Source organism: Chryseobacterium gambrini, from assembly GCF_900156825.1.
GTDB lineage: Bacteria > Bacteroidota > Bacteroidia > Flavobacteriales > Weeksellaceae > Chryseobacterium > Chryseobacterium gambrini.
Genome location: NZ_FTOV01000015.1, coordinates 1 through 57,671, shown reverse-complemented (window position 1 = coordinate 57,671; position 57,671 = coordinate 1). Strand labels below are relative to the sequence as shown.

Sequence of the window (57,671 nt, the reverse complement as noted above, 5' to 3'; positions counted from 1 at the left end):
GGATTTTCAACCGTTGTTCCGTTGTGCGAAAAATTAAATTTCACAAAGAAAAATCCGGCTTCCGCAAACTTTTCAGCCATAAGATTCCATGCACCCCAATCTTTGTAGCCTTTATAGCCATGAACAAAAATGACCAACGGTAGTTTCTGTTCTGTTTCCGGAAAAAAGGCATCGGCAAGAAAATCTCCGGTTTCAGGATTGGAAATGATGATATTCAGCTTTTTTGTAATCTGCATATTGTATTGTATAATAATGTATTAAAAACTTTTTTTGTCATTTCGACACAGCATTAATGGATGCAAGCATCGTTCAGGAAACTTATATTTAGATTCTTTATTCCGCTATGGTCTAATTCAGAATCATAATTTCGAAACAATCAATTTTTACTTAAAAATAGTATAAATAGAAATAAAGACAAAGGAATATCTTATTTTTGCCTTATGTTGGATTTAAGAAAGGTAACCGTCATGCGTTATATTCTGCCGCTTCGGGAGGGAGGTTCTCTTCCTGCTCTGGCAGAAGCAGATGATGATTTTAAATATGTTCTGAAATTCCGTGGCGCAGGTCACGGAGTAAAAATGCTGATCTCTGAACTGATCGGCGGAAAGATTACAGAAATTTTAGGATTGAAAATTCCCGAGCTTGTTTTTGTGAATCTGGATGTGGATTTCGGAAGAACCGAAGCCGATGAAGAAATTCAGGATCTTTTGAAAAATTCCGAAGGTCTTAATCTGGGGCTTCATTATCTTTCAGGTTCCATTACTTATGATCCGAGTGTGAAGATCGATCCGCTTCTGGCTTCGAAAATCGTCTGGCTGGATGCGTTTATCACGAATATCGACCGTACTTTCAGAAACACGAATCTGCTGATGTGGCACAAAGAACTGTGGATTATTGATAACGGAGCTTCTTTTTATTTTCACCATTCATGGCAGAATTTTGATGCTGCAGCAAAAACACCTTTTAAATATGTAAAAGACCATGTTTTGCTTCCACAGGCATCAAAGCTGGATGAAGCCGATCTGTTTGCCAAAGAAGTACTGAACGAAAAGGTATTCAGAGAAATTGTAAATATTATTCCCGAAGACTGGCTGCACTGGAATGATGCGGAAGAAACGCCGGAAGAAATCCGTGAAATCTATTTCAACTTCCTGAAGACCCGATTAGAACATTCTGAAATCTTTTTAAACGAAGCTAAAAATGCAAGAGGATAAAATCTACGAATACGCGGTAATACGATTGGTTCCGAAGGTTGAAAGAGAAGAGTTTTTCAATATCGGACTGGTGATGTTTTCAAAAAAAGAAAAATTCATTAAAGTGGAATTTTATCTCTGTCCGGATAAATTTAAGCTGATGCGAAGCAAAATCGATTACGAAGACGTGATCCAGAATCTGGAAAGCTTCAAAAAAATTGCAGACGGCGCAAAAGACGGAGGACCGATTGCACAGCTTGAAATCCCGGAAAGATTCCGCTGGCTGACTGCCGTAAGAAGTTCTGTGGTGCAGACTTCAAGACCTCATCCCGGGAAATCCAGAAATCTGGAAGATACTTTTGGTAGGCTTTTTGAGGAGTTAGTAAAATAATACGCTTCAAAAAAATATTCTATGAAATTTACGAATGACAACACTGCATACAGGTTTTCTAAAAGCCTGTTTTTTATTTTACTGCTCAGCTTTTTTACATTAGGATATTCTCAAGGTCCGATCGAAGGAACTCCGACACCGCCAAGTGTTCTTCTTCCTGAAAAAACGGATTTTTCAGAAAATATTACGTATAAAAATGATGCTTCCGGAAATCCCATCAAATTGGATCTGTACAAACCAAAAAATGCAGGTTCCGCAAAACTTCCGGTGGTTATTTATGTTCACGGCGGAGCATGGGCAAAAGGTGATAAAGTAGTAAGATCCAACAATTATATCGAAAATTTCATTTTAAAGCTTGTTGAAAAAAATTATGCTGTGGTAAGTATCGATTACACCCTTGTAAGCGAAACTGTACATTTTCCGCTGCCGATTCAGGATACCAAAGATGTGGTGAGATGGGTGCGAAAAAATGCTGACCAATACCATTTTGATCCCGATAACATCGGATTTTTCGGTGCTTCTTCGGGAGCGCATCTTGCTCTGATGGCTGCTTATACGAATGATAATGAATATTTGGGAAGCCCTGAATTATCTTCTTATTCGGCAAAGGTAAATTATGTGGTTGATAATTTCGGACCGACTGATATTAATCAACTTCTACATACAAGACTGGGAAAAGTTCCGGTGTCTATTGTAGGTCTGTTCTTTAAGCCGATTGTTGAGATCAGACAGAAATTGGTTTATGGAATTTCCGGCTACGATATTAATGATGAAAAAAGAAAAGCCATAGATTATCTGGAAACGGTTTCCCCGATCAATGAGACGGAAAACGGAATTCCGACCTTTATTCTCCATGGAAATAAAGATAAGGTAGCACCATTGAGTCATTCTAAAAAACTGGTAAAAAAGCTGAAAAAGCAAAATATAGAATCTGAACTTGTCGTAGTTGAAGATGGAACACACGGTTTCGGAACGACTGATAAAAAATATATGGACCAGCTTACGGATGACATGATCCATTTTATTGATGCGCACAAAAAGTAAAAAGTTTTAGTTTAAATTCTAATTGAAGATAATTTGCTTTTCAACAAAGAATATTTAACTTTTTTATATAAACACAAAAGATAAAATAATCCTTATTCAAAGTGCTGATTTTAAAAGAAAAAGATCACAATAGTTTTAAAAATCTTTGATTTTTATTCTTTTGAGTGCTTTGCTTATTCTGGAAATTCGCTTTATAATTATCTTTTGCATCTTTTGCGGTTAATTCTGAAATTAGTCTATTCAAGTTTTAGTTTAAATTCTAATTGAAGATAATTGCTTTTTTACAAAGAATATTTAACCTTTTTATATAACCACAAAAGATAAACTAATCCTTATTCAAAGTGCTGATTTTAAAAGAAAAGATCACAATAGTTTTTAAAAATCTTTGATTTTTATTCTTTTGAGTGCTTTGCTTATTCTGAAAATTCGCTCCATTATCATCTTTTGCATCTTTTGCGGTTAATTCTGAAATTAGTTTAAATTGCAATTGAAGATCTTTTTAACATTTTTTATGAAAGGTTTTTAACTATTCATTGTTGTGATTATCTAAAAATCATAATTTAAACTAATTTCGTATGAAAATAAAAAATCTATTTTCTGTTTCTGCTATTTGTTTTTTAGCATTATCCTGCAGTTCTTCTGATGATATTACGGAACCCTCTTCAGATCCGACCAATACTGCTTCTACAACGGAAGCCATGTACTTTCCTCCTTCCAACAGTGATGCTTGGGAAACGAAATCTCTTTCTGCATTAAACTGGCATCAGGATAAAGTCCAGGATCTTCTGACGTATCTGGAAACCAAACATTCTAAAAGTTTTATGATCCTGCAAAATGGAAGAATTGTTATGGAAAACTATTTTTCGAGCCATACTTCTACTACACCTTGGTATTGGGCAAGCGCAGGAAAAACGTTAACCTCTACCGTGACAGGAATTGCAGAACAGGAAGGATTTATCAATATAAACAATAAAGTTTCCACATACATCGGAACCGGCTGGACAAGCGCTCCTTTAGCCAAAGAAAATTTAATTACCTGCCGGAATTTACTGACGATGACTTCCGGTCTGGACGACAGCCTCGGAGATAATGTAAGTCCGGCAAATCTACAGTACAAAGCCGATGCAGGAACACGATGGGCGTATCATAATGTTTATGTAAAACTTCAGGATGTTGTAGCCGCAGCTACGGGACAAACTTGGTCACAATATTTCAATGCCAAACTTAGGGATAAAATCGGGATGACGGGAAACTGGATTCAAAGCGGCGACAACAGTGTGTACTGGAGTACAACCAGAAGTATGGCGCGTTTCGGACTGATGGCTTTAAACAACGGAAACTGGAACGGAACACAGATCATCAATTCGAATTATTTTCAAAGTGCGACGAATACTTCCCAAAGTATCAATTTAGCCTACGGTTATCTGTGGTGGCTGAACGGAAAAACAAGTTATCATATGCCGCAGACTCAGTTTCTGTTCAACGGAAAACTGATTCCGAGTGCGCCGGATGATATGTTTTGTGCTTTAGGTAAAAATGACCAAAAAATCTATGTCGTTCCAAGCAAAAAACTCGTCATCATCAGAATGGGCGATGCTGCAGACAATGTGAATCTTGCTCTTTCGGATTTTGATGATGTTTTGTGGCAGAAAATAAATGCGGTGATTAATTAAAGTGAATGGTCAATAATCAATTTGCTTCGCAGTTAATTTAACATGATTGAGAATAATCTTAATGAAAAAATTAACCATTGACTGCAAAGCAAATTCACTATTCATCTTAATTAATGGGTTCTTCATACAACTGACTTCCCCAAAACTGAATATCTCTTTCCGGAAGATTGGAATGATAAAAAATTTCTTTTACTTCTTCGATGATTTTAGCAACGGCTTCCGGATCGGTTGTTCGTATTCTTGTTTCGTGGTTGTCTTTCACGCCGCTTCCTGTGAAATTTAAAGAGCCTAAATAGGCAATTTCGTCATCAATAATGTAAATTTTACTGTGAATGAAGGTTTTATTGGTAGAATTTCCGCTATTCGGAGAGACAAAAACCTTGAAGGGAAAAAGCTGTTTGTAGCTGTAATGATACACTTTTGTCTTTTTTATTTTTTTAACGATGGAATCTCTTATGAGAAACATTAAAATGACAATAATAAATCCGTAAGCAAGTTTAAAATTGTTTAAAAGATACATTAGCGGAAGCAAAACCACGCCCAAACCGATCATGGCAAATAACAGAGTTCCGGAGAGGCTTACCAGATTGTCTCTGGTCTGTTTTGCCTTTTCGTCAACGTGTTTTTTCTGAATAATCAGTTTGTGAATATTCTTGTCGTAGCCGTAAAAATCTTCGATTTCATCGCTGGTAACCAATCTTATTTTAATTCCTCTGGAATGAAGATAAATCAGCTCTTTAATTAAAAAAGGAGAAAGATAGGGAGAAACAATTTTCACATTTCTCTGAGCATTTCTGATATCCTGCATCATTTTGGCTCCTGCACTTTTTCCTATATAAATATCACAAACCGCATTGTTGTAAAACATACCCATCGTTCGAAATCATTTTATTTTCGCTCCAAAGAAAGAAAAAATAAAAAACTTTGCAAAATAATTGGGAGAGAAGTTGGGAGTTAGAAGATGAAAGCTGAAGGTTAGAAGCCGGAGGATGGAAGTTTAAAATCTGTATGCACATTTATTAACATCAAAGCTTCCCGCTTCCAATCTACTTCCTACTTCCTACTTCCATCTTCCTATCTCCATCCTATTTCCTATTCTTTTCCACTCTTTTAATTTCGTTGATAAGCAAAGGAAAAGCGGGTTGCGCCATTCCGCCGTGATCAAAACCCTGAAGTTCGTATAAAGTAGTTTCTTTATGACCTTTCAGCTTCATCATTCGCGCCATATAAGCATTTTCTTCATATCTTCCGAGCAGCTCTTTCTCGCGGTCTCCGGTAATTAATAACAAAGGCGGTGCATCTGCTCTGATGAAATGCAGCGGTGCATATTCGTCAATTCTGGCATCCAGTTCATCAATTCCTTTTTCTTTTCTTGTGGTAAAATGAGAGATCATCTGTCCGCTGAAAGGGATAATTCCGGCAAATTTATTGGCATCAATTCCGTATTTGTTCAGGTACATTTTATTTAAACCTACCATAATGGCAAGATAACCTCCCGCAGAATGTCCAGAAATAAAGACAAGATCTTCACTTCCTCCATAATTTTTAATATTCTTAAACACCCATGCTGTTGCTGCGGCTGCATCTTCAATGTATTTCGGGGCATTAACTTTCGGAGAGAGTCTGTAATTGACTCCAATCACTGCGATTCCTTTATTTTTAAGCCCTTCCGGAATTTCCTTTTCACCTCCGGTTAATCCTCCGCCGTGAAACCAGATCACCGTCGGAAAATTTTTCACATTTTTCGGAATATAAATATCCAGTACACATCTTTCATTGATGTAAGCATCGGATTTACTGGTTTTTTCATCATAATAATGGATATTATTTTCGGTGTGGTATTCCTGAGAAAAAAGTGGGGTGGAAAACAGGGTAAGAAGTAAAAATAGCAGAATCCTTTTCATTGTATAACTTTTATGGTTTAAAGATACAAATTGTCTTTCAGCCAAATAAAAAATGAACCCGGAAAAACCGGATTCATTTCAGATTGAGAATTAAAAAAATTACTTAAAAATTAAAGTTAAGTCTTGAGAATACAAATCTTCCGTTCTGCCCAAACTGTGAAGTTGATCTTGAATAAATAAACTGATCGTTATTGGAAGAAGCAGGAAGGTTTTTCGTTGGGTAAATATCAAATAGGTTATTGACACCAACGGTAAGTCCTATATTTTTGGTAAACTGATAAGCCAGAGAAACATCGGTAATGATTTTATCTGTAATTTCCTGATGTTCGTTCGGAGAAATGACACCGTCTCCGTTTGCATCGATAATATCGGCGCTCGTTACCTTTCCGAAGTAGGTATTTCTAAGATAGAAAATAGCATCTCCCCAAGTAATCTGATTGGATAAGCTGGCTTTTACTCTGGGAACCGCTTCTTCCAGATACACTCTCGATGCTTCGGAAAAATAAACATTTTCCAGATTTGAAGACTGTAATAATCCGGATGAATGGATGGCTCCGACTTTTCTGGTCCGGTTAAGATTGATCGCAAAATTATTATCCAGTTTGATGTTTGAAAATTTTACATTATGTGTAAGAACAATATCCAATCCTCTGGTTTCCGTATCTATGGCGTTGGTAAAAAGCTGTACGGCATTTACTCTTGCGGCATCGTAGATCAGCTGCGCTGCCGGAGAAACGGCAGATCTTGCGAACTGACCGGTAAGCAGAATCCTGTTATCAATTCTGATGAAATATCCGTCTGCAGTAAGCGTAAGTTTTGCTGAAGGAATTTTATAGGTAAATCCTACACTTGCAGATTTTGAAGTTTCCTGTTTCAGACTTGGAATTCCCAACAAATTGGCGATTTCGGAATCGTTGCTGAATGTTCCCACTTCCAGAAGCTGTCCGTTCGTAAACAAAGTTGATGTTACATTATAATAAATCTGATGAATGGAAGGCGCTCTGAATCCTGTAGAACCCGCAAATCTGAAATTAAGGTCTTTATTTACTTTGATTCTTGAAGCCAGTTTATAATTGAATGTAGAACCGAAATCTGAATAATTTTCATATCTCACGGCTGCATCTGCCAATAACCAGTTGGTAAAATTGAATTCAACATCTGCATATCCCGCAATTGCCTGTCGGTTTTTATTTACTGCGTTTTCTGGTTTAAATCCACTAAAAACCTGAGAACCTCCCGGAAGCGAAGCGCCGAAAAAGTCGGTGGGACGAACTGTATTTCCGGTCCAGAGATTTCCGGAAACATCATACGTAGCGTAAGATGCTTCTTCTCCTGCTGTTATTTTAAAATTTTCGTAACGGTGTTCTGCTCCAAAGGCAACGTTGATTCCGCTCCAGACATCATATTTCTTTGAAAAATCTAAATTGATTGTATTTTGGGAAAATCTTAAACCTCCTGCATCAAATTCATTCGGAGAATTGAATCTTAAAGAGGTATTTCCGGTATTTTTAATATCATAACTGAAAGAATTCTGCCCGAAAGTATTGCTGAAATCGATATTCCAGCCTTTCCAGTCTCCTTTAATTCCTGCGGAAAGCGAAAGATCCTGAATGTCTGTTCCGATCTGCGGCAGATAACCGTTGGGATACAATCCTGTAAATGTTCTGCTTTGGTTAGGTCTTCTGAAAAATCCTCCCGAAGTTCCGTGTCTGAAGCTGTATCCGCCAAAAGTATAAACTTTCCAGTTGTCGTTCAGCGGAACTTCTACATTAGCAAAAAGCTGATGGTTATTCAGTTTAGACTGTCCCACCTGCATATTGAAATCTTTTCTTGACAAACCTCTGTAAGCCAGCTCCTGATCCGTCACATTCGTATTTAAAATTCCCTGTAATGCGGAAATTGTATTCGCCGACTGAATCTGGTTCTGTAACGTCGGAGAAAAATAATTGACTTCCTGCGCATACTGATGAATATAATTGATGATCTGTTGGGAATTCGGAGTATTGTTAATATTCGTGAAAAGGGATGAAAGATTCACGCCGTTATTTAAAGCACGCTGTTCAATCGCGTTGTAAGCATTGAAAATGTTTCCGCTTTCTGTTCCCGCTCTGTAGGTAGGATTTCTGAACTGGGATGTCCACGTAATGTTGTAAAATCCGCCTTTCTTCCCGATTTTATTTCCGTAGTTAAGGTCTACCTGAATATTCTGTCCGTCAAAATCTCCTGTATGATCGTTGGCTGTAGGGGTAAGATTTCCTCCGTAGCTTAGTTGTCCCGTCAGTTTTCCGGTATCTCTTTTCAGTCCTAAATTGATCACTCCTGCAATAGCGTCCGAACCGTACTGCGCAGAAGCACCGTCTCTTAAAACTTCAATCTTATTAATGGCAAAAGACGGAATGGCATTAAGATCGGTTCCTACTGTTCCTCTTCCGGGAGATCCGTTTACATTGACTAACGCCGAAGTGTGTCTTCTTTTTCCATTCACAAGAACCAAAACCTGATCGGGCCCCAACCCTCTGAGCTGTGCAGGATCCAAATGATCGGTTCCGTCTGCATTCGTTTGTATGGTTGATGTAAATGACGGTGCAATAAAATTAAGGATTTGTGCGACGTTTGTTTGCGGTAAAATAACCGAAGATTCTTTGATATTGAAAACGTCCACCGGAACCGGGCTGTCTACTTTAGACCTTGCTCCGCCTCTTGATCCTAAAATAACAACTTCCTCTAAGTTGTTTGTTTTTACTGTATCTTTTTCCTGTGCGTACGCAAATGTTCCCAGGAAAAATAATACCGATGCCGAAAAAATAGTTTTTTTATTCTTCATACATTCCTCACTTTAAATTCATGTTTTAAAAGTGCAAATGTAAATTATATTTATTAGTCTACAAAATTAATAGACTAAAAGAATATAGAAAATGAATATTATCATCTTCTATTTTTTTAAATTGAAATGAATTTTTAAATCTTTGTTAGTTTCGCGTATTTCAGGATAAGATTTTTCTCGCCTTCATGCTGAAAGACTACTTTGGCTTTGATATTCTGAGGATCAGTTCCGTCGAGGAAAGTTACTTCTCCGATTCCGAAACGGTCGTGTCTTACTTTATCGCCGACTTCAATATCCTGAGAAGAAGCTCCGCTCGGATTGATGATTTTTGCCGTACTTACAGGTTTCAGTTTGCGGGGCTCTGCAATCGGTTTTGAGCTGTCGCTTCTTTCGATGGTTTTCTTTTCCACTTTTTTGAAACTTCTCATTTCGGAAGGATGTTCATCAAAAATATTGGATTTGATGCCGGAATTGTTGATAAAACGTTTTTCAATTGCAGGATTTACAAATTCGATATATTCTTCATCTATTTCACTTAAAAATCTTGAAGGTTCCGCATCGGTAATTTTCCCCCACTGGAAACGTGAAACGGCATAAGAGAAAAACACCTGCTTTTCGGCTCTCGTTAAAGCAACATAGAAGAGACGTCTTTCTTCTTCCAGATCTTCTCTTGTGGAAGAACTCATAAAGCTCGGGAAAAGGTTTTCTTCAAGCCCCACCAAATGTACAACAGGAAATTCAAGACCTTTTGAAAGGTGGATCGTCATTAACGATACCATATCCTCTTCATTGTTTTTATCCTGCGTATCGGCAGAAAGGGCAATGTTTTCAAGGAAATTCGGTAAGCTCGGATCTCCGTCTTCCAGCTGCATCTGCTCTTCAATGAATCCCTGCATCGAGTTCATTAATTCCTGAACGTTTTCTACACGGGAAATTCCTTCGGGAGTCTGATCGTCTTTTAAAAATTTAATCAGTCCGCTTCGTTTCGCCACTTCCATCGCAACGCTGTACGCAGTTTCCGTTTTCAGCAGTACCTGAAATGCTTTGATCATCGACCAGAAGTCGTTCAGTTTATTTAAAACCCCGTTGTTTAAGCCTAAATGCGGCGCATACATCGGTAAATTATCCAAAACTTTTGAAACGGCAACATTCTGTGCATCTGCAAAAACAACCAATTTATTCTGGGTGGTTTCTCCAATTCCTCTTGCCGGATAATTAATGATTCTCATCAACGCTTCAGAATCGTTTTCATTGACTAAAAGCCTCAGATAAGCGATGAGATCTTTTACTTCTTTTCTCTGGTAGAAAGAGAGTCCTCCGTAGACTTTGTAAGGAATATTTTTTCTTCTCAGCGCATCTTCAAAAGCACGCGTCTGAGAGTTGGTTCTGTATAAAATGGCAAAATCGCTGTATTTTCTCTGCTCACGGTTTCTGGTTTCCCAGATGTTTCCGGCTACGAAATTCGCTTCATCGGCATCGGAAAGGGAGCGGTATACTTTGATTTTCTCTCCTTCTTCATTTTCGCTGAAAACATTTTTCTTGAACTGCTGAAGGTTTTTCGCAATCACTGCATTTGCTGCGTTCACAATATTCTGGGTAGAACGGTAATTCTGCTCCAAAGCTACCGTCATTGCATCCGGATAGTCTTTTTTAAAGTTCAAAATATTATAGATATTCGCACCACGGAAGGAATAAATGGACTGTGCATCATCTCCTACGACACAAATATTTTCAAATTTTGAGGCTAAAGCTTTTACGATTAAATACTGAGAATGGTTGGTATCCTGATACTCATCCACAAGAATGTATCTGAATCTGTCCTGATATTTTGCTAACACTTCAGGGAAACGGGTTAACAATTCGTTGGTTTTTAACAGCAAATCGTCAAAATCCATCGATCCGTTTTTGAAGCACTGCTCTACATACCGCTGGTAAATCTGCCCGATAAATTTCATATTGGCTTTTTCATCGGCTTCCATCAATTCAGGATTGTTGAAATAAGCTTTTACGGTGATGAGGTTGTTTTTATATGTCGAAATTCTTGCCTGAACTTTTTTGGGTTTATACAGATCGGCATCAATATTCATGTCTTTCAACACTTTTTTGATGACATTTAATGCATCCTGCTGATCGTAAATGGTAAAATTGGAAGGATAGCCGAGATAATGTGCCTCATTTCTCAGAATTCTTGCAAAAACAGAGTGGAAAGTTCCCATCCAGAGACTTCTTGCATTGCTCTGTCCCACTACTTTTGCAATACGTTCTTTCATTTCTTTTGCTGCCTTATTGGTAAAGGTAAGCGCCAAAATATTAAAAGGATCTATTCCGTTGGTAATGAGATGGGCAATACGCATGGTAAGTACACGCGTTTTTCCGGAACCCGCTCCTGCAAGAACCATTAATGGTCCCTGTAATGTGGTAACGGCTTCGTATTGTGATTCATTCAGTCCTTTCAGATAATCCTCCATGCTGCAAAAAATTTTTGGGAACACAAAATTAGTGTATTATATGGAGAATTCAAATTTTGGATTTTGATGTTTCAAGAAAATCTGTTTTTATTTGATATACGTTCTCACACGGGAAATCATATCTCCCATGTCGAAAGGTTTTGCGATAAAATCATTGGCTCCCGCATCGAGCGCAGACTGCTCCAGTCCTCGGCTTGCGGACATAATAAGCACCGGAATATCTTTTAAATTTTCATCGGCTCTTATGGTTCTGCATATATCTCTTCCATCTTCTCCGGAAAGCCACATATCCATGAGGATAACATCCGGTTTTGGCTGTGTATTCAGTGCATCGAGCATATCCTATCCTTTATAGAACTTGGCAACAGTAAGTCCTTCAAGCTCCATCATCATTTCAATAGAATCAACAATTGCAGGACTATCATCCAAGACTAAAATTTGTGTAGACATGTTTTATATTTTAATTTTAGGTATTTCGAAGCAAAAATCAGACCCCTTTCCTTCTACGGAGTGAACATAAATTTTTCCGCCTGTCCTTTTGATGATTTCCGAGGAGATGTAAAGTCCTAATCCTAAACCCGGAAAGGTATGTTCTTTTGTTCCGCTTACCCGGTAATATTGCTCAAAAACTTTATGCTGTTTGTCTTCCGGAATTCCGATCCCGAAATCTTTGACACTGAAATTGATCATGTCGTCTTTTATCTGGGTAGAAACCACAATTTCATCTGCATCAGGAGAATATTTAATGGCATTACTGATGAGGTTGCTCATTACCTGAGAAATACGGTGTCTGTCTGCGGTTACTTTTCCAATCTCGCTTTTATTGAATATAATTTTGTGTCTCGCCGTCATCTGCTGTTCCACAATAACGTCTTCTACAAGCTGATCAAAATCAAACTCAGACTCATTGAGCTGGATCTGTCCTTTCTGAATTTTGGTAACATCCAGAAGATCATTCACAAGCTCCGTCAGTTTATCAATCTGATCGTTCATTCTCTTTGCCACCTCTGCATTTTTATAATCGCCCTGTTTGTTAAGATTCATTTCAATAAACTGGGTGTAGAGCTTTAAACTGGTAAGCGGTGTTTTAAGCTCGTGACTTGCGATGCCCAAGAAATTATCTTTCTGGGTCTGCAATTGCTTGAAATCATCTATATCGGTGAAGGTTCCGATCCATTGGTTTATTTCTCCGTCCGGATCAAAACTGGCTACTGCCCTTCCCAAAAACCATCTGTAAACATCCGGATTCTGAGGATCTGAAAATTCGTATTCCACTTCAAATGGTTTTCCTGTGTTTACACTTTCTTCCCATATTTTTATAATATTCGGATAAACTTCGGGTCTTATGACTTTTTTAATGGCTTCATTGGCATCTTCTTCTTTGCTGAACTTCATGTATTTGTACCAATTATCATTCATATAGGTTATTTTGCCATGTCTGTCGCAAGTCCAGACAAACTGAGGCATAGAATCTGCCAGATCGCGGTATTTTCTTTCACTTTCCTGTATTTCTTTTCTGGCTTTTACAAGATCTGTAACATTCACTGCCATATTAAGAATCGCATACACTTCCCCGTTGGAATTTTTAAGCGGCTTATAAGAAAAGTTATAGTAGAAAGTCTGAAGTTTACCATCTACTACAAGATCTGCACGGTCTTCTGTCGCGGAGTAGGTTTTTCCTGTTTTAAAGATGTCTTTTAATAAGCCTATAAATGGCTGTCCTTCGAGTTCGGGAAGTGCATCTTCAAGCTTCCTGCCTATCACGGAAGCATCTTTCCCCCACGTTCTCAGCATTTTGTCGTTGGCAAGTTCTATGTATAAATCTTCTGAGCGATAAATGGCTGTAGAATAATCTGATTGTCTGATGAGGTCTTCAAAACGGTACTCACTTTCTAAAAGTTTTTTCTCGGAAATAACGTGTTCTGTAACTTCTGTGGCTACAACACTTACCCCGATAACTTTATGTTCATCACTGTAAACGGGTGCATAGATAAAGTTGAAAAAATGTTCTTCGTAGTTGCCAAATTTTTCCAGAAAAACAGACCATTTGTTTCCTTTGAATATTTCGCCTGTTTTGTACACATTATCTAAAATTTCAAAAAGTCCCTGCGATTTTATCTCCGGAAGGGCTTCAAACAGGGGCATCCCGATTACCGAAGCGTCTCTCCCCCAAAGATCAAGAATCTGCTGATTGGCATTGTTTATTATGAAATTTTCTCCCATCAGCAAAGACATCGCAACGGGAGCCTGGCTGAATAAGGTAACTAAAGATTCTAGTGAGATATTCTGGTCTAAAAAGTTTTTCATCACGACAATGATTTCTTGTTTACAAAAGTAATTGTTATTCTAGACTTTCACTGAAAATATGATACCACTTTTTAACATAATATAATTTTATTCCAGAGAAATACTTTTAAGGCTAATTTTATTTTGATAATAATGTAACAAATAATGTATTTTTGGAACTAATTGACAAAACAATTTCTACTTTATGAAAAAGCGACTTCTTTCTGTTGCTGCAGCGGCTTTCTTCGGAATGGCTCTTAATGCACAACAAATTAAATTCGAAGAGTATGACTTACCAAATGGTCTTCATGTAATTCTTCATCAGGATAACTCGGCTCCGGTTGTAACAACGGGGGTAATGTACCATGTAGGTGCAAAAGACGAGGTAAAAGGAAGAACAGGTTTTGCTCACTTCTTCGAGCATCTTTTATTTGAAGGAACACCTAACATTAAGAGAGGTGACTGGTTTAAGATCGTTTCTTCAAACGGGGGACAAAACAACGCCAATACTACGAACGACAGAACGTATTACTATGAGACTTTCCCATCCAACAACGAACAGTTGGGACTTTGGATGGAGGCTGAAAGAATGCGTCATGCGGTGATTAATCAGGTGGGTGTAGACACTCAAAGAGAGGTTGTAAAAGAAGAAAAAAGATTGAGAATGGATAACCAGCCTTACGGAAATCTTTTCACAACAGTACAGAAAAATTTATTTACCAATCACCCGTACAACTGGCCTACAATCGGTTCTATGGAGGATCTTAATGCTGCGAAATTAGAAGAGTTTCAGGCATTTTATAAAAAGTATTATGTTCCAAACAACGCTACTTTGGTAGTAGCGGGAGACATTAAGCCTGAACAGACTAAAAAGTGGATTAAGGAATACTACGGAGGAATTCCGAAAGGAACAGTTTACCCGAAAGATTTCCCGAAAGATGCTCCTATTACTCAGGAAAAAGAAGTAACGGCTACAGATCCTAATATTCAGCTTCCTGCTTATGTATTTGCTTACAGAACGCCGGGTAACAAGGAGAAAGATGCTTATATTTTAGATATGCTTTCTTCTTATTTAAGCAGCGGTAAATCTTCTGTTTTATACAAAAAATTAGTGGATCAGGATAAAAAAGCGCTTCAGGTACAGGCTTTCAACCAGGGTCTTGAAGACTACGGTATTTTTGCATTCTTTGCGATCCCGATGGGACAAACCACAAAGGCTACTTTGCAGGCGGACATCGATGCAGAGATCAAAAAACTGCAGACGACTTTAATTTCTGAGGAAGATTATCAAAAGCTTCAGAACCAGTTTGAAAACCAGTTTGTAAATTCTAATTCCAATATTCAGGGGATTGCTGCTTCACTGGCAACCAACCACGTTTTGATGGGCAATACAAACCTGATTAACAAAGAAATTGATATCTACAGAAGCATTACAAGACAGGATCTTCAGAATGCGGCTAAAAAGTATCTTAATTCCAACCAAAGAATAATCATCAATTACGTACCTGAGAAAAAGTAATCTACCGGTATTTAGGTTAAAATGATTATTAAAAATTAAATTTTTACAAATGAAAAAGCAATTAACATATATAGCTGCAGCATTTTTCTTCGCAGGAATGGTTTCAGCACAAAAGATAGATATTAATGCAATGCCAAAACCGGGACCAACTCCTGCCATTAACATTGCAAAGCCAAAAACTTTCCAGCTTAGCAACGGACTTACGGTAATGGTGGTGGAAAACAATAAACTTCCGAGAGTAAGCGCAAGTCTTAGTATGGACAGAGCGCCTTATTATGAAGGAAGTGTAGCAGGTGTAAGCGAAATCATGGCGGAACAGTTCGAAAACGGAACCACCAACATGAGCAAAGATGAATTCAACAAAAAGGTGGATTATCTTGGAGCAAACTTAAACTTTTCTTCTAACGGAGCTGCGGCAAATTCACTTTCAAAATATTTTCCTCAGGTATTGAGCTTAATGGCAGATGCGATCATTAATCCTAAATTTTCTGCTGAAGAGATCCAGAATTCTAAAGACAGAGCGATTGAAGGATTAAAATCTGAAGAGAAAAATGCGTCTTCGATTGCTTCAAAGGTTTCTAACGCTTTAATGTATGGTAAAAATACATCGAGAGGAGAATTTGAAACAGTAGAGTCAATCAACAAAATTCAATTGGCAGATGTACAGAATACGTACAAAAAATATTACGCTCCGGACAATGCTTATCTGGTAATCGTTGGAGACGTTAAATTCGATCAGGTAAAACCAATGGTTGAAAAAGCATTCAGCGGATGGAAAAAAGCAAATACTCCGGTTTCTCCTTTAGAACCTGCTTCTAACGTTGCCCAAACGGAAATTAACGTAGTGGATGTTCCTTCTGCAGTACAGTCTGTGGTTTCTTTGAACAACCTAAACACGCTGAAAATGAAAGATCCGAACTACTTCCCTGCAACCATTGCAAACTATATTCTTGGAGGTGGCGGTGAAGCGAGACTTTTCATGAACCTTCGTGAGAAAAACGGATTTACATATGGCGCTTACTCTAATCTTAGCGCAAGCAAATATTCTCCGCAGTTCTCTGCAAGTGCAAGTGTAAGAAATGAAGTTACGGATAAAGCGGTAAAGGAATTCATGAATGAACTTAACGCGATTTCTACCGTAAAGCCTGAAGAACTTGCAAATGCAAAAGCAAAACTGAAAGGTTCTTTCATCATGTCTCTGGAGCAGCCTGCAACTATTGCAAGATTTGCTTTAAACCAGAAAGTACAGAATCTTCCGGATGATTTTTATACCAATTATCTGAAATCTATTGATAAAGTAACGGCTGCCGATGTTTCTAATGCTGTAAAATCTACCATTCTTCCTAACCAGAGCAGAATTTTCATTGCCGGAAAAGCATCTGACATTTCTGAAGGTCTGGAAAAATTAGGATATCCGGTAAAATATTTTGATAAAGAAGCAAATCCTGTAGCAAAACCAACAACACAGAAAGTGGATGCCGGAGTTACTGTTGCTTCTATTGCAGATAAGTACATCAACGCAATCGGAGGAAAAGCAAACATTGATAAAGTTTCTTCTTACACCGTAAACGCTTCCATGTCTATGCAGGGACAGAATATCGACCTGAAAATGATGAAAGCAAAAGGTGGGAAAGAACTTACTACTGTTACAGGAATGGGACAGACTCTTCAGAAACAGGTATTCGACGGAAAGACAGGATACTCTGAGCAAATGGGGCAAAAAGTGGAAATGAAGCCTGAGCAAATTGCTGAAAAGCTTAAAAATACTGAACTTTTCCCGGAGCTTGGTTTTGCAAAATCTGCTGACTACAAGCTTGCAGGAATTGAAAAAATCGGCGGTGAAGATTCTTATGTTGTAAAAAATGGAGATGCTACTTATTATTACAGCGTAAAAACAGGTCTTAAAACCGGAGAAACAAAAACAGTAAAAGCAATGGGACAGACAATGACTGTTCCTACAACATACTCAGATTACAAAGATGTGGCAGGCGTAAAAATGCCTTACACCATTACGGTAAGCCAAATGGGAATGGACATGACGATGAACGTAAAATCTTACGAAGTGAATCAGGCTAAAGATTCTGATTTTAAATAAAACATCCTGTTTTTACAGAAAAAACGGCAACAGTTGTTGCCGTTTTTTATTTTTGTTAACATTTATAATATCTTTCTTTGTCATTCGGTAAAAAAAGATTAAATTTGCCCATTCAAAAAGATATCAAATTAATGGATTCTATATTTATACTATTGATGGTTCTTATTATGATCGCCAGTATTTTATTGGTTATCATCGTTATGGCTCAAAATCCTAAAGGAGGAGGTCTTTCCAGTACTTTCGGAGGAGCATCTTCTGCTCAGTTTGGAGTACAGAGAACCAACGACTTTATGGAAAAAGCAACATGGACTTTAGGAGGAACAATTATTGTTCTTATCCTTTTAAGCGTTGTAATTACAGGTAAACCTTCAGCAACAGCTCCGGTTCAGACGCCTGCAAAAAAAGAAGCTCCGGCTAAGCAGTCTTCTGCTCCTGCTTCAGCAACAACTCCGGTTCAGACTCCTGCACCAACGAAGTAAGCAAATCTTATTTTTACATATAAAAAGCAACTCTGTCGAGTTGCTTTTTTGTTTTTATGATAAACTGATTTAAGTTTAATTAGTTCTAAAAGAATTCCAGTAATCATTCTGATCTTCCCCAAAAAGGCAGTCTATAAAAGAATCCAAAGACATCTTATATAAAATTTCCTGATTCATTTCTTTACAATCGGTTGCAAAAAATTCAGGATTGAGCTGAATATCTTCCCGATCAATCACCAGAATATTTTCAGGACAGTAAAAAGGATAATTTTTGATATCCGAATTGGTAGTAATTAATTTTCTTCCCGAAGCCAACACCTCAAAGGTTCTTATCGTTAAGCCATTCTGGAAAGGTTTATTAATATCCAGCACAGATTTTGTCTTTCTGTAAAAATCGATGATCTGATGGTGATTCAGCTTATCAAAACTTACTTTTGTAATGTCAAACTGCTTCAGGTTTTTATCAATCATCTTTTTCAGTCGGAATGCGATTCTTCCCATTGCATAGTAATAAAAGTAAGATTTCAGATTCAGCCGATCTGCCATTACTCTGATCTTTTCTCCTACAATATAACGATCCGTATGAGCGCTTCCGATAAAAACAATGTCATATTCCGGTTTCTGAGAATACTGTTGTAAACTTTTATATTCATCAACATAAAACAAAGGTCTGAAGCTTATGTTATATTTTACCGAATCATTGTATTCAAACGTAAACTTTTTGTCGAAATATTTAAGATTTTCAATCAGATTGGGATATTCCGTCAATGGATCAAAATTGTAGTAAATCATTTCCATTCCGGGATTATCATTCTTTATTTTTTCAAGAAAAAAAACAGGAATGGCTTCTCCTTTTATCAGGAAAAAATAATCGTATTTTTTGTCTTTAATTTCATCAAGAATCCGGTTATAATAATTGTTTATTTTAAGATGGTAGAATCTTTTATTAAGACGGATAATTCCTTTTGAAAAATTGGAATTGGAAGGTCTTTCATCATAAAAATCCACTTCAGCGCCCAGTTCAGAAAGTCTTTTTGCTATGGCTCTTTCATATTTAAAAAAACTAACCGACAGAAAAAGTATTTTTTTGTCTTTTAAACTGATCATTTCAGAAGTCCTTTTACTTTCATTTCTTCCAGAGATTCTTTGAACTTTACATCCTGAATATTCTGTTGCAGAACCCAATGGGTAAATTTAGACATCCCTTCCTCAAAAGATATTTTCGGCTGAAAATTTAATTTTGATTTAATCTTGCTGATGTCTGCAAAATTATGTCTGATGTCTCCCAGACGAAACTGCCCGGAAACATTAATTTCAAAATCGACATTGTAGAATTTTCTGAAATTTTCCGCTACCGTAGTTACTGCGGTAGAAACCCCAGTTCCCACGTTGAAAACTTCGCCGTTCGCTGCATCATTTTCAATACAACGAATTGTTGCTTCCACCGCATCATCCACATGAATGAAATCTCTGGATTCGTTTCCGTCTTCAAAAACATTAATATCATTTCCGTTAAGAATCTGGGACGAAAAAATAGATAAAATTCCCGTGTAAGGATTTAAAAGCGACTGTCCTTCTCCGTAAACATTCTGAAACCTCAGCGCAACCGGAGCAACTCCCATGGAAGAACAGGCAGTCATTACCATCTGTTCCTGTGTATATTTTGTAATTCCGTAGATAGAAGTCGGATGTATTTTAGATTCTTCATCCGTTGGCAAAGCGCGAAGAATCTGCCCGTCGGGATAAATAATTTCGAAATTTCCTTTTCGCATCTCTTCCACATTTCTGGGTCTTGGATAAATCAGTCCCAATTCGGGATGAAGATATTTTCCTTCTCCATAAACCGCTCTGGAAGAAGCAATAATCACTTTTTTTACCTGATGGGGTTTATTTACGAGAATATCCAGCATTTTTGCCGTTCCGGAAACATTCACATCCGTATATTTCTCGATCTGGTACATGGATTGTCCGGTACCGGTTTCTGCCGCAAAGTGAACGATAACATCCTGCCCTTCGATCGCCTTTTCCCAGTCTTCAAAATGAGCAACATCTCCTTTAATGAAATTTACATTCCCTAAAATATTTCTGTACAAAGGCGAATCCTCATCAGGATTTTCTCCGTGAATCTGAGAAGAAAGATTATCCAGAACCGTAACTTCATACCCCTTCTTCTTAAGTTCTAAAGACAACTTACTTCCAATAAATCCGGCTCCTCCTGTGATGAGTATTTTCATTTGATACTTGTGAAATGTTTATTTTGTTCTGTTTAAATTATAATAAAAAGTCCGAAGGAGCAAAAGTAAATATTTTGCTTTATAAAAAAGCTTAAATGTGGTATATTGAATAAAGTTTATTTCTTTTAAATCATACATTTCCTTCAGATTCTTTTTAAAACCTTTTGCCATTTCGGGAAGATTTGCAGACAAACCCGAAACCCCGAAACTTCTTTTTCCTTTGCCTACAAGAACCAGACTTTCATTCAGAATGTACATTTTATTTTTCAGGGAAACCTTCATCCAGTAGTTTACATCTTCCGCATACCGCTGTTCGGCATCAAAATAGCCTGTATTTTCCAGAACTTTTCTTCGGAACATTACCGTTGAAGGCTGTGCTTCATTTCTTATCAAAAGCTTTTTAAAGGTAATTTCTGCAAGACCATTTTTTATACGGTACGGAAAAAGAATTTTATTGTTATTTCTCGCCGTGGCAAGAAAATCTATTTTCAGATTACTATTTTCAAAATACTGTATCTGTTTTTCCGTTTTCGCGGAATCCCACTCGTCATCGGCATCCAGCAAAGCAATATAATCTCCTTTTGCGATTCTTAAACCTGTATTTCTTGCACTCGAAACCCCACCGTTTTTTTGATGTAATAAAGTTATATTAAGCTGAGAATGATCTTTAATGTAAGCCGTAACCTTAGAAGCACTCTCGTCTGTGGAACCGTCATTCACAATGATAATTTCAAATTTCTCCAGTGGAAAAGTCTGATTTTTCACAGAATCCAAAGCAGAAACAATGGATTGTGCAGCATTATACATGGGAATAATTACGGAAACCATCTATACTTTTATATTATTTTTAAAAATGCTCAAAATTAAAGCGGTCATTACAAACGGCATTGACATATTGAAAAAACTGATATCAAAATATGAATTAACAATCATATTTTCATAGCCATATTCTGCGAAAAACATCGCAAACGGGACAAAAACACAGATAAACAGTAAAACTCCTGACCAAAGCAGAGTTTCATAAAAAGATTTTACTTTAAATGAAAGTATACAGCCTGCAACAATGTAAGAAATACTTAATATCAAAGGTTGTTTTGCTCCCTGAATAGCAAAAGGATTATGCTTCAAAAAAACATCAAAATTGGGTGCGTTTTGAAAGAAAATATAACAGACCGCAATCACTGTAACTAAAAAAACAGCCGTAAAGCGCAGTTTTTCTTTTATTGAAAATTCAACAAACTTTTTAAACAATAAAACCGTCAGCGGAATAACTGCTGAAAGTCTCGTGAGTAAAATTAAAGCGGATAAAAACGATACAACCGCAGAATTTATCTTTTTCTCTTTGATGAATTTTTCCCAAATTAAATAAACCGATCCTACAATGATAATAAAATTGGAAAACAAATCACTTTTAACATATATTTCCCACAAATAACTGGGCGAAAGGAAAAGCAATACCAAAACCGCAAGTCTCTGTCTGTAATCCGAAAAAATTTTAAAAATTAAATAAGCAAAAAGCAGGAAAGAAAAAGACTGCAGATAGCCTACACCTCCGAAAAGCAGGTAAAAAGGCATCCCAAAAACAATAAGAACCGGCAGATTGGAAGATTCTCTTCCCATATGATCCGGAATATGGTAAGGATACTGCCCATTGAAAACAGCCTTTATCCCGACTTCCATTGCCGACCAGCGATCAACATTCAGCGTATTTCCATCTACTTTGTAATTCAGGTAAATGCTAAACAGGAAGAAGAAAAATATTCCCAAGAAAAAAGCCGTTTTATAAAAAAATTCTTTGAAATGAATTTTCAGATAAAAGAAAGTCAGCCCGAAAAATACCACAAAATATCCTGCCAAAAGCGGGATGTTATACTGTTCTCCGTATTTAATGATAAAAAGAGAATTTACAGCAAGATAAATACAGACCAAACTGTAGGTTTTCAGTTTTTCTGATATTGGGATATTTGAAAATGCAGCTTCCATGAAGTATTTTTCTTTTAATTTTTAAGAATTTCCTTCGTTATAAGGCAATCTGTTCATAATCGATCTTCCCAGAGAAATTTCATCTGCGTATTCCAGCTCATCTCCTACAGAAATTCCTCTTGCTATGCTGGAAAAGTTTACCTCAAAATTTTTAAACTTTTTGTAAATGTAATATGCCGTGGTGTCACCTTCCATCGTTGCGCTTAAAGCAAAAATAAACTCCTTCACCTTTCCGTCATTAAGCTTTTTTTCGATGCTCGGAATGTTCAGCTGATTGGGTCCTACTCCTTCCATCGGCGAGATTTTACCCCCCAGAATTAAATATTTCCCTGTGTATTTTCCCGTATTCTCAATAGCAATTACATCGCGTACATCTTCCACAATACAGATCACCTCATCATTTCGCTTCTCGTTGCTGCAAATCTCACAAATCTCAAAATCTGAAAAATTGTGACATTCTTTGCAGTATTTTATTTCGTTCACGAGATTAATGAGGGAATTTCCAAGACTTGTTGCTCTGGAATTGGGCTGTTTCAATAAATGTAATGCCAAACGCAAAGCCGTTTTTCTTCCGATACCGGGTAATCCGGCAATTTCATCCACTGCTTTCGCTAAAACTTTACTCGGGTAATCCATAGAACAAAAATAATGATAATTGTTGACAGTTTACTACCTGTTGTTTTTATGTTAAGAGTCTAAAAATAAATTTTAAATCTTTTTAATAATCATCCTTTTCCACAGTTTCGTTTTCTAAGCTCAGATTAAAAACCTTATATTTGATCATCCAAATATTAACTTAAAAAAATAAAACTCAATGGTTCTTAACAATTTAAACTATCCACTGGATTTTAAATTTAAAATTTCAACACTGGCAAGTGATTTCAATATTACAGACAAAAACGGAAATTACGTCGCTTATGTGCGTCAGAAAATGTTCAAACTGAAAGAAGACGTTATCATTTTTAATGATGAAAGCAAGTCTAAAGAACTTTTCAGAATCAAAGCCGATCGATGGCTTGATTTTAATGCCTCTTATTCTTTAACTGAAATAGCGACAGGAAGAAGCTTTGGAAGACTTGCGAGAAAAGGGATGCGTTCTTTCTGGAAATCGACTTACAACGTTCTGGACAGTAACGATAAAGAGAGATTTACCATCACAGAAGACAACGCATGGACAAAGTTTCTGGACGGAATGGTGAGCGAAATCCCTGTGATCGGAATGTTTACCGGATATTTCTTAAATCCTTCCTACACCGTAGCCGGAATAGATGGAAAAGCTTATTTTAAACTGAAAAAAATGCCGTCTTTCTTCGGAAGAAGATTTCAATTGGACAGACTGGTTGATATAGATGACGAAGAAGAAAGCCTGGTCATTCTTTCATTGCTTATGATGACGCTGCTTGAAAGAGCGAGAGGATAGCCTCAGAATTTCCGCAGTTTTCAATCTATGAAAATATCTTTTGATTTAGATGATACCATTATTTCAAACAATAGATTTCCTTTAGAAAAAGAGACTTTTTGGGCTAAAATTATCGGATGCGAAAGGATTCGATCCGGAACAGTTGCATTGTTTAAAGCATTAAGAAACAGAAAACATGCAATTTATATTTATACGAATTCTTACAGGAGTACCTTAAAAATTAAGCTGATGTTTCTATCTTACAGTATTCCGATTGATTTTATCATCAATCAGCAATTGCATGACAGAAGAGTGATAAGAAAAGGCAAAAATGTCTCTAAATTTCCTCCGGAATTTGGCATTGATATTCATATTGATGATTCTGCCGGAATTGAAATGGAAGGAAAAAAATTCGGATTTAAAACCATCATCATTTCACCGGATGAAGGAGACTGGAGCAATGTCATTCTGAAAAAAATTGATGAATTCGGAATGATATATGAATGATTTTAAACGGTCAAACTTTATCAGAAAAATCAATAAATTAAATTTTTCATACCTTTAAGTTTCGAAAATTTTTAGGTTAAATTAAATAATACACGATGAAATATGTAATCATTTTCTTTTCGGCTTTCCTTCTGGTTGCCTGCAAAAAGGATAAAGAAACAGTTTCCGACTCGGCAAAAAAAGATTCTGTAACGGTAGTTCAGGATTCTGTAAAAACAGATGCCCAGAAAACAGGCATTGTTGTTGATCCATTTCCTTTTCCAAAAGAAATTAAGGAATGCTCATGCTATTTTGCAAAAAGCAAGTCGGATTTTGAAAACGAAAAATACATTTATGCAGATGATGCCGGAAAAACAGCCTACATGAAGCTGGACGGAAAAAGACTTGCCATGAATCTGATCTCTTCAAGTGATATGGAAGTAGACGAAGAACTGAGCAAAGAAATTGAAAGCGACGACTACAAAATCTCGGTAAAAGGTAAAAAAATAAAAGGAGAAGAAGCTTTACTTTTTGAAGGTACGCTTACGATTGAAAAACCGGACGGAACGGTTGTTACCCTACCTGTTTACGGAGAATGCGGATGCTAATTGAATCGTATTAATGTAATTTCTATAAGTAAATACCAATAATGAATAAAAAAAAGGATGATAAAAATTTCGAAATCACCGAAATACTTGAAAAAGCTAAATGGTTTTTAGGAATTGGTATTGCAATAATTTTTTTAGCACCATTTATACTTACAAGAGAATTTTTTTGGGAAAAATTAAACTTTTCAGAAACAGGTCAAATTGGTGATACTATAGGGGGAATTACTGCTCCTTTTCTTAATTTAATAGGAGCTTTTTTAGTTTTTTATGCTTTAAAAGCTCAAGTAAAAGCAAATGAGTTAATTCAAAAGCAAATTGATAAAGAAAATAGTGAAAAAGAATATGAAAATGAAACTAATAATTTAAATCAATTATACTCTTACTTAACTGATAATATCAACAGTTTCCAATTCACAACATTACCTGTCGATAACTTAAAAAATATTGATGTGAAAAATCTTAATGTTATTCACTATGGAGGTGATGCTTTTTTCAACCTGTTTTCCCAAATAAGATGCCACTATCATGGTTCTGAATATGAATTAAAAAACAATCAAAGTGTTTCCGAATTATTAAGCATATTACAAATTATGGATTTACTTCTTGAAAAATTAAAAAGTTCAAAAAGTAATAATAAAGAAATTATAAGAACTTTGACAAGGCATTTATTTGAATACAAAATTATAACAAGGATTAGAGACGAAAGTAATGAAGAACTTATACAACAATTTTGTTTAGATTGTGAATGTAATCACGGTCTTCCGGAAGAGCTGCATAAATTAATAACTTCAATAAGAAGAAAATTGGATTAAAATAAATTGATATAAAGAATGCTTCTGAATGATCGGAAGCATTTTTTATTTCGTAATTTTGATAAAAATAAATTTCATGGAGCTATCTAATATAGAACCGCAGATTATCTGGAAAAATTTCTCCAAATTAAATGCGGTTCCGAGACCCTCAAAAAAAGAAGAAAAAGTAATTGCGTTCATCAGAGAATTTGGTGAAAACTTAGGACTGGAAACTACTGTTGATGAAGTAGGAAATGTAATCATCAAAAAACCGGCAACAGCAGGAATGGAAAACCGCAAATCTGTGGTTTTGCAATCGCATCTGGATATGGTTTGCCAAAAAAACAATGATGTAAATTTTGATTTTGAAACAGAAGGAATCAAAATGGAAATCGATGGAGACTGGGTAAAAGCAAAAGGAACCACTTTAGGAGCCGACAATGGCTTAGGAGTAGCGACAATCATGTCTATTCTGGAAAGTTCAGATATTCCGCACCCTGCTTTGGAGGCACTTTTCACTATTGATGAAGAAACAGGAATGACGGGAGCTTTAGGTCTTAAACCGGGACAGTTAACGGGAGATATCCTTCTGAATCTTGATACCGAAGAAGACGATGAAATTGATATCGGCTGCGCCGGAGGAATTGATGTAACGATCTCTCAAAACTACGAAACTGAAGCGGCAAACGGACAAATCGTGAGATTTGAAGTAAAAGGTTTACAAGGAGGGCATTCCGGAATGGATATTCACAAAGGCTTCGGAAATGCAAATGTTATTTTGGGAAGACTTCTTTATAAGGCTTTGGAAAAAGAAAACATTCAGTTGATTTCTATTGACGGAGGCGGATTGAGAAATGCTATCCCGAGAGAAGCGGTTGCTGTTGCTTCTGTAAGAAATGCTCAGGAATTTATCGAAGAAGTGACGAACGGACTTAAAAAAGAAATTTTAGACGAATTTGCAGGCATTGAAGCCGGTCTTCAGATCAATATCGAAAACACGACAACTTCAGAGAAAGCGATTTCGGAAGCAGATTCAAAAAAAATCATTTTAACGTTGAAATGTCTTCATAACGGAGTGTACAGAATGAGTCCGGATGTAAAAGATCTGGTAGAATCTTCCAATAACGTCGCAAGAGTTGAATTAAAACACGGTGCATTAAAAATTTTAAACCTTTCCAGATCATCTGTAGAATCATCTAAAGATTCAGTGGCTGAACAGTTAAAATCGGTTGCTGAACTTGCCGGAATGAATACCGTTTTCAGCGGTTCTTATCCGGGATGGAAACCAAAACCGGGGTCTGAAATCGTTCAATTGATGGAAAAAATCTACGTGGAGAAATTCAGCGAAAAGCCTCATGTTGTAGCCTGTCACGCAGGTCTGGAATGCGGAATTATTGGAGCCAATTATCCTGAAATGGAAATGGTAAGTTTCGGACCGACCATTCGTGGGGCACACTCTCCGGATGAAAAGGCAAATATTCCTTCGGCACAGAAATTCTGGAGTTTCCTGAAAGATATTTTAGCCAACATTCCTCAGAAATAAAATTGTAAAATTGCTATATTGAATATCCAAAGTCGTTTTGATTTTGGATATTTTTTGTTCCCAATCTTTCTCAATTGTTATCAAAAAGTTATACATTTGAATAAACAATCCAAAGTATGAACACACAGACACTCAATGAAAAACTTGAATTAATTCAATGGCTGTCAACATTGGAGGATGCTTCTGTTATCAAAAAACTGATTCAATTCAGGAAAGAGGAGACTAAAGACTGGTGGAGTTTAATTTCGGAAGAAGAAAAAGAATCAATTGAAAAAGGAATTTCTGAAGCGGATAATAATGAACTAAAATCTCATTCTGAAGCCAGAAAGTTATATGGAAAATGGTTATAATATTCTCTGGACCCCAAGTGCTTTAGAGGAATTAGAACAGACAATAGAATATCTTCAACTTCATTTTACGGATAAAGAAATTAAAAAGCTTGTTCAAAAAATTGAAAGTTTAATTGAAATTATATCTCAAAATCCTTTCATATTTCCCATATCCGAAAGCAAAAACATTCACAAACTGGTTATTCTGGAATTTAACACCATGTATTACCGCGTAAACAATGGCAGCGTGGAAATTTTATCATTCTTTTCAAACAGACAGTCCCCTCAAAAAAGAAAAATTTAATTCAGTTTTTTTAATTGTTAATCATGAAAAGTATCACCGTATTCTGCGGATCCAGCTTCGGTTCTGCATCTATTTACAAAGAACAGGCAGCTTTGCTTGGTGAAACTCTGGCAAAACAAAAAATTCAGCTTATTTACGGCGGCGCAGATGTTGGTTTAATGGGCGCTGTTGCAGACGGAGCACTGAATGAAGGCGGAAAAGTAACCGGCGTCCTTCCCCGCTTTTTACAGTCCAAAGAAATTGCTCACAAACAATTGACAGAATTAATTCTGGTGGAAACCATGCATGAACGAAAAACCAAAATGAATGAACTTTGCGACGGCGTTATTGTTCTTCCGGGAGGTTACGGAACAATGGAAGAATTTTTTGAAATGATAACCTGGGCGCAACTGGGACTTCATAAAAAACCGATTGGAATTTTAAACATCAACGGATTTTATGACGATCTGATCAGGCTTGTGGAAACAATGGTGGAAAAAGGATTTTTAAAGCAGATTAACCGTGAGATGCTTTTAATCTGTGAAAATATTGAAGAATTACTGGAAATGATGAAAAATTATCAGGCTCCGAATGTTGGAAAATGGATTTCGAGGGAGGAAGTTTAGTATATTTACATTACAGACTTTTAATTGTCAAAAAAAAATACAGCCATGAAAAATATATTTCTTTCAGCAGGATTATTTTTAAGTCAAATAATATCCGCACAGTACAATTATCCTGCAACTCCTGAAAAAGCGGTGGTGGATGATTATTTTGGTACAAAAATCACAGATCATTACAGATGGCTGGAAGACATCAAAAATCCTGAAGTAAAAAAATGGTTCAAATCTCAGTCTGATTTCAGCCATTCCGTGATTGATAAAATTCCGCACCGTGAAGATCTTTACAGACGCATGAAAGAAGTACAGGAAATGAACGGTGATTCTTTCGACGTCATCTATCAAAGAGGAAACACTTATTTTTATACAAAGACTAAAAAAAGCGAAAACCTTTCTAAGCTTTATTCAAGAGATCTTGCAACAGGAAAAGAATCGCTGATTTTTGATCCTGAAACACTTGGCAAAAATACACAAATCACCAATTTTGTACTTGACTCGAAAGCGGGGAAAATTGCAATTTTACTGTCAAAAGCAGGTGGGGAAATCTGCAACTTAAGAATTTTTGATCTTGCCACCAAGAAATTTTTAAAGGATGAAATCGGTCCTATCTGGAGTGAATTTGCTTTTGAATTTACTCCCGACGATAAGGCTCTTCTTTATACAAAAATGAGTACCGCAGATCCAAGCAGCAATATGCTTCTAAAGGACATGAAAGCCATGCTTCATGTGATTGGAACCGACACAAAAGCTGACAAGGTATTAGCATCCAGAGAAGATTATCCGGAACTGAATGCTTTAACAGAGCAATTTCCCTCAATTTATTTTACCGATGACTATAAAAATATTGTTTTAAGATTAAGTTCTGTAAAATCTGAAAGTCCGATATTTGTTGCACCTTTTTCTGAATTAAAAAATAAAAAAATAAACTGGAGGCAAATCGTAAAACCATCAGACGATATCACTGATGTATTTATTTCCGGCGACAAATTGTTTCTGCTGACTCATAAAGATGCACCTAATTATAAAATTACTCTCACAAGCTTATCAAATCCTGATCCTGATAAAGCCACAACAGTAGTTGCGGAAAACAAGGATAAAGTAATCATAAGTATTCATAATTCTAAAAACTATCTTTATTATTCATTAGGAGACGGTATTGTAAGAGATAAATATCAGGTCAATATTAATACGCTTGCCGGAAAAAAAATTGATTTCCCAACCGGAGTTAACAGTTCATTATCTCTCAACCAAAGAGAAAATGACAACATATTCTGTAACAACGTTAACTGGCTGACTCCATTAACGACCTACGAATACAACCCTGAAAAAGGAGATATCGTAAAAAGTAAATACCTTAATTCAGAAACAAAATATCCGGATTACAGCACACTTTATAACGTAAAAGAGGTGGAAGTAAAAAGCCACGACGGCGTTATGGTTCCGCTATCTGTTATTTATCCTAAAAATATAAAAATGGATGGCAGTAATCCTGCTTATATTACAGGTTATGGCGGTTATGGATTTTCATATGAGCCCCGTTTCTCAACAAGACTTTCCGTACTTTTGGAACAGGGTGTCGTATTGGCAATAGCCCACGTAAGAGGAGGAGGTGAAAAAGGTGAAAACTGGCATAAAGACGGTATGAAAGCAAAAAAACCGAATACATGGAAAGATTTTATTGCATGTTCGGAATACCTGATCTCCCAAAAATATACTTCATCTTCAAAACTCATAGGAAATGGTGTAAGTATGGGCGGAGTACTCATTGGAAGAGCCATAACGGAAAGACCTGATCTGTATTCTGTAGCTATAGCAGAAGTGGGAATGACCAATGCCTTACGTTCTGAGATTACCCCTAATGGCCCCAATCAGATTCCGGAAATAGGAACTTTAAAAAATGAAGAAGATACCAAAAACCTTCTTGAAATGGATGCCCAGAGTAAAGTAAAAGAGGGAGTAAAGTATCCCGCTGTAATCATCCGCACCGGAATGAACGACTCCAGAGTTGAACCTTGGGAGCCGGGAAAATTTGCAGCCATACTGCAAAAAGATTCCGCCTCAGAAAAACCTGTTTTGCTGTATGTAAACTATGAAAACGGACATTTCACCAGTGATTTTGACGTTATTTTTAAAGAATACGCCGATATTTATTCATTTGCTTTGTGGCAGGTGGGACATCCAAAATTTCAGCCTGTAAAATGATAAAATAAAAGCCTCCCGAAGATTTTCTTCGGGAGGCTTTTATTTTATGGTAAGTTAAAATCTTTCTAAGGATAAGGAGCAATCTCTACTTCCAGACCTTCCATTTCTGGAACAATATGCAGCTGACAACCCAGTCTGCTGTTTTTCTGTACATGGAATGCTTCACCCAACATGGCATCTTCTTCTGCGCCCATTTCATCAAGTCCCGGATCGTTGGTCACGTAAACCTGACACGAAGCACACATAGCCATTCCTCCGCAAACTCCGATGGTTCCTTCTTCCGCCAGTTCATAAGAACGGATGATTTCCATCAGATTCATAGACATATCCGTTGGTGCAACAACATCGTGCGTAACTCCTTCCCTATCGGTAATTTTTATATTAATATCGCTCATCTTTTGTTGATCGTTAATAGTTGATTGTTGATGTAATGATATTCAACAACAGACAACAAAATTAGTCAATTTTTTTAACAACAGCTTTTTCTGCTTCTTTTCTGCTTCCGTCGAATCCGTCTACGCCGCTTACCGTTGTATATTTCAGAACGAATTTTTTACCCGGATTCAGTCTGTTATAAACACTCTGACACATTAAAGTAGCTTCATGGAATCCGCAAAGAATCAGCTTTAATTTTCCCGGATAAGTATTGATATCTCCGATCGCATAAATTCCGTCAATGTTTGTCTGATAGTCCAAAGCATTGTTTACAACGATCGCATTTTTCTCGATATTCAGTCCCCAGTTTCCGATTTCTCCCAATTTTGGTGTTAAACCGAATAACGGAATAAAATAATCTGTCTCAATATCGTAAGGATCCTGTCCGTCAATTGCCACTGTAATCGCTTCTACTTTTCCGTCACCTTTAATCGCTGTAACTTCCGCAGGAGTAATTAATTTAATTTTACCCTGATTTTTAAGATCCTGAACTTTTTCTACAGAATCCAGAGCGCCACGGAATTCGTTTCTTCTATGAATTAAAGTAACTTCACTCGCTACATTAGATAAGAAAATACTCCAGTCCAGTGCAGAATCTCCTCCTCCAGCAATCACTACTTTTTTATTTCTGAAATGTTCAGGCTCTTTTACAAAATATTCAAGACCTTTTTCTTCGTAATCGGCTACATTTTCAATGGTAGGTTTTCTTGGCTCGAAAGTTCCTAAACCTCCTGCAATAGCAATCGCTTTCGCTCTGTGAACCGTTCCTTTGTTCGTAACTACCTCAAACCATTCATCATCTACTTTTGTATAAGAAACTGCTGTTTCTCCCAAAGTGAATCCCGGCTGAAACTGCTTGATCTGCTCCATCAAATTATCCACAAGCTCTCCCGCATTTACAGAAGGATATCCCGGAATATCGAAAATAGGCTTTTTAGGATAAAGCTCAGCCAACTGTCCTCCCGGTTGAGGAAGTGCATCAATAATATGGCACTTCATTTTTAATAAACCTGCTTCAAATACAGCAAAAAGTCCTGTAGGACCGGCTCCTATGATCAATATATCCGTCGTTATCATAATTATAAGATAATTTAATTATACTTGTGATCGCAAATTTACTAATTTTAATGCGAAGCATATTTAATTCAGTCTAAATAAAAAACTGAGATTTGTCAAATATATTTCATATTTTAAAGTTATTGAATTTGGCAATGTTTTTGTAAAATTTAAATTATGAAGAAATTTTTAAGTATTATTTCGATATTTATATTCATTCTGGGATTTGGACAGATTGATAATATTGCAGACGGAGAGTCTATTACGCTGAGAATCCATTACGGATTTCTGAATGCTGGTACCGCTAATCTTACGGCACAGAAAACCACCTTCAAAGGAGCTCCGCATCTTCATGTAAGAGGAACGGGACAGACAACTGGAGCAGTAAGAGCGTTTTTTAAGGTAGAAGATTTTTATGAAAGCTACATCAATATGCAGACTGAACTTCCGAGCTTTTATGTAAGAAACGTGAGGGAAGGAAGCTACAGACAGCATCTGGAAACAACCTTCAATCATGACAATAACACATTGGTTTTAACGGACAAGAAAACGCCGGCAAACGGATCGAAAGTAATAAAATCTGTAAAAGGAGTTCAGGATATGCTTTCCTGCTTCTATTATTTAAGAAGTAAAACTGCTGCTGAACTGAGAACAGGAACAGTAATCAACATGAATGTATGGATTGATGATGAAATGTTTCCTTTTCAGCTAAAAGTGGTGGGAACTGAAAATCTGGATACCAAATTCGGGACAATTAATTGTTTAAAAATTATTCCGTCTGTGAAGAGCGGAAGGGTTTTTAAAGAGAAAGAAGGAGTAACGATGTGGGTTTCCAACGACGCCAATCATATTCCTATTTTATTGAAAGCTGAATTGGCAGTCGGATCATTAAAAGCAAGTATCGACGGATATAAAAATGTAAAATATCCTTTAAAGTTTACAAAATAAATTCATTGTAAATCATTAGAAATAAGGTGTCTGCAAATTTTGCAGACATTTTTTTGTTTTGTGATGTAATAGATTTCAGATTTTGGTTGTCTTGTTTAAAACATTAAGAACTGAATTATGAAAACTCAGATCCTGGCAATTTGCCTTATTTTATCTTCCATACTCACCTATTCTCAGAAAAAGGAAGATGTGCAGATTGTCAGAAAAAACATCGTCATCACAAAAACCTCATCATCTCCCAAAATAGACGGAATTCTGGATGATGCAGAATGGCGGAATGCTCCTGTTGCTACCGGTTTTATAGAAAGAGAGCCCAACAACGGAAAACTTCAGGCAGATTCTATCAGAACGGAAGTCAGAATTTTATATGATGATACAGGAATTTACTTCGGAGCCCAGATGTACGATCCTACTCCCCATAAAATTGCCAAAGAACTCACAGAAAGAGATGGCGTAGGAAATGATGATTTCTTCGGAGTTACTTTAAACGGGTACAACGACAAACAGCAGAGTCTGGAATTTATGGTAACCGCAGCCGGCGTTCAGTTTGATGCAAAAATTACGACGGACGGAGAAGATGATACATGGAATTCCATCTGGTACAGCGGCGCAAAAATCAATGAAAAAGGATGGGCGGTAGAAATTAAAATCCCTTATTCCGAACTTAGATTTCCAAAAAGTAACGTTCAGGAATGGGGAATGAATATGTTCCGCAGGATTCAGCGTACAAAAACTACTTATGACTGGAATTTTGTGGATAATGCAAAAAACTCTTATACATTATTTGATGGTGTTTTAAAGGGAATTGAAAATATCAATCCTCCAACACGATTGTCTTTTACGCCTTATTTTTCCACATACGTCAACAGTTTCGACGGAAAAACAACCGCTAATATCAACGGCGGAATGGACGTAAAATACGGTATTAATGATGCTTTTACCTTCGATATGACTCTGATTCCGGATTTCGGACAGGCAAATTTTGATAATTCGATTTTAAATTTAACCCCGTTTGAACAGCAGTTTTCCGAGCAGAGAACATTCTTTACCGAAGGAACCGAATTATTCAGTAAAGGTGGAATGTTTTATTCAAGAAGAGTCGGCGGAGAACCTTCGAGATATCCTGCAACCAATGACAATGAAGAGGTAACGGAATATCCTTCAAAGGTAAAATTATTCAATGCTTTTAAAATTTCGGGAAGAACCAAAAAAGGGTTGGGAATCGGCTTTTTTAACGGAATAACACAAAAAATGGAAGCTACGATTTTAAACCATGAAACCGGAGAAGTGAGAAGAGAGGTTGTAGAACCGTGGACCAATTACAATGTTCTGGTTTTTGATCAGCGATTCAACGGAAATTCTTCTGTCTCTTTGGTGAATACCAACGTTACCCGAAACGGAGATTTCCGCGATGCCAATGCAACGGGAATTCTCTGGGATATCAATAACAAAAAAAATACTTACAATACTTTCGGAAGTTTAAAAGGAAGCTGGGTGATTGATGGTGAAACGAAATTCGGGACTAAAGGTGAGCTTGGCTTTGCAAAAATTTCAGGAAAAAACCGTTTTAATATCAACGGAAATGTCACTACAAAAGACTGGGACATCAACGATGTAGGATTTTCGACAAGAACGAATTTCGGAAATTACAACGCGTGGTACGGTTACAGAATTTTGCAGCCTACGAAAACGTTCAACAATATGTATCTGAATTTCAACCTGAATTATTTCCACAGACTGGAACCTTTTATTTTTCAGAATCTGATTTTTAATAACAATAACAGTTTTACGGATAAAAACTTCAGGGTTTTCGGGGGAGGAATAGAGTTTACACCTTTTACCCAGAATGATATTTACGAGCCGAGAACTTTTGGGAGACATCTTCAGGTTCCTAAATATTTCGATTCGTGGATTTGGTTTGAAAGCGACAGCCGAAAGAAATTACAGCTTAATTTCAGTTTCGATTATTATGCGTATGATGAAAAAGGAAGAAATCAGGTACTTACCAATTTTGGACTGCGCTACCGTTTTTCAGACAAATTCAATGTAAACTGGGGCTTTAATCCGAGTTTCAGCAATAATGAAACAGGTTTTGCCGGAAAAAACAGTACTGATATTTTCATCGGAAGAAGGCAGAGAAATACCTACGAAAATGTGCTGACTTCAAAGTATACTTTTAATGAAAAAATGGCTCTTACATTAACATTCAGACATTATTTTTCGGATGTTACGTACAAACAGTTTTATACGCTGAATCAGGACGGAAGTCTTGCAGAAACGAATGCTTTTGACAAAAACCTGAACGGAACCTATAATGCATGGAATGTGGATTTAAGATTTTCGTGGTGGTTTGCTCCGGGAAGCCAGCTTACTTTATTATACAGAAACGCAACTTCCAATTATCTTGAATTTTCAAGGCTGAATGTGAAGAAAAACTATGATATGCTTTTCAGCGAACCTACTGTGAATAATATTTCTCTAAAGTTAACGTACTTTCTAGATTATAACAGGATAAAAAACTGGACGAAGAAGAAAGGTTAATCGTTGATTTAACAGAACCGTTGTATATTTTCAATAGAATCTTGTTTTTAATTACGTTTTGTTTCTTAGGTCAGTAATTAAAAACGTCAAGCCTCCGAAATTTCGGAGGCTTGATTTTCATTGTGTGTGTTTTTTTAGGCTGCTTTCTAACCTTTGCTACCCTTTTTTTAGTATCTGTTACAGAGCATTGCTGCTCTGCAATCACGATACAAATATCATTTGTGTCTTAGTATCTCTGATTCTGAAATAATTTTTTTTCATCATTTGTGTTTTCAGAATCAAAAATCACTTTTAACTATCGGTTAATAATTGTTTGCTTTTGTTGATACAAATGTAGGCACATTGTGGTATATAATTCTAATAAATCCTTTAGATATATATCGCTAAGCTTGTAGATATTTATCTACAACAATAAATAATTCAATAATTTAGCGAAAAATCAATCATTTTAATAAAAAAAATCATGAAATATTGCAATTTCATGATTTCAATATCAAAGTATCTTTAAAGTTTAATAGTGGTTTTTCATGACCTCGATCAGTTCCACAATATTTTCTATCTTAAGTTTATCGAAAATTCTTTTTTTGAGTGTACTTACCGTATTCTGTTTAATATCAAGCCGGTTGGCTATTTCCAGATTTCCAAGACCTTCCGCATACATTTCCGCAATCTGGAGTTCCCTTTCCGTTAAAGACAACAAAGGATTAATGAGTGTCGGGTTGCTTATGGAGTTTCTCAACAAAGCCTGTGTAACCTCAGAAATATAACTTCCATGGCTGTACATTTTCTTAATCGCTTCCGCAATCTCCTCTTCCTCGCTCAGCTTGCTTAAAAATCCGTCTGCTCCTGCGTTTAAGAATTTTAAAGAATGGGCGCTTTCTTCAATTCCTGTAAAAATGAGAATCTTGGTTTTCGGACTCATCTTTTTAATCTCCGGAACAACAGTAATGCTGTTTCCATCGGGAAAATGAGCATCTATAATCGCAATATCCACAGGTTGTTCCTGTATGGAAATCATAAGCTGCTGCAAATTGGAAGCGTGAAAAATCTCACTCTCCCAATCCATATCTTCCAGAAGAAAAACAATTCCCTGTCTTATCAGGCTATGATCATCCGCAAGCAAAAATCTTACAGATCCTGAATTTATTCCACTCATTTACTGATATTTAAATTAACAGAAAAATGTACGGTTGTCCCTCTTCCTTCTTCGCTAGAAACAGAGATATTCCCATCATACAAACCAATGATTTCTTTGCATAAACTCAATCCCAATCCTGCTCCGAGATTTTCCACATCTTCTGATAAAACTCCCTGATAATAAGGTTCGAATATCTTTTCAAGATCAGATTTGGAAATTCCGACACCGGTATCGCTGATTTCTGTAATCAAAGATATTGTATTTTCGTCAACAGGCTGCGTTTTTGTGATGACTTTTATCTGTCCGTTTTCAGTAAATTTATTGGCATTTCCCAGAATATTCATGAAAATCTGGTTGATTTTTTTATTATCTGAATAAACGTTGATGTTCTGGTTAATATTTTCATCAACAATAAATTGATTATTTCTTGTTTCTATATAAGGTTCAATAGAAGTAAGAATGGAAGTGATCTCGTTCTTAAGATTAAATTTCACCGGAATCAGTTTATTTTCAACCGCCTGATTTTTCGTGTATTCCAAAATCTGGTTCGCCTGCATCAGCAGAGAATCATTGGTAAAACTGATGGATTTCAGATACTCTTTCACCTTTTCGTCTTCTGTTCTTTTATTGATTCTGTTGATGAATAACCCTATAATTTTCAGAGGCGATCTCAGTTCGTGACTCAGCATTCCCAAAATTCTATTTTTGAAATTCAGGTTTTCACTGATCTGCTTATTGGCAGCATTCAGCTTTTTCTCATAAATAAATGCAATTCTGGTCAGGAACATAATCAAAACGGAAACAATGAACATCAGGATCATCGCACCGAATACCAGATTCTTTCTGATTCTATTGCTTTCTGAATTCTGTTTCTGATATTCTTTTTCCAGTTCAGCTTTTGAATCCTTAATGGCAACTTCGTAGATATTCATTAAACCATTGCTGTAAACGAGAAGATTATTAAAAATTTTATAGAAATTACCGCTGTTGTTCTGGTTTCTCACCACATTTACCTGAATTTTCTTAATTTCTCCTTTATAATGATTGTTCACTTCATTAAAAATACTGTCGAATTCAGCCTTAATATTGGCAGGGCTGGCTTCTTTTCCCTGTTTTACTGTAATAATCGTACTTTCTTTCCGTACATTTTCCTTTCCGGAAATAGCATCTCCCAAACGTCCGAAAAGCCCTTTTTTCTTTACCGTATCGGAAATTGTTTTTGTTTCTACTTTAAATTTATCGAAATCGTAGTTGACGCTGTATTTTTCCAGTTTCGGAAGGCTGTTCTCTACCTTAAAGTTGGATTTCGTAGAATATTCGTAGGTAGAATCTATCAGAGATTTCAGCTTTTTAATCTCCATAGAATCTTTCTTCTTGGAGGTTAAAACGTTTTTAAGCTTCGGATATTTGTTTTCGTAATGTCCGATACTGTCGAGATTTTTACCCAGTTTATTAAGAGAAGTAAAATAAGAATCGAGATAGGTATTATCATTACTCACCATATATTTCTGAAGAAAACTCTGTGCATTCAGGAGTTCTCCGCGGGAATTGTCCGTAAGATTTTCCAGCGTATGAACTTCTTTAAGCTGATTTTCAAAAAAGGTTAAATTTTTCCTCGAAATAAATTCATTATAGAAAAAACCAGCAATAAGAAGCTGAATGAGCAGAATACAAACGAGCAATGAGTAATGGATAATTTTTCTCGCTTTAAAATTCAATAATTTTTTGGACATTTTGTGTAAGTTATTAGTAAGTGTGTTTTTGTTTATTTTTTAACAGTAAAGAAATAGATCCATTTGTTAAAACTTTCTGTAAAAATTGAAAATTTTAAACAAGTTTACCATAAAAATAGTAAAAAATCCTGTAAATTGAATTTTTACAGGATTTAAATTTATTTAGACTTTACGAATTATAAAGTTTTGAATTGCTCTAATGTTCTGATATCATTTTCAAAGAACATTCTGATATCGCTCATCTGATAAAGAAGCATTACAATTCTTTCAATTCCCATCCCGAAAGCATAACCTGAATATTTTTCCGGATCGATGTTTACATTCTTTAAAACGGCAGGATCCACCATTCCGCATCCCATAATTTCCAGCCATCCTGTTCCTTTCGTGATCCTGTAATCTGTTTCTGAGTTTAATCCCCAATACACATCAATTTCTGCACTTGGTTCCGTAAAAGGGAAATAAGAAGGTCTCAGTCTGATTTTTGATTTTCCGAAGAGTTCAGTCGTAAAGAACTGAATGGTCTGCTTTAAATCTGCAAAGCTTACATTTTCATCAATATATAAACCTTCGATCTGGTGGAAGATACAGTGGGAACGTGAAGAAACCGCTTCGTTTCTGAACACTCTTCCCGGTGATAAAATCCTGATCGGCGGCTGATTTTCTTCCATATAACGGATCTGTACGGAAGAAGTATGTGTTCTTAATAAAATATCCGGATTCTGCTCGATGAAGAAAGTATCCTGCATATCTCTCGCCGGATGATATTCCGGAAGATTCAGTGCCGTGAAGTTATGCCAGTCGTCCTCGATTTCAGGACCGTCTGCCACAGCAAAACCGATAGATTTAAAAATCTCGATAATCCTGTTTTTCACCAAGTTGATCGGGTGTCTTGAACCCAGATCCAAAGGAAACGCAGGTCTTGTAAGGTCTTCTTTTTCTACGATAATAGAAGATGCGGAAGCATTTTTTAAATCTTCCAGTTTTACGTTAACAGCCTGCTTCAGAGTATTGATCTTCTGTCCGAAATCTTTCTTCTGATCGTTGGGAACTTCTTTGAATTTTTCAAAAAAATCATTCAGAATTCCTTTTTTACCATTGTACTTGATTCGGAAGTTTTCGATCTCCTCCTTAGATGTAGCATTAAAGCCGTTTACCTCAACGAGTAATTCTTCTATCTTTTCTATCATTGTTTTACCCTTTCAAAATGTTTTGCAAAAATACGGTTTTTCAGTTGAATAATTTTCTTAAAAATGTTAAAAAAAATCTGCCTCTTTTGGGGAGGCAGACTTCAATCACTTATTTCACTTAAATAAAAAAATTATTTTTTTTCTAAAGCTTTCACGTTGATCTGAAGAGTTACCTCATCTTTTATCACGCCATTTTCGGCGGGAGCCTGAAATTTCACCCCAAACTCTTCTCTCATAATGTCTTTCGGCTCGGTAGCAATATTTACCAGACCTTCCTTCACGGAAACATTGGCTTTAAACTGAACCGGTTTTGTAATTCCTTTGATGGTTAAATTCCCATCCAGTAAGGTATTGTAATCTCCTTCTGATGAAGGGGTTACTTTGGTAATTTCATATGAAGCCGTGGGAAATTTTTCTACCTCGAAGAAATCCCCGCTTTTCAGATGCCCGTTAAGTTTGTTTAAATTTTCGGTATCGTTTTTCAGATCTTCAGAAGTAAGGGAAGCCATATCGGCAACAAATTTTCCGCTTTCCAGCCTGCCTTCTTTTACGGTAACATCGCCACTTTCGAATTTAATGGTTCCGAAATGGCTTGTGTTTTCAGATTTAAAAATTTTATATCCCTTCCACTCCACTCTGCTGTTAAGGGTATCCACAACATATTGTGTTCCGTCTTTTGTTGTTGCCACTTCATTGCTATCGCTGGTAAGAGGCTTTTCCTTTTTACAGGAAACTACTGCCGCTAACGCGAAAAATGCAGGAATAACCAGCGAAAACAGCTTTTTCTTCATGATTTATAATTTTTTTATTACTCCTGCTAAAATAATAAAAAATATTGTTCTTTCCTAAAAACATTTCAATTCATTACTTTTGTAATATGCTATTAGAAATAAATCATTTAAACTTTTCCTATTCTAAAGAAAAACCCTTGTTTCAGAACCTCAATCTCGGCTTTGAGGGAGGTAAAATTATTGCGCTTGCCGGAGAAAGCGGATGCGGAAAATCTACTTTACTGAGCCTGATCTACGGATTGCTGGACTGGGAAAGCGGTGACATTATTTTTGCCGGTAAAAAATTACTGGGACCTAAAGGAAATCTGGTTCCGGGAGAAGCTGAGATGAAATTTGTTGCCCAGAATTTTGATCTGATGCCTTATGCAACGGTTGCTGAAAATGTAGGAAAATTTATTTCGAATATTAATCTCGCAAAAAAAAGGGAAACGGTTGCTGAACTTCTGGAAGTTGTCGGGTTAGAAGAATTTGCTCCTATTTTACCTAAATATCTGAGTGGCGGACAACAGCAGCGCGTTGCCATCGCAAGAGCACTTTCTGTACTTCCGAAGCTTCTGATCCTTGATGAACCTTTCAGCAATCTGGATTTTCCGAGAAAGATTGAACTGAGGGAAAAGCTTTTCCGATACGTAAAGCAGAATAACATTTCTCTGGTAATTTCCACGCACGAACTTCAGGATATTATTCCGTGGCTGGATGAAATTATTGTATTGCAAAATGGAAAAATAGTACAGAAAGGAAATCCCGAAGAAGCTTTTAAAAATCCTTATAATTCTTACGTTGCCAAACTTTTCGGGGAAGTAAATATTTTCAGTGAAAGTGAGGTGCAGGATTTTCAGATTTCAAAATTTTCTTATTATCCGAAAGAAATAAAAATCTCTGAAAGCGGTTTTGAGGCGGAAGTTCTGGAAAGCCGTTTCGCAGGAAATCATTACTGGAATAAAGTAAAGGCAAAAAATAAAGAGATTATTCTATATTCTGATGAAAAGCTGAACGGAACTATCGCTGTTTCATTCGGTTAAATTCTGACGAATATTTATGACGAAGCTGAATATCATAGCCCAGATTGAGCGGCGTGTGTGAGCTCTTTTCTTAGTTTCGGCGGCTGCGGAGCAGCCGCCGAAACTAAGAAAAAGCGAGTAGCGAAAGCTGGAAAAAGCTCCTGAAAAAATCCCGTAACAATCGCATTCTCTACAACTTATTGTGGATTTGTGTATAAAAAAAATACAAACATAAGAATCAGGTTTAAAACTTTTTCTTACATTTGTATATCAACAGCATAAGGAAATTTTTGGTTAATTCTCTTTCTGCCTCCTGAGACGAAATCCGTTTATTCTAGGCAAACAATGCAGTCTCTTGAAAGATTACCCTGTCCAATTCTTTCCTTTTTTTATTGCTTTATTTTCTTCTTCTGAAAGTAAAATTCTAAAAACTAAGCTTTTTTCACAAATTCAGATTTCAGTGCCATAGAACCGAAACCATCGATTTTACAGTCGATATTATGATCGCTGTCCGGTCTCAGACGGATATTTTTAACTTTTGTTCCAGCTTTTACAGGTTTTGGAGCACCTTTTACGGGAAGATCTTTAATAACCACCACAGAATCTCCATCCTGAAGTTCGTTTCCGTTAGAATCTAAGATTTTCCCTGAATTTGATGCATCTGCGCTTTCTTCTTCGGGATTCCATTCGTAGAAACACTGGGAACAAACCATCATATTATCGCTCGGATAAGTAAACTCGGAGCTGCATTTCGGACAAAGTACAGTATCACTCATATTTTTAATTTTTTGCAAAGTTAATTTTTTAATATCTTCAATTAAAATTTAATAACATGAGATATACACGTAGATTTTTAATTTTTATTTCTTTAGTCCTGTTTTTCAGGTTATTTGTTCAGATATTTAATGAGGTTGACTTAATTCCTAATTACACAATGACATTTGTTGATGAAGAAATTTCCCAAGTCGACAGTTTTCAAAATTTAAATGAATCTAAAGAATATTCAAAATCCCAGATTTACAAATATCAGAAAATCAACAAAGAAAGATCAGATAAAGCCAATTCGCAGCTTATCATGATCGTTGTCTTGGTTGTTATTCAGTTGTTTTTCTATTTTTCTAACCACAGAGAAAGCCCAAAGCAAAATTTTGAATTCACAGACTAAAATTTTGAGACAGAAATTCTCAGCAGAAATTCGTACTTTTGCAGATTCAAAATAGCAGAACCCAATTTTATGGAATTGATACACAGAAACCTGGCAATCGGAATTCACGATGCTTTGCAGGAAACATTTTTCGAAAAAAATAAATACGCCGATAAAGTAATCGAAAGACTTTTGAAAGCGAATAAAAAATGGGGAAGCCAGGACAGAGCAGTGGTTTCTGAGATTTTCTATAACATCATCCGTTGGAAAAAACGCCTTGAATATTACATGGGGGAAGGTGTAAAGCCCAACAATATTTATAAATTAATCATTGCTTATCTTCTTTGGAGCAAAACGAACTATAAAAAATTTGAAGAATTCGACGGTATAAAAATCGCCGACATTCTTACCAAACTGAAAAAAGGAACCGTTCCTACAAAAGCAATCGAGCATTCTATTCCGGAATGGCTTGCCGAAACTTTAGAAAAAGAACTCGGTGAAAAGTGGGAAAAAGAAATGTATGCTTTAAACGAGCAGGCTCCGACGGTTTTAAGAGCAAATTCTCTGAGAACAACAACGAAAGAGCTTATCTCTGATCTTTCTGATGAAAACATCGTTTCTTATCCTATTAAAAATTATCCGGATGCAGTACAATTGGAGGAAAAAAAGAATGTTTTCCTGACGACTGCTTTTAAAGAAGGATTGTTTGAAGTTCAGGATGCATCATCTCAAAAAATCGGGTATTTCCTTGATGTAAAGGAAGGACAGAGAGTTGTAGATGCTTGTGCAGGTGCAGGAGGAAAAACGCTTCACTTAGCCGCTTTGATGCAGAATAAAGGACAGATCATCGCACTGGATATTTTCGAATGGAAACTTGCCGAACTGAAAAGACGTGCAAAAAGAGCCGGAGCGCACAACATTGAAACCCGCATGATTTCTGATAATAAAGTAATCAAAAGACTTCATGAAAAAGCAGACCGATTATTGATCGATGCTCCATGTTCAGGTTTGGGCGTTTTAAAAAGAAATCCGGACAGCAAATGGAAAATCGATCAGGCTTTTATCGACAGAATTAAAATTGAACAGCAGCAGATTCTTCAGGATTATTCTAAAATGCTTAAAAAAGGAGGAAAAATGGTGTACGCAACGTGTTCTATTCTACCTTCTGAAAATAATTTGCAGGTTGATGAATTCATCAGAAACAATCCGAACTTTAAAATGATTAAAGACGAAAAAGTAATGCCAAGTGAAGGCTATGACGGATTCTATATGGCTTTAATTGAAAGAGTTTCTTAAAAAACATTCTTTATATAATGAACAAAACTACTCTTTTCAGGGTAGTTTTTTTTGTTATACTCTTCATTACAAAAGACAATTGTAACGAGATTTTTAACGTTCTCAAAAGAATAAAAATCAAAGATGTTTAAAAACTGTTGTGGTCTTTTTCATCTCTGTCAAGTAACTTAAACAACTTCAGTTCGGGATAAGAAATAAATTTAAATAATTGGCTTATAGCATCATATTAATTTATCACAGAGAAAAACAAAAGATTTTTTTACTTATTGAAAGTTGGTAAGCTAAACAAAGACACTTCGTTTATTTAAAAAAGACAAAAATGGTATTACTTTGATAAGTTTTACGCCTTTGTATATCTTAAAAGCTGAATTTTTGATAATTAAATCTCTTTGTTTAATCCTTGCGGTTAAGAAGATTTACCCCAAAGTCAGGTTAAATAAGAATTCTGCTAATCTTTTGTAGCTTTTGTGGTTAAAAAATGAATTTCTAAAGAATTATCTTTGCTAAAACCATTTCAAATTATGCATCTAAGAATTTTAGTAAGCTTCTTTACTTTTTTATGCTGTTTATCTTTTGCACAGACGTACGAAGTACAGTACCTCAGTTCATCCAACGGAAAAGTTTTAACGGAACAGTCTCCCACTTTAGTCTGGGCAAATGAAAAGGGAAATTTTATCCTGAATAACAAAATCAGAGAACAAAAAGCAGATTTCCCTTTCGAAATTACGAAAATTGAAAAACCGATGAATACGGTGATTTCTTATGCGTTTTTAAAATCTGACGAAATCATTTCAACTTCAGACAAAGAATCTGTGGCAAAACAGACTTTTGAATTCACCAATGAAACCAAGAAAATTTTAGGCTACGCATGCAAAAAGGCAGTTACCAAAATCAATTCCAATACCATTGAAGTCTGGTATACCAACGATCTGAAAATTCAGGGAGGACCTTCTGTAATCGGGCAAAATCTGGGTTTTGTTCTGGAAATTGAAAGAAATAAAAACTCTCTGATCATCGCTCAAGCGATTAAAAAAGTTAAGAAAACTAACATTGATGCTATTCTGAAAGGATCAATTAATTCAACCGATCAGTTAGGTTACAGAGATCTTTTGTGGAAAAGCAGATTCACTACCCTAAAAGTTTTTGATCATGAAACCATTAATTTTTCAGATGAATCTAAATCTGATGAAAACATAAAAAGATTCGCCAACGGAACCATTATTATGAAAAAAATTAAGTTCCCTAAAATTTCCGAGGGCGAAAATATTTTTGTTGAATTAAAACAACAATCCAACGGCGATGCGTACGACAGAACAGGAACCGTATTTTTTGTACCACAGGACAAATCTCAGTCGTTTTTAGACGGACTGGAAAAAGGCGTAAAGACACTTCCTGTTTATGAAAACGGAAACGGAAAACAATATTACGGAATTACAGCAACGGAAAATTACAATCCTGCAGTAGAAATGATGAGATTTTTCACGGCGTTCGGGATCAATAAGTTCAATCATATTCAGTTAAAAGATAAAAACTGGCAGACCATCAGTCCGTATCGTGAAGATATTACAGATCTCAAACCTTCTCTTTCTGAAAAAGAATTATGGATCGGAACATTCATCGGAAATTACGATAAAGGTGGTCATAAAGTAAGTCTGGAAATCACCATTCACAAAAGCGATCAGACCATTTATAAAAATAATACGGTTATTCCTTTATTCAACACTCTGAACATTATGGAAATGGCAGGACAGGATTATTCTACCATGTTTAATAATGATAAAGGACTGTTTGTAGAGTTTACTTTAAAAAAGGATCTAAAAAATGCCCAGTTGAAATATACAACTACCGGTCATGGAGGCTGGGAAAACGGCGATGAATTTGTACCAAAAGCCAACTCGATCTTTTTAGACGGAAAAATGACTTTTTCTTTCGTGCCATGGAGAACCGACTGCGGATCTTATCGTCTTTATAATCCGGCTTCAGGAAATTTTCCGGACGGACTTTCTTCATCCGATCTCAGCAGATCAAACTGGTGCCCCGGAACCGTTACCAATCCAAATTTCATACAGCTTGGAGATTTAAAAGCCGGAAAACATACCATTCAGGTAAAAATTCCGCAGGGTCCGACTGAAGGAACGAGCTTCAGTTCGTGGAACGTTTCAGGAGTTCTGTTAGGTTCCGAATAAAAACAAAACCTTCTCGCAAACTGAATTGCAAGAAGGTAAAAACACAAATGATGAAAAAAAATTATTTCGAGCCACAAAGTAAGGGTTAAAATTTGTAGAATAAATTACCATACATTAAGAAATATCTCATAATAATTTCGTATGTAATGAATAAATTAGAGATCTGAGTTAAAAAAATCAACTAAAATCATATTTTTAATTTAAAATAATTAAATTTTTACTTCATTTTAAATTAATTAATTAAAAAAATTAACTTATTTAATTTTTTTGTTGTTATTTTTAAACCACTATTCTACTTTTGTTTCAAATTAAATGAAAAAAAATGTGTGGAATTGTATGTTTGTTTGACGCCAAACAAAAAACCGAAATATTAAGACCTCAGGTTCTTGAAATGTCTAAAAAAATTCGTCACCGCGGTCCGGACTGGAGCGGAGTGTTCCAGAATGACAAAGTGGTTTTCTCTCATGAAAGACTTGCCATCGTGGATCCTACCTCCGGAAAACAGCCATTATTTACCAAAGACGGAAAAATAGTTCTTGCCGTGAACGGTGAAATCTACAATCACAGAGAGCTGAAAGAAGAATTTCCTGATTATGAATTTCAGACACAGTCAGACTGTGAGGTTATTTTAGCTTTATATCAAAAATACGGAAAAGATTTTGTTGAAAAATTAAACGGAATTTTTGCCTTTTCTTTATATGACACAGAAAATGATGTGTATCTCATTGCACGCGATCACATGGGAATCTGTCCTCTATATCACGGTTGGGATAAGAACGGAAACTATTACGTTGCTTCAGAACTAAAAGCGCTAGAAGGAGTCTGCAAAACTATTGAGACTTTTTTACCGGGACATCTGGTGTACAGCAAAGACGGAAGCGAACTTCAGCAGTGGTACAAAAGAGACTGGGAAAGCTTTGATGCTGTAAAAGATAACAAAACGGATATTGAGAAATTAAGAAAAGGACTGGAAGATGCGGTTCACAGACAATTGATGAGCGACGTTCCTTACGGAGTTTTGCTTTCAGGCGGATTAGATTCTTCCGTAATTTCTGCGATTACGGCAAAATTTGCAAGACAGAGAGTGGAAAGCGGAGATACACAGGAAGCGTGGTATCCGAGATTACACAGTTTTGCAGTCGGTTTGGTAGGATCGCCGGATTTGGCAGCAGCTCAGAAAGCAGCAGAACACATCGGTTCGGTTCACCATGAAGTTAATTTTACCGTTCAGGAAGGTCTGGATGCGGTTCGTGATGTTATTTATCATCTGGAAACGTATGACGTAACGACAGTGAGAGCTTCTACGCCGATGTATCTTTTGGCTAGAGTGATTAAATCGATGGGAATTAAAATGGTGCTTTCCGGAGAAGGTTCTGATGAACTGTTCGGTGGTTATTTATACTTCCATAAAGCTCCGAATGCGAAAGAATTCCATGATGAAACCGTAAGAAAATTAGGAAAACTTCACCTGTATGATTGTTTAAGAGCCAACAAAGCGTTGATGAGTTGGGGAATTGAAGGACGCGTTCCTTTCTTAGACAAAGAATTTATGGATATTGCCATGACTGTGAATCCAAAGGATAAAATGGTAAGTGCTGCCGAAGGAAAAATTGAAAAGTGGGTTCTGAGAAAAGCTTTCGAAGATATTCTTCCGGAATCTATTGTCTGGAGACAGAAAGAGCAGTTTTCGGATGGAGTTGGTTATTCATGGATCGATACTTTAAAAGCCGTTGCTGAAAAAGAAGTAACGGATGAAATGATGACAAATGCAAAATTCAGATTTCCGCTGAATACGCCTCAAAACAAGGAAGAATACCGTTACAGAACAATTTTTGAAGAGCATTTCCCAAGTGAAACTGCGGCTGCAACAGTTCCTTCGGTTCCTTCGGTTGCGTGTTCTACGCCAATTGCACTGGAATGGGATGAAGCATTCAAAAACATGAACGATCCGAGCGGAAGAGCGGTAAAAGTGCATGAAACTTCTTACGGTGAATAGATTCAGGAGTATGAGAGTGTGAGCGTTTTTTGAGTTTTTGAGATATTTTTTATTCTTCCCTATTTTTAGTTAACAAATAGAAGATGAGCATTCTGAAACGAAATCCTGAACTCTAAAAATCTAAACTTTACATAAAAATTTATCAATCCTGTAGCAATACAGGATTTTCTTTTGCATTTACCTTAATAATATTGTCAGAATTTAACCGTTAATCAAATATATTATCTAATAAATAATTATATTTGGAAAACGAAAATATCAATTATAAAAAAATGAGAAGAAACATTACTATCTTATTTGCTTTATTATCCATGACTTTTGCTTTCGGACAGGGAAAATATGGTAAATATCTTAGCTCCAAAAAACTGGCAATGGTGTATAAAAGTGTGAAAGATGGCGATAAAGACGACTTCTACCAACAATATTACTGGCTGGTAAAAGCGGAACAGCTGAAAACGTATCCTCACCTTAAAGATATAAAACCGAAAGTTTTATATGAATTTGTAAAAAAAGTGAATCCTCAGAATCCGACTAAAAAACTGGATGCAAGAGGTAAAGAACTTAGAGAAACCGCAGAATTATCTTTAAACCAGTATTTCAAAAACAAAAATCTGGATAACAATTCTGTTTTAATGTACAATCTGGAAACGTATGTAGATCCTTCTAAAGGACAGTATTATACAAAAGTTGATGCAGAAAAGATCAAAGAACTGGTTCCGAAAGAGCTTTATGCTTTCAACTCCAACAACAGAAATACAGGAGAAGATAAAACCTATTATCTTTGGATCAACAAAGAAAAAGACGATTTCAATATCGTAGACATTATTCCTGAAGAGAAAGAAAATAAAGCGTTCTATGCGAGAGTGAAGCAGTATCTTCCAAGCTATAAATTCTCAAAATATGTTCCTTCTGTGAAAAAAGGGACAAAAACGGACAGAACAGATGCAGATTTCTACTACATCATGCCGTTTGAGCAAAACACAGACAACATCGAATACAAAACAAAAGATTTCAAAACTTTCGAATTAAGCCAGTACAGAAAAGCCGGCGAAGAATGGAAGGGGGTTGAAAAACCAAGAAAATAAATTAAAAAGTCCTGTGAAGTTTCGCAGGACTTTTTTGTTGGAATATTTTTAACATAAATGGCACAAATTTTTGCACGAATATTCACAATTGCTCGTAAAATTTAAGAAAATAGAATATTATAAATATCGTTATTGATAACATCATCAAAAAAACTTAAAATAGCTAACAGTTAAGGATTATCAGGAAAATATTGCAGCAAATAGATTTCTCCTTCGTGGAAATAACAGCTTAATCCATCGATTAACATCGTGTCTTTATTAAAAGGAATAAAAATTGCTCTGAAAATTACATTCTCATTTTTTTTGAACCAACAAATCTGGAAGCTTTTCCAGTAAAAACACATGTCAGAAACACTTTCGCAGCCTCAAAATTCAGTTAAAAAAATTCTGCCGCTGATTCTTGCAACGGCTATCTTCATGCAGATGCTGGATTCCACTATTCTGAATACTTCCCTGCCTTCCATCGCAAAAGATCTTCAGGAATCTCCGCTGAATATGCAGAACGCCATCATCAGTTATGTACTTACATTAGCTGTTTTTATGCCGGCAAGCGGATTTCTGGCAGACCGTTTCGGAACCAAAAAAGTATTTATATTTTCCCTGATTCTTTTCAGTTTGGGATCTCTGTTTTGTGCCATGTCTCAAAATCTTACTCATCTGGTTATTTCGCGAGTTATTCAGGGAGTCGGAGGAAGTTTAATGACACCTGTCGGAAAATTAGCTTTAATTAAAACGTTCGATAAAAGCGAATTATTAAAAGCCATGAACTTTGCCATTATTCCCGCATTAATTGGTCCTGTTCTCGGTCCTTTGGTGGGAGGTTATATGGTAGATTATCTTTCGTGGCACTGGATTTTTTTAATTAACATCCCGATCGGAATTCTGGGAATTGTTTTAGGCATAAAATTCATGCCCAATTATACATCCAAAGATGTAGATTTTGATCTGAAAGGATTTTTGATCTTTGCAGCAGCCTCTCTCCTGCTTTCCATTGCTTTGGAACTTTTCGGAGATATGCAGAATACTACACCGGTTCTAATTATTTTCATTCTAGGATTTCTTTGTCTCTACTACTATTACAGACACGCCAAACGTGATGAAAGCCCTATTTTTCCTTTAAATTTATTTCAGGTAAGAACTTTCAGAGTGGGAATTGTCGGAAATCTTGCCACAAGATTAGGAATCAGCTCTGTTCCGTTACTTTTACCGTTAATGATTCAGATTGCGTATAAACAATCGGCAGTAACTTCCGGCTGGATCATCGCTCCGATGGCTTTAACCGCAATGTTCGGAAAATCGTATGTGATAAAAATCTTAGACCGTTTTGGTTACCGACAGACTTTAATGACGAATACTTTTATTATCGGAACGCTGATCTGTCTTCTGGCAATTCCCGATATCAACACCTCATTGTATTGGTTTATTCCTATTATTTCCATTTTGGGATTTTTTAATTCCATTCAGTTTACTTCGATGAATACCATTTCTATTGCGGATCTTCGAAATTTTCAGACCAGCAGCGGAAATTCACTTATATCCGTCAATCAACAGCTTGCCATCGGATTCGGAATTGCTTTCGGATTAATTGTACTTAAAATTTTTGAAAATACCGATCTTATTCACGGAGAAATCCACAACGCTTTCCGATTTACTTTTCTTACTGTCGGAATTCTCACGATCATTTCCGGATTTATTTTCCGCAGGCTTCATATTTCGGATGGGAAGAATATGAAATCGAAGGAGGATTGATAAAACAAACCGGTTTGTCGATTTCCTAATTTAGGCAAAGAAAAAATCAATTGTTCATTGAGTTCAGGAGTTTTTTGCAGCTTTCGCTACTCGCTTTTTTTGGATTCGGCGGCTGCTTCGCAGCCGCCGAATCCAAAAAAAGAGCTCAGACATACCACTCAATGAGCTCTGAAATTGTGGAGTACATTTATTCAACAGGAAATTACAGTTTTATTTCTGGAACCACCCCGTCAAAAATTTCTCCGAAATTTTCGCCACCCCTCCAAAGGAGGGGAATTTTTACATCCTAAATAAAAAACTGAAAACATCCGCTCAGCACAATCATCAATCATCAATCATCAATCATCAATCATCAATCAATCCCCCTTATTAACACAGATCAATGTACAGGATTTTTGCTTAAGATAACTTTGCTTCATAATACAACCATATTATGGCAACTAAAAAAATAGAAAAAATAGTATCTCCGAAACCTGCGCATTTTGTGGGCGACGGTTTTAGGGTTCATAATTTTATTCCGGGCGTTCAGGGATTGGATATGAAAAGGATGGATCCATTCATAATGCTCGATTACAATTCAAAATTTCACTTTAACGGAACAGATCAGCCTCGAGGAGTGGGCGTTCATCCGCACCGAGGTTTTGAGACTGTAACCATAGCGTATAAAGGAAAAGTGCAGCATCATGACAGCGCAGGAGGTGGCGGAATTATCGGTGAAGGCGATGTACAGTGGATGACTGCCGCAAAAGGTATTCTTCACAAAGAATATCATGAAAAAGAATGGGCAAAAGATGGCGGAATTTTCCAAATGGTTCAGCTTTGGGTAAATCTTCCGTCGGTTTATAAAATGAGCTGCCCGAAATATCAGGCAATCAAAAATTCGGATATAACGAAAGTAGATCTTGGAGAAAACGGACATATTGAAGTGATTGCCGGAGAATATCAAAATCAGAAAGGTCCCGCTTTTACCTTCAGTCCGGTTCACATGATGAATGCAAAACTGAAAAATGGTGGAAAAGCAGCATTCACCTTTCCCGAAAATTTCAATACTGCAGCTTTGGTGATTGAAGGAAGTATTCTAATAAATGGCGAAGAAAAAGTACCACTCAATCATCTCGTTTTGTTTCAAAATGAAGGAGAAGATTTTACGGTAGAAGCAAAAGAAGACTCAATCGTTTTAATCATCAGCGGAATGCCTTTAAATGAGCCTATCTTTCCTCACGGACCTTTTGTAATGAATTCCAGAGAAGAAATTATGCAGGCTTTTGAAGATTTCAATTTAGGGAGATTCGGTTACCTTGCAGATTAATTTTAATTAAAAATCATCTTCAAGCTGTTCTTTTTATTAATTTTATATATTTAGACGATGGTTCGGAAAATATCCGGATAATTTACTAATTATTTCAAGCCATTAAATAAAACATGGAAACTAATACTATTAAAGAACTGAGAAACAGAATAAACATCCCTTTACATTCAGCCCAAAAACTCCTGAAGAGAAACAATAATGATGTAGAATTAAGTATACAGGAATTTCATCGCAACAAAATTAATACGATATGCAGATTAACTGAATGTGATGATAAAACTGCAAAAAAATATTACCATATCTGTAAGCATGATGAAGAGAAAGCCATGAAAAAAATTCAGGAAAAACTCTTATATCTTACAGCAACACCAGATCAGCAAATTCATAAAATAGGATTTATATTATGGGCTGAAAACAGCAGTCTGGAAAAATATTACATCCCAACAGACAGGGGCATCTTTATTCAATCTAAAGATTTTGATTATGTAATTGACATTTTTAAAGCTGCCAATTCTGAAACGTTTGACATCACAAGTCATAACAGATATAAAAATGAAACGATGAGAAAAATTGTAAATCAGATCGCAAGATTACCTGTAGAAACAGCGGATGAAGAATTATTTTTACGGAATCTGATTAAATGGATCAATTCCAAACTGAGATTCGCAGAAGAAATCGTAGTGTATGGGAATCTATAAACATTCAACTTGCAAAATCCTCATTTAAGAATTCAAAATTAAATTAAAAATTAATACAAATAAATCACGCACATCATGTCAAACATCGGACTTATTATAGAAGAAAAATCTGCGGACATCGGAAACTTTCTGGTCGGAAGATTATTGCCTTTCCGTGAAAAAAGAGCAGTCGGACCTTTCGTTTTTATCGATCATATGGGACCATCCGACTTAAAAGATTATCAGAATCTGGATGTTCCGCCGCATCCGCACATCGGGCTTTCAACATTAACGTATCTTCTGGAAGGATCTATTTTTCACAGAGACAGCATCGGAAGTGCTCTGGAAATAAAACCGGGAGCCGTAAACTGGATGACTGCCGGAAAAGGTGTGGTACACTCTGAAAGAACTCCGGAATACCTGCGGCATTCTGATAAAAGACTTCACGGATTCCAGATCTGGGTAGGACTTCCGAAACATCTGGAACAGTCTGAACCCACATTCCACCACATTGAAGCAGATGAAATTCCGGTTTGGGAGGAAGACGGAATTCAGTATAAATTAATTGCAGGAGAAGCTTTTGGAAAAAAATCGCCGGTTCCGGTTCACAGCAAGCTGTTTTTTATTGAAATTAAAACCAAAGAGGCAAAAAAGATCAGCATTGGGAAAGATCTTTACGGAGAAGCTGCCATGTACGTTCTGGACGGAACTGTTTCTACTGACGGAAATTCTTACGGATCTAAACAACTGATGATTGCCAAAAACACCCAACTCTGCGAATTTGACATGAGCGAAAACGGAACGGTTTATCTTTTCGGTGGCGAACCATTTGAAGAAGAGCGGTTTATATTCTGGAATTTTGTAAATTCCGAAAAAGAACTGATCGATCAGGCAAAAGTGAACTGGCACGACCAGAACCACGATGCTTTTCCTTTGGTTCCTGGAGATGAAAATGAATATGTTCCGCTTCCGAAAGCTATTTTAAACAGAAAACCATAACAACTTAAAATCATACGCGATGAAAATATTAGCATTTGCAGGAAGCACGTCTTCCACTTCCATCAACAGGGAACTTGTAAAATTCGTTCTAAAAGATTTTCAGGAGGAAGAAATCAACCTGATTGATCTGAATGATTTTGATATGCCTGTTTTTTCAGTAGACCTTGAAAAGAAAGGCTTTCCGGAAGAAGCACACCATTTTCTGAAAGCGATAGAAGAATGTGATGTGATTATATGTTCGCTTGCAGAACACAACAGATCGTACAGCGCCGCTTTTAAAAACGTTTTCGACTGGGCTTCAAGAATCAACGTGAAGGTTTTTCAGGACAAGCCGATGTTTCTGATGTCTACTTCTCTGGGAGGTTACGGCGGCGGAAATGTGATGAACACAGCAAAGACATTTTTCCCGAATTTCGGAGCGGATATCAAAGAAACTTTCTCGCTTCCTAAATTTTATGAAAATTTTGATTTGGAAAGTGGAGTCATCAACCCAGAAATGCTGAAAGAGCTGAACAGTAAAGTGGAGAATTTCAAAAATACGATCCGCAAATAATGACCAAAGGAAGATTAGAGGCTTTCAGTGACGGGGTTCTTGCGATCATCATCACGATTATGGTACTGGAACTGAAAGTTCCGGAAGGAAACGACTGGCAAAGCCTAAAACCGCTTATTCCTAAATTTCTGGCATATATTTTCAGCTTTCTGTATGTAGGAATTTACTGGAACAATCATCATCATCTTTTTCAGGCAGTGAAAAAAGTAAACGGAAAAATTCTTTGGGCAAATCTTCATCTCCTGTTCTGGCTTTCTTTAATGCCTTTTGCAACAGAATGGATCGGGGAAACTCATTTTGCCAAAAATCCGGTAGCCACTTACGGATTCGGACTGGGACTTTGTGCGACTGCCTATACGATTCTGGAAAATGCGATCATAAAATCCGAAGGGGAAAGCTCTAAGCTGAAACAGGCCATTGCTTCCCGTTTTAAGGAAAATGCATCCATAGTGCTTTATGTTTCAGGAATTATTGTTTCATTTATTTATCCTTATATTGCAGTAGCACTATATTATACGGTTGCTTTGCTCTGGCTGATTCCGGACAGACGAATAGAAAAAACTTTAAACGAAAATTGATATGGAAACACACGAATATGTAAACGGAGAGATTACCGTGCTCTGGCAACCCAAAAAGTGCATCCACGCCGCCGTTTGTGTAAAAACACTTCCGAAAGTGTATAACCCGAAAGAAAGACCGTGGCTGAAACCTGAAAATGCAACCGCAGAAGAACTTAAAAACCAAATCGACCTGTGTCCTTCAGGAGCACTGAGTTATCAATTCAATACAAAAAAATAATGGCAATCACAGTAAAAGCAAGTCTGGGAACAGAAAAATACTACACCGAAGTTATGGCGGGAGAAAATACTCTTATTACAGATGAACCTGTAGACAAAGGCGGCGGAAACAAAGGGTTCAATCCTTTTGAAATTCTTGCCACTTCCCTCGCAAGCTGCACAGCGGCAACCTTGAGAATGTACATCGACCGAAAAGAATGGAACGTCGAAAAAATAAACGTTGAAGTGGAACTGGAAAATTTTCCTTTAACGAAAAGAGCCATTTTCAAAAGAGACATCAGCTTTGAAGGCACAAATCTTGATGATGAACAACTGAAAAGACTTCACGCCATAGCGGATGCGTGTCCGATTCATAAGATTCTTACAAACGATATAGAAATATTAACCAAATTTTCATAATATGATTGAAGTAAAACAAACCAACGACCCGAAACACGGAAATTTTGAAGCATTCATAGACGGAAACCATGCAGGTTTAATGACGTACACTTGGGCTGGAGAAGAAAGATTCATCATCGATCACACCGAAGTTGAAGAAGCATACAACGGCAAAGGCGTTGGAAAGGAAATGCTTCTTGCGGCGGTAGATTTTGCAAGAAAGAACGGAAAAACAATTATTCCGCTTTGTCCTTTTGCCAAGGCTACGTTCCAGAAGCATGAAGAACTTCAGGATGTTCTGGTAAATAAAACACAGGCTTAGTTTTAAGCTAAGGTTGAGATTAAATTTGAACTTTTGAGCTATCAGCCTTAACTTCAACATTACATATAAAACCTTCCGGAAATATATCCTGAAGGTTTTTTCTTTTTAGGCAGAACAGAAAAAAACTATATTTGCTAAAATTTAAATTAAAGCATGAATTCCGGAACTGTTCTTTTGCTGTTTGTTTTTGTCTATTTCATCGGACTTTTGGTTATTTCTTATTTTACAAGCCGAAATTCTGATAATCAGTCGTTTTTTATCGGGAATAAAAAAAGTAAATGGTGGCTCGTTGCTTTCGGAATGATCGGAACCAGCTTAAGCGGAGTAACATTTATTTCCGTTCCCGGAACAGTCGGAAAAATGACCGGAAGTGAATACATCTACGGCGGATTCGAATATTATATGATGGTGATCGGCTTTTTCATCGGATATTTTATTGTTGCCGCAATTCTTCTTCCGCTGTATTACAAAATGAACCTCACCTCGATTTATACGTATTTAGGCAAAAGATTCAATGTCGAAGCGCATAAAATAGGCTCTATATTTTTTATTATTTCAAGGGCAATTGGGGCAACGGCAAGGTTATATTTAGTGGTCAACGTTCTTCAGATTTTCCTTCTGGAAGGTTTGGGCGTTCCTTTCTGGGTTACGGCTTTAGTTCTGCTGTTAATGGTGCTTTTATATACGTTTGAAGGCGGTGTAAAAACCATTGTGATTACCGATACTTTGCAGACTTCATTCATGATTATCAGTCTCATTGCGTGTATCATTTATATTTTATCCCATTTAAATTTATCATTAGGCGAAGCATATACTATTTTAGAACAGAAAAATTATACCCACTTCATCAATTTTGACCCGAATTCCAAGACATTCTTCCTGAAAACGATTTTAGGGGGAATTTTCATTACGATTGCGATGACAGGATTAGATCAGGAAATGATGCAGAAAAACATCTCTGTGGATAATCTTAAAAATTCAAAGAAAAATATGCTCACTTTTGCAGGAACACTGCTTTTTGTGAATCTGGCATTCCTGTTTCTAGGTGGTCTTCTTTATCTTTTTGCTTTGCAAAACGGCGCAGAATATGGAAAAATAGACGGAGAAACCGTTACCAACATCTTCGGTTTCAAAGACTCTGCGGGTAACATTAAAAATATCATGGGAGACGATCTGTTTCCGGCTTTATCGCTTCAGGGACATTTCCCGATGATCATTTCCGTTATCTTCATTATCGGATTAATTTCGGCATTATTTCCTTCTGCGGATGGCGCTTTAACTGCCGTTACGAGCTCGTATTGCGTAGATCTTTTAAATCTTAATGAAGACAAAAACAGGACGGAGAAAGAGAAAAAACAGCTTCGTATGAAGGTTCATTTAACTTTCACCATCATTTTCTTTATTCTGATCATGGTCTTTAAAGCTTTGAATGACAAATCGATTGTTTACCTCATCATGGAGATTGCAGGATATACTTACGGACCGCTTTTAGGACTTTTTGCCTTCGGAATTTTCACAAAGTTTCAGATTTCAAGGAAATATTCAATTTTGGCGGTAACGATTTTAGCTCCGGTTGCAACGTATATCATCAATTATCTGGTAACAACGTATACGCATTACAGAATCGGGGTAGAGTTAATTATTTTGAATGGTCTATTAACATTTGTAGGTTTATTTATCATAAGACAAGGAAAATCTGATTCTGAAAAGAAATTTTGGTACATATTCTTAACAATTCTTATCATTGCAAGGTTAATTTTTAAACTATTTATCAATTAATATTATATTCAGGCAGCTAATCAACTTCCGCACCAGCTTTTTTTGTGTCACAAAAAAGTCAGGCTGCAGTTAAAATACAATATAAACTTTGTCAAAGATTTTCAACTTTGACAAAGTATAGTGGACTCATTATAAAAAGTCTTATCTTAGCTGTATGAGTTATAGTTTAGATTTTCGTAAACAAGTGTTTAAAATAAAAGAACAGGAAAAACTTACT

Annotated in this window: 53 protein-coding genes (1 of these 53 running past the window's edge); 34 read left to right on the top strand and 19 right to left on the bottom strand. The window is 36.4% G+C overall.

Going from position 1 to position 57,671, the window contains the following annotated elements; genetic code table 11:
* On the bottom strand, positions 1-236 hold the start of the coding sequence (locus BW951_RS19275) for an alpha/beta hydrolase family protein (RefSeq protein ID WP_076395770.1). It extends 604 nt beyond the left edge of the window; the window shows 236 of its 840 coding nt (coding positions 1-236); its start codon is at positions 234-236; its stop codon lies beyond the left edge, outside the window.
* A gap of 204 nt (positions 237-440) precedes the next feature.
* Here BW951_RS19275 and BW951_RS19270 point away from each other — a divergent pair, with 204 nt between their 5' ends.
* From BW951_RS19270 to BW951_RS19255, 4 genes are all read left to right on the top strand, one after another.
* The gene (locus tag BW951_RS19270) at positions 441-1,214 is read left to right on the top strand and encodes a HipA family kinase (protein WP_076395768.1); all 774 of its coding nucleotides are present in this window, start codon (positions 441-443) and stop codon (positions 1,212-1,214) included.
* Positions 1,201-1,584, top strand: coding sequence for a DUF3037 domain-containing protein (locus BW951_RS19265; protein WP_076395766.1), 384 nt, complete (start codon positions 1,201-1,203; stop codon positions 1,582-1,584). The genes BW951_RS19270 and BW951_RS19265 overlap by 14 nt, the downstream gene beginning before the upstream one ends.
* Before the next feature lie 21 nt (positions 1,585-1,605).
* Positions 1,606-2,628, top strand: a complete 1,023-nt coding sequence (locus BW951_RS19260) for an alpha/beta hydrolase (protein ID WP_076395764.1) — start codon at positions 1,606-1,608, stop codon at positions 2,626-2,628.
* A 575-nt stretch (positions 2,629-3,203) separates the two neighbouring features.
* Complete coding sequence (locus tag BW951_RS19255; RefSeq protein ID WP_076395761.1) at positions 3,204-4,301, top strand: serine hydrolase domain-containing protein; 1,098 nt, start codon at positions 3,204-3,206, stop codon at positions 4,299-4,301.
* 106 nt (positions 4,302-4,407) lie between these two features.
* Here the strand turns inward: BW951_RS19255 and BW951_RS19250 are convergent, their stop codons facing one another.
* The 6 genes from BW951_RS19250 to BW951_RS19225 all read right to left on the bottom strand — a co-directional run bounded on the left by BW951_RS19250 (position 4,408) and on the right by BW951_RS19225 (position 13,804).
* The gene (locus tag BW951_RS19250) at positions 4,408-5,169 is read right to left on the bottom strand and encodes a phospholipase D family protein (protein WP_228427572.1); all 762 of its coding nucleotides are present in this window, start codon (positions 5,167-5,169) and stop codon (positions 4,408-4,410) included.
* Between the two features lie 217 nt (positions 5,170-5,386).
* Positions 5,387-6,205, bottom strand: a complete 819-nt coding sequence (locus BW951_RS19245; protein WP_076395759.1) for an alpha/beta hydrolase — start codon at positions 6,203-6,205, stop codon at positions 5,387-5,389.
* A gap of 103 nt (positions 6,206-6,308) precedes the next feature.
* Positions 6,309-9,029 (bottom strand): TonB-dependent receptor plug domain-containing protein, encoded by a 2,721-nt coding sequence (locus BW951_RS19240; RefSeq protein ID WP_076395757.1) that lies wholly within the window; start codon positions 9,027-9,029, stop codon positions 6,309-6,311.
* Positions 9,030-9,163: 134 nt separating this feature from the next.
* Positions 9,164-11,497, bottom strand: coding sequence for an ATP-dependent helicase (locus BW951_RS19235; protein WP_076395755.1), 2,334 nt, complete (start codon positions 11,495-11,497; stop codon positions 9,164-9,166).
* 87 nt (positions 11,498-11,584) lie between these two features.
* The gene (locus BW951_RS19230) at positions 11,585-11,836 is read right to left on the bottom strand and encodes a response regulator (protein ID WP_084196491.1); all 252 of its coding nucleotides are present in this window, start codon (positions 11,834-11,836) and stop codon (positions 11,585-11,587) included.
* A 114-nt stretch (positions 11,837-11,950) separates the two neighbouring features.
* Entirely contained in the window at positions 11,951-13,804 is a 1,854-nt protein-coding gene (locus BW951_RS19225) for a PAS domain-containing sensor histidine kinase (RefSeq protein WP_076395753.1), read from the bottom strand.
* 184 nt (positions 13,805-13,988) lie between these two features.
* On the opposite strand from BW951_RS19225, the gene BW951_RS19220 reads away from it, so the two are divergent.
* The 3 genes from BW951_RS19220 to secG all read left to right on the top strand — a co-directional run bounded on the left by BW951_RS19220 (position 13,989) and on the right by secG (position 17,876).
* Complete coding sequence (locus BW951_RS19220) at positions 13,989-15,302, top strand: M16 family metallopeptidase (RefSeq protein WP_076395751.1); 1,314 nt, start codon at positions 13,989-13,991, stop codon at positions 15,300-15,302.
* 49 nt (positions 15,303-15,351) lie between these two features.
* Entirely contained in the window at positions 15,352-17,397 is a 2,046-nt protein-coding gene (locus BW951_RS19215; protein WP_076395749.1) for a M16 family metallopeptidase, read from the top strand.
* 131 nt (positions 17,398-17,528) lie between these two features.
* Positions 17,529-17,876 (top strand): preprotein translocase subunit SecG, encoded by a 348-nt coding sequence (secG, locus tag BW951_RS19210; protein ID WP_076395831.1) that lies wholly within the window; start codon positions 17,529-17,531, stop codon positions 17,874-17,876.
* A gap of 75 nt (positions 17,877-17,951) precedes the next feature.
* On the opposite strand, the gene BW951_RS19205 is transcribed toward secG, so the two are convergent.
* The 5 genes from BW951_RS19205 to recR are packed head-to-tail and all read right to left on the bottom strand — an operon-like array spanning position 17,952 to position 22,729.
* Positions 17,952-18,983: a WaaS/CpsH family glycosyltransferase gene (locus tag BW951_RS19205; RefSeq protein WP_076395829.1), complete on the bottom strand. Its 1,032-nt coding sequence runs from the start codon at positions 18,981-18,983 to the stop codon at positions 17,952-17,954.
* Positions 18,980-20,110 (bottom strand): NAD-dependent epimerase/dehydratase family protein, encoded by a 1,131-nt coding sequence (locus BW951_RS19200; RefSeq protein WP_076395747.1) that lies wholly within the window; start codon positions 20,108-20,110, stop codon positions 18,980-18,982. Before BW951_RS19200 ends, BW951_RS19205 begins: the two co-directional genes overlap by 4 nt.
* A gap of 18 nt (positions 20,111-20,128) precedes the next feature.
* Positions 20,129-20,938: a glycosyltransferase family 2 protein gene (locus tag BW951_RS19195; RefSeq protein ID WP_076395745.1), complete on the bottom strand. Its 810-nt coding sequence runs from the start codon at positions 20,936-20,938 to the stop codon at positions 20,129-20,131.
* Positions 20,939-22,093 carry a hypothetical protein gene (locus BW951_RS19190; protein WP_076395743.1) on the bottom strand — a complete coding sequence of 385 codons (1,155 nt, stop codon included), beginning with the start codon at positions 22,091-22,093 and terminating at the stop codon, positions 20,939-20,941.
* 21 nt (positions 22,094-22,114) lie between these two features.
* Positions 22,115-22,729, bottom strand: coding sequence for a recombination mediator RecR (gene recR, locus BW951_RS19185; protein ID WP_076395741.1), 615 nt, complete (start codon positions 22,727-22,729; stop codon positions 22,115-22,117).
* Between the two features lie 178 nt (positions 22,730-22,907).
* On the opposite strand from recR, the gene BW951_RS19180 reads away from it, so the two are divergent.
* The 9 genes from BW951_RS19180 (at position 22,908) to BW951_RS19140 (ending at position 30,354) form a co-directional block, all read left to right on the top strand.
* Positions 22,908-23,513, top strand: a complete 606-nt coding sequence (locus tag BW951_RS19180) for an LURP-one-related family protein (protein WP_076395739.1) — start codon at positions 22,908-22,910, stop codon at positions 23,511-23,513.
* A gap of 27 nt (positions 23,514-23,540) precedes the next feature.
* Positions 23,541-23,999, top strand: coding sequence for an HAD family hydrolase (locus BW951_RS19175; RefSeq protein ID WP_076395737.1), 459 nt, complete (start codon positions 23,541-23,543; stop codon positions 23,997-23,999).
* A 95-nt stretch (positions 24,000-24,094) separates the two neighbouring features.
* Complete coding sequence (locus tag BW951_RS19170) at positions 24,095-24,586, top strand: hypothetical protein (RefSeq protein WP_076395735.1); 492 nt, start codon at positions 24,095-24,097, stop codon at positions 24,584-24,586.
* A gap of 41 nt (positions 24,587-24,627) precedes the next feature.
* On the top strand, positions 24,628-25,398 hold the full coding sequence (locus BW951_RS19165) for a hypothetical protein (RefSeq protein ID WP_076395733.1): 771 nt from the start codon (positions 24,628-24,630) through the stop codon (positions 25,396-25,398).
* 76 nt (positions 25,399-25,474) lie between these two features.
* Entirely contained in the window at positions 25,475-26,920 is a 1,446-nt protein-coding gene (locus BW951_RS19160; RefSeq protein WP_076395827.1) for an aminoacyl-histidine dipeptidase, read from the top strand.
* 116 nt (positions 26,921-27,036) lie between these two features.
* Positions 27,037-27,270 carry a hypothetical protein gene (locus BW951_RS19155; RefSeq protein WP_076395731.1) on the top strand — a complete coding sequence of 78 codons (234 nt, stop codon included), beginning with the start codon at positions 27,037-27,039 and terminating at the stop codon, positions 27,268-27,270.
* The gene (locus BW951_RS19150; RefSeq protein ID WP_076395728.1) at positions 27,254-27,553 is read left to right on the top strand and encodes a type II toxin-antitoxin system RelE/ParE family toxin; all 300 of its coding nucleotides are present in this window, start codon (positions 27,254-27,256) and stop codon (positions 27,551-27,553) included. The genes BW951_RS19155 and BW951_RS19150 overlap by 17 nt, the downstream gene beginning before the upstream one ends.
* A 23-nt stretch (positions 27,554-27,576) precedes the next feature.
* The gene (locus tag BW951_RS19145; protein WP_076395726.1) at positions 27,577-28,158 is read left to right on the top strand and encodes an LOG family protein; all 582 of its coding nucleotides are present in this window, start codon (positions 27,577-27,579) and stop codon (positions 28,156-28,158) included.
* Between the two features lie 45 nt (positions 28,159-28,203).
* The gene (locus BW951_RS19140; protein ID WP_076395825.1) at positions 28,204-30,354 is read left to right on the top strand and encodes a prolyl oligopeptidase family serine peptidase; all 2,151 of its coding nucleotides are present in this window, start codon (positions 28,204-28,206) and stop codon (positions 30,352-30,354) included.
* Positions 30,355-30,419: 65 nt separating this feature from the next.
* Here the strand turns inward: BW951_RS19140 and BW951_RS19135 are convergent, their stop codons facing one another.
* Complete coding sequence (locus BW951_RS19135; RefSeq protein WP_076395724.1) at positions 30,420-30,749, bottom strand: 2Fe-2S iron-sulfur cluster-binding family protein; 330 nt, start codon at positions 30,747-30,749, stop codon at positions 30,420-30,422.
* 61 nt (positions 30,750-30,810) lie between these two features.
* On the bottom strand, positions 30,811-31,866 hold the full coding sequence (locus BW951_RS19130; protein ID WP_076395722.1) for an NAD(P)/FAD-dependent oxidoreductase: 1,056 nt from the start codon (positions 31,864-31,866) through the stop codon (positions 30,811-30,813).
* Positions 31,867-32,022: 156 nt separating this feature from the next.
* Between BW951_RS19130 and BW951_RS19125 the strand changes: the two genes are divergently transcribed.
* Both BW951_RS19125 and BW951_RS19120 read left to right on the top strand, forming a co-directional pair.
* A complete protein-coding gene (locus BW951_RS19125) occupies positions 32,023-32,793 on the top strand; it encodes a DUF3108 domain-containing protein (RefSeq protein ID WP_076395720.1) in 771 nt (256 codons plus the stop codon).
* Positions 32,794-32,910: 117 nt separating this feature from the next.
* The gene (locus tag BW951_RS19120) at positions 32,911-35,334 is read left to right on the top strand and encodes a DUF5916 domain-containing protein (protein ID WP_076395718.1); all 2,424 of its coding nucleotides are present in this window, start codon (positions 32,911-32,913) and stop codon (positions 35,332-35,334) included.
* Between the two features lie 511 nt (positions 35,335-35,845).
* Here BW951_RS19120 and BW951_RS19115 read toward each other — a convergent pair.
* The 4 genes from BW951_RS19115 to BW951_RS19100 all read right to left on the bottom strand — a co-directional run bounded on the left by BW951_RS19115 (position 35,846) and on the right by BW951_RS19100 (position 40,183).
* Positions 35,846-36,490, bottom strand: coding sequence for a response regulator transcription factor (locus tag BW951_RS19115; protein ID WP_076395716.1), 645 nt, complete (start codon positions 36,488-36,490; stop codon positions 35,846-35,848).
* Positions 36,487-38,205, bottom strand: coding sequence for a sensor histidine kinase (locus BW951_RS19110; protein ID WP_076395714.1), 1,719 nt, complete (start codon positions 38,203-38,205; stop codon positions 36,487-36,489). Before BW951_RS19110 ends, BW951_RS19115 begins: the two co-directional genes overlap by 4 nt.
* A 176-nt stretch (positions 38,206-38,381) precedes the next feature.
* The gene (gene pheS, locus BW951_RS19105; RefSeq protein WP_076395712.1) at positions 38,382-39,392 is read right to left on the bottom strand and encodes a phenylalanine--tRNA ligase subunit alpha; all 1,011 of its coding nucleotides are present in this window, start codon (positions 39,390-39,392) and stop codon (positions 38,382-38,384) included.
* A gap of 131 nt (positions 39,393-39,523) precedes the next feature.
* Complete coding sequence (locus BW951_RS19100; RefSeq protein WP_076395711.1) at positions 39,524-40,183, bottom strand: YceI family protein; 660 nt, start codon at positions 40,181-40,183, stop codon at positions 39,524-39,526.
* 86 nt (positions 40,184-40,269) lie between these two features.
* On the opposite strand from BW951_RS19100, the gene BW951_RS19095 reads away from it, so the two are divergent.
* Positions 40,270-41,205 carry a sulfate/molybdate ABC transporter ATP-binding protein gene (locus BW951_RS19095; RefSeq protein ID WP_076395709.1) on the top strand — a complete coding sequence of 312 codons (936 nt, stop codon included), beginning with the start codon at positions 40,270-40,272 and terminating at the stop codon, positions 41,203-41,205.
* Positions 41,206-41,615: 410 nt separating this feature from the next.
* On the opposite strand, the gene BW951_RS19090 is transcribed toward BW951_RS19095, so the two are convergent.
* Entirely contained in the window at positions 41,616-41,960 is a 345-nt protein-coding gene (locus BW951_RS19090; RefSeq protein ID WP_076395707.1) for a zinc ribbon domain-containing protein YjdM, read from the bottom strand.
* A 56-nt stretch (positions 41,961-42,016) separates the two neighbouring features.
* On the opposite strand from BW951_RS19090, the gene BW951_RS19085 reads away from it, so the two are divergent.
* From BW951_RS19085 to BW951_RS19010, 15 genes are all read left to right on the top strand, one after another.
* The gene (locus tag BW951_RS19085) at positions 42,017-42,349 is read left to right on the top strand and encodes a hypothetical protein (protein WP_139326215.1); all 333 of its coding nucleotides are present in this window, start codon (positions 42,017-42,019) and stop codon (positions 42,347-42,349) included.
* A 69-nt stretch (positions 42,350-42,418) separates the two neighbouring features.
* Positions 42,419-43,624, top strand: coding sequence for an RsmB/NOP family class I SAM-dependent RNA methyltransferase (locus BW951_RS19080; protein WP_076395703.1), 1,206 nt, complete (start codon positions 42,419-42,421; stop codon positions 43,622-43,624).
* A gap of 521 nt (positions 43,625-44,145) precedes the next feature.
* Positions 44,146-45,810 (top strand): GLPGLI family protein, encoded by a 1,665-nt coding sequence (locus BW951_RS19075; protein ID WP_076395701.1) that lies wholly within the window; start codon positions 44,146-44,148, stop codon positions 45,808-45,810.
* A 322-nt stretch (positions 45,811-46,132) separates the two neighbouring features.
* Complete coding sequence (gene asnB / locus BW951_RS19070) at positions 46,133-47,806, top strand: asparagine synthase B (protein WP_076395699.1); 1,674 nt, start codon at positions 46,133-46,135, stop codon at positions 47,804-47,806.
* 272 nt (positions 47,807-48,078) lie between these two features.
* A complete protein-coding gene (locus BW951_RS19065; RefSeq protein ID WP_084196489.1) occupies positions 48,079-48,891 on the top strand; it encodes a hypothetical protein in 813 nt (270 codons plus the stop codon).
* Positions 48,892-49,233: 342 nt separating this feature from the next.
* Positions 49,234-50,640, top strand: coding sequence for a DHA2 family efflux MFS transporter permease subunit (locus BW951_RS19060; RefSeq protein ID WP_076395695.1), 1,407 nt, complete (start codon positions 49,234-49,236; stop codon positions 50,638-50,640).
* 433 nt (positions 50,641-51,073) lie between these two features.
* Positions 51,074-51,949: a pirin family protein gene (locus BW951_RS19050; RefSeq protein ID WP_076395691.1), complete on the top strand. Its 876-nt coding sequence runs from the start codon at positions 51,074-51,076 to the stop codon at positions 51,947-51,949.
* A 113-nt stretch (positions 51,950-52,062) separates the two neighbouring features.
* Positions 52,063-52,647 (top strand): hypothetical protein, encoded by a 585-nt coding sequence (locus BW951_RS19045; protein WP_076395689.1) that lies wholly within the window; start codon positions 52,063-52,065, stop codon positions 52,645-52,647.
* Between the two features lie 75 nt (positions 52,648-52,722).
* Complete coding sequence (locus BW951_RS19040; protein WP_076395687.1) at positions 52,723-53,625, top strand: pirin family protein; 903 nt, start codon at positions 52,723-52,725, stop codon at positions 53,623-53,625.
* A 19-nt stretch (positions 53,626-53,644) separates the two neighbouring features.
* Positions 53,645-54,178: an NADPH-dependent FMN reductase gene (locus BW951_RS19035; RefSeq protein ID WP_076395685.1), complete on the top strand. Its 534-nt coding sequence runs from the start codon at positions 53,645-53,647 to the stop codon at positions 54,176-54,178.
* Entirely contained in the window at positions 54,178-54,756 is a 579-nt protein-coding gene (locus tag BW951_RS19030; protein WP_076395683.1) for a TMEM175 family protein, read from the top strand. Before BW951_RS19035 ends, BW951_RS19030 begins: the two co-directional genes overlap by 1 nt.
* A 1-nt stretch (position 54,757) precedes the next feature.
* On the top strand, positions 54,758-54,976 hold the full coding sequence (locus BW951_RS19025) for a (4Fe-4S)-binding protein (protein ID WP_076395681.1): 219 nt from the start codon (positions 54,758-54,760) through the stop codon (positions 54,974-54,976).
* Positions 54,976-55,374, top strand: a complete 399-nt coding sequence (locus BW951_RS19020) for an OsmC family protein (protein WP_076395679.1) — start codon at positions 54,976-54,978, stop codon at positions 55,372-55,374. The genes BW951_RS19025 and BW951_RS19020 overlap by 1 nt, the downstream gene beginning before the upstream one ends.
* A gap of 1 nt (position 55,375) precedes the next feature.
* Positions 55,376-55,675 (top strand): GNAT family N-acetyltransferase, encoded by a 300-nt coding sequence (locus BW951_RS19015; protein WP_175608849.1) that lies wholly within the window; start codon positions 55,376-55,378, stop codon positions 55,673-55,675.
* 153 nt (positions 55,676-55,828) lie between these two features.
* Positions 55,829-57,454 (top strand): sodium:solute symporter, encoded by a 1,626-nt coding sequence (locus BW951_RS19010; RefSeq protein ID WP_228427571.1) that lies wholly within the window; start codon positions 55,829-55,831, stop codon positions 57,452-57,454.
* The last annotated feature ends 217 nt before the right edge of the window (positions 57,455-57,671 follow it).

Coding starts and splice junctions, on each gene's coding strand:
- BW951_RS19165 (WP_076395733.1), top strand. CDS start 24,628: ATGAATAAAAAAAAGGATGATAAAAATTTCGAAATCACCGAAATACTT.
- BW951_RS19100 (WP_076395711.1), bottom strand. CDS start 40,183: ATGAAGAAAAAGCTGTTTTCGCTGGTTATTCCTGCATTTTTCGCGTTA.
- BW951_RS19030 (WP_076395683.1), top strand. CDS start 54,178: ATGACCAAAGGAAGATTAGAGGCTTTCAGTGACGGGGTTCTTGCGATC.
- BW951_RS19250 (WP_228427572.1), bottom strand. CDS start 5,169: ATGTTTTACAACAATGCGGTTTGTGATATTTATATAGGAAAAAGTGCA.
- BW951_RS19125 (WP_076395720.1), top strand. CDS start 32,023: ATGAAGAAATTTTTAAGTATTATTTCGATATTTATATTCATTCTGGGA.
- BW951_RS19160 (WP_076395827.1), top strand. CDS start 25,475: ATGGAGCTATCTAATATAGAACCGCAGATTATCTGGAAAAATTTCTCC.
- BW951_RS19135 (WP_076395724.1), bottom strand. CDS start 30,749: ATGAGCGATATTAATATAAAAATTACCGATAGGGAAGGAGTTACGCAC.
- BW951_RS19260 (WP_076395764.1), top strand. CDS start 1,606: ATGAAATTTACGAATGACAACACTGCATACAGGTTTTCTAAAAGCCTG.
- BW951_RS19265 (WP_076395766.1), top strand. CDS start 1,201: ATGCAAGAGGATAAAATCTACGAATACGCGGTAATACGATTGGTTCCG.
- BW951_RS19015 (WP_175608849.1), top strand. CDS start 55,376: ATGATTGAAGTAAAACAAACCAACGACCCGAAACACGGAAATTTTGAA.
- BW951_RS19170 (WP_076395735.1), top strand. CDS start 24,095: ATGAAATATGTAATCATTTTCTTTTCGGCTTTCCTTCTGGTTGCCTGC.
- BW951_RS19230 (WP_084196491.1), bottom strand. CDS start 11,836: ATGCTCGATGCACTGAATACACAGCCAAAACCGGATGTTATCCTCATG.
- BW951_RS19130 (WP_076395722.1), bottom strand. CDS start 31,866: ATGATAACGACGGATATATTGATCATAGGAGCCGGTCCTACAGGACTT.
- BW951_RS19050 (WP_076395691.1), top strand. CDS start 51,074: ATGGCAACTAAAAAAATAGAAAAAATAGTATCTCCGAAACCTGCGCAT.
- BW951_RS19205 (WP_076395829.1), bottom strand. CDS start 18,983: ATGATCAGTTTAAAAGACAAAAAAATACTTTTTCTGTCGGTTAGTTTT.
- BW951_RS19150 (WP_076395728.1), top strand. CDS start 27,254: ATGGAAAATGGTTATAATATTCTCTGGACCCCAAGTGCTTTAGAGGAA.
- BW951_RS19200 (WP_076395747.1), bottom strand. CDS start 20,110: ATGAAAATACTCATCACAGGAGGAGCCGGATTTATTGGAAGTAAGTTG.
- BW951_RS19025 (WP_076395681.1), top strand. CDS start 54,758: ATGGAAACACACGAATATGTAAACGGAGAGATTACCGTGCTCTGGCAA.
- recR (WP_076395741.1), bottom strand. CDS start 22,729: ATGGATTACCCGAGTAAAGTTTTAGCGAAAGCAGTGGATGAAATTGCC.
- BW951_RS19040 (WP_076395687.1), top strand. CDS start 52,723: ATGTCAAACATCGGACTTATTATAGAAGAAAAATCTGCGGACATCGGA.
- BW951_RS19045 (WP_076395689.1), top strand. CDS start 52,063: ATGGAAACTAATACTATTAAAGAACTGAGAAACAGAATAAACATCCCT.
- BW951_RS19115 (WP_076395716.1), bottom strand. CDS start 36,490: ATGAGTGGAATAAATTCAGGATCTGTAAGATTTTTGCTTGCGGATGAT.
- BW951_RS19180 (WP_076395739.1), top strand. CDS start 22,908: ATGGTTCTTAACAATTTAAACTATCCACTGGATTTTAAATTTAAAATT.
- BW951_RS19155 (WP_076395731.1), top strand. CDS start 27,037: ATGAACACACAGACACTCAATGAAAAACTTGAATTAATTCAATGGCTG.
- BW951_RS19035 (WP_076395685.1), top strand. CDS start 53,645: ATGAAAATATTAGCATTTGCAGGAAGCACGTCTTCCACTTCCATCAAC.
- BW951_RS19225 (WP_076395753.1), bottom strand. CDS start 13,804: ATGAAAAACTTTTTAGACCAGAATATCTCACTAGAATCTTTAGTTACC.
- BW951_RS19120 (WP_076395718.1), top strand. CDS start 32,911: ATGAAAACTCAGATCCTGGCAATTTGCCTTATTTTATCTTCCATACTC.
- BW951_RS19140 (WP_076395825.1), top strand. CDS start 28,204: ATGAAAAATATATTTCTTTCAGCAGGATTATTTTTAAGTCAAATAATA.
- BW951_RS19240 (WP_076395757.1), bottom strand. CDS start 9,029: ATGAAGAATAAAAAAACTATTTTTTCGGCATCGGTATTATTTTTCCTG.
- BW951_RS19095 (WP_076395709.1), top strand. CDS start 40,270: ATGCTATTAGAAATAAATCATTTAAACTTTTCCTATTCTAAAGAAAAA.
- BW951_RS19195 (WP_076395745.1), bottom strand. CDS start 20,938: ATGGTTTCCGTAATTATTCCCATGTATAATGCTGCACAATCCATTGTT.
- asnB (WP_076395699.1), top strand. CDS start 46,133: ATGTGTGGAATTGTATGTTTGTTTGACGCCAAACAAAAAACCGAAATA.
- BW951_RS19020 (WP_076395679.1), top strand. CDS start 54,976: ATGGCAATCACAGTAAAAGCAAGTCTGGGAACAGAAAAATACTACACC.
- BW951_RS19145 (WP_076395726.1), top strand. CDS start 27,577: ATGAAAAGTATCACCGTATTCTGCGGATCCAGCTTCGGTTCTGCATCT.
- BW951_RS19220 (WP_076395751.1), top strand. CDS start 13,989: ATGAAAAAGCGACTTCTTTCTGTTGCTGCAGCGGCTTTCTTCGGAATG.
- pheS (WP_076395712.1), bottom strand. CDS start 39,392: ATGATAGAAAAGATAGAAGAATTACTCGTTGAGGTAAACGGCTTTAAT.
- BW951_RS19235 (WP_076395755.1), bottom strand. CDS start 11,497: ATGGAGGATTATCTGAAAGGACTGAATGAATCACAATACGAAGCCGTT.
- BW951_RS19175 (WP_076395737.1), top strand. CDS start 23,541: ATGAAAATATCTTTTGATTTAGATGATACCATTATTTCAAACAATAGA.
- BW951_RS19270 (WP_076395768.1), top strand. CDS start 441: ATGTTGGATTTAAGAAAGGTAACCGTCATGCGTTATATTCTGCCGCTT.
- BW951_RS19080 (WP_076395703.1), top strand. CDS start 42,419: ATGGAATTGATACACAGAAACCTGGCAATCGGAATTCACGATGCTTTG.
- BW951_RS19010 (WP_228427571.1), top strand. CDS start 55,829: ATGAATTCCGGAACTGTTCTTTTGCTGTTTGTTTTTGTCTATTTCATC.
- BW951_RS19255 (WP_076395761.1), top strand. CDS start 3,204: ATGAAAATAAAAAATCTATTTTCTGTTTCTGCTATTTGTTTTTTAGCA.
- BW951_RS19245 (WP_076395759.1), bottom strand. CDS start 6,205: ATGAAAAGGATTCTGCTATTTTTACTTCTTACCCTGTTTTCCACCCCA.
- secG (WP_076395831.1), top strand. CDS start 17,529: ATGGATTCTATATTTATACTATTGATGGTTCTTATTATGATCGCCAGT.
- BW951_RS19190 (WP_076395743.1), bottom strand. CDS start 22,093: ATGGAAGCTGCATTTTCAAATATCCCAATATCAGAAAAACTGAAAACC.
- BW951_RS19085 (WP_139326215.1), top strand. CDS start 42,017: ATGAGATATACACGTAGATTTTTAATTTTTATTTCTTTAGTCCTGTTT.
- BW951_RS19215 (WP_076395749.1), top strand. CDS start 15,352: ATGAAAAAGCAATTAACATATATAGCTGCAGCATTTTTCTTCGCAGGA.
- BW951_RS19075 (WP_076395701.1), top strand. CDS start 44,146: ATGCATCTAAGAATTTTAGTAAGCTTCTTTACTTTTTTATGCTGTTTA.
- BW951_RS19110 (WP_076395714.1), bottom strand. CDS start 38,205: ATGTCCAAAAAATTATTGAATTTTAAAGCGAGAAAAATTATCCATTAC.
- BW951_RS19065 (WP_084196489.1), top strand. CDS start 48,079: ATGAGAAGAAACATTACTATCTTATTTGCTTTATTATCCATGACTTTT.
- BW951_RS19090 (WP_076395707.1), bottom strand. CDS start 41,960: ATGAGTGATACTGTACTTTGTCCGAAATGCAGCTCCGAGTTTACTTAT.
- BW951_RS19060 (WP_076395695.1), top strand. CDS start 49,234: ATGTCAGAAACACTTTCGCAGCCTCAAAATTCAGTTAAAAAAATTCTG.